Annotated in this window: 42 protein-coding genes (1 of these 42 only partly in view); 32 read left to right on the plus strand and 10 right to left on the minus strand. The window is 66.6% G+C overall.

Features of this window, described 5'->3' with window-relative positions:
- A protein-coding gene (locus NFG58_RS10670; protein ID WP_348826445.1) for a carboxymuconolactone decarboxylase family protein crosses the window boundary here: on the minus strand, positions 1-8 show its start. The gene continues 568 nt to the left of window position 1, outside the view; 8 of the gene's 576 nt are visible here — the first part of the coding sequence; the start codon lies at positions 6-8; the stop codon falls past the left edge of the window.
- 234 nt (positions 9-242) lie between these two features.
- On the opposite strand from NFG58_RS10670, the gene NFG58_RS10675 reads away from it, so the two are divergent.
- The 5 genes from NFG58_RS10675 to NFG58_RS10695 all read left to right on the plus strand — a co-directional run bounded on the left by NFG58_RS10675 (position 243) and on the right by NFG58_RS10695 (position 4946).
- A complete protein-coding gene (locus NFG58_RS10675; protein ID WP_108133355.1) occupies positions 243-1163 on the plus strand; it encodes a 3-keto-5-aminohexanoate cleavage protein in 921 nt (306 codons plus the stop codon).
- Positions 1160-2113 carry an L-carnitine dehydrogenase gene (locus tag NFG58_RS10680; protein WP_213227967.1) on the plus strand — a complete coding sequence of 318 codons (954 nt, stop codon included), beginning with the start codon at positions 1160-1162 and terminating at the stop codon, positions 2111-2113. Before NFG58_RS10675 ends, NFG58_RS10680 begins: the two co-directional genes overlap by 4 nt.
- On the plus strand, positions 2113-2565 hold the full coding sequence (locus tag NFG58_RS10685) for a thioesterase family protein (RefSeq protein ID WP_108133353.1): 453 nt from the start codon (positions 2113-2115) through the stop codon (positions 2563-2565). Before NFG58_RS10680 ends, NFG58_RS10685 begins: the two co-directional genes overlap by 1 nt.
- Positions 2566-2605: 40 nt before the next feature.
- Positions 2606-3424 (plus strand): alpha/beta hydrolase, encoded by an 819-nt coding sequence (locus NFG58_RS10690; protein WP_348826447.1) that lies wholly within the window; start codon positions 2606-2608, stop codon positions 3422-3424.
- Between the two features lie 130 nt (positions 3425-3554).
- Positions 3555-4946 carry a BCCT family transporter gene (locus NFG58_RS10695; RefSeq protein WP_045994800.1) on the plus strand — a complete coding sequence of 464 codons (1392 nt, stop codon included), beginning with the start codon at positions 3555-3557 and terminating at the stop codon, positions 4944-4946.
- 168 nt (positions 4947-5114) lie between these two features.
- Here the strand turns inward: NFG58_RS10695 and NFG58_RS10700 are convergent, their stop codons facing one another.
- The gene (locus NFG58_RS10700; RefSeq protein ID WP_348826449.1) at positions 5115-6362 is read right to left on the minus strand and encodes a hypothetical protein; all 1248 of its coding nucleotides are present in this window, start codon (positions 6360-6362) and stop codon (positions 5115-5117) included.
- A 218-nt stretch (positions 6363-6580) separates the two neighbouring features.
- Between NFG58_RS10700 and NFG58_RS10705 the strand changes: the two genes are divergently transcribed.
- Positions 6581-7255, plus strand: a complete 675-nt coding sequence (locus NFG58_RS10705) for a Fe2+-dependent dioxygenase (protein WP_045994549.1) — start codon at positions 6581-6583, stop codon at positions 7253-7255.
- A 12-nt stretch (positions 7256-7267) separates the two neighbouring features.
- Here the strand turns inward: NFG58_RS10705 and NFG58_RS10710 are convergent, their stop codons facing one another.
- Positions 7268-8263 carry a GlxA family transcriptional regulator gene (locus NFG58_RS10710; RefSeq protein WP_045994548.1) on the minus strand — a complete coding sequence of 332 codons (996 nt, stop codon included), beginning with the start codon at positions 8261-8263 and terminating at the stop codon, positions 7268-7270.
- Between the two features lie 277 nt (positions 8264-8540).
- On the opposite strand from NFG58_RS10710, the gene NFG58_RS10715 reads away from it, so the two are divergent.
- Together NFG58_RS10715 and NFG58_RS10720 are read left to right on the plus strand one after the other, a co-directional pair.
- Positions 8541-9500, plus strand: coding sequence for a GlxA family transcriptional regulator (locus NFG58_RS10715; protein ID WP_348826451.1), 960 nt, complete (start codon positions 8541-8543; stop codon positions 9498-9500).
- 297 nt (positions 9501-9797) lie between these two features.
- Positions 9798-11066 (plus strand): TauD/TfdA family dioxygenase, encoded by a 1269-nt coding sequence (locus NFG58_RS10720; RefSeq protein ID WP_108450131.1) that lies wholly within the window; start codon positions 9798-9800, stop codon positions 11064-11066.
- 20 nt (positions 11067-11086) lie between these two features.
- On the opposite strand, the gene NFG58_RS10725 is transcribed toward NFG58_RS10720, so the two are convergent.
- Positions 11087-12280, minus strand: coding sequence for a GlxA family transcriptional regulator (locus NFG58_RS10725; RefSeq protein WP_348826453.1), 1194 nt, complete (start codon positions 12278-12280; stop codon positions 11087-11089).
- Between the two features lie 163 nt (positions 12281-12443).
- Between NFG58_RS10725 and NFG58_RS10730 the strand changes: the two genes are divergently transcribed.
- From NFG58_RS10730 to NFG58_RS10815, 18 genes are all read left to right on the plus strand, one after another.
- Complete coding sequence (locus tag NFG58_RS10730) at positions 12444-13625, plus strand: TauD/TfdA family dioxygenase (protein ID WP_348826455.1); 1182 nt, start codon at positions 12444-12446, stop codon at positions 13623-13625.
- A gap of 17 nt (positions 13626-13642) precedes the next feature.
- Positions 13643-14266: an HD domain-containing protein gene (locus NFG58_RS10735; RefSeq protein ID WP_348828127.1), complete on the plus strand. Its 624-nt coding sequence runs from the start codon at positions 13643-13645 to the stop codon at positions 14264-14266.
- A complete protein-coding gene (locus NFG58_RS10740) occupies positions 14263-15969 on the plus strand; it encodes a 5-guanidino-2-oxopentanoate decarboxylase (RefSeq protein ID WP_348826456.1) in 1707 nt (568 codons plus the stop codon). Before NFG58_RS10735 ends, NFG58_RS10740 begins: the two co-directional genes overlap by 4 nt.
- A gap of 122 nt (positions 15970-16091) precedes the next feature.
- Complete coding sequence (locus tag NFG58_RS10745) at positions 16092-17003, plus strand: ABC transporter substrate-binding protein (RefSeq protein ID WP_231498688.1); 912 nt, start codon at positions 16092-16094, stop codon at positions 17001-17003.
- Positions 17000-17755: a class II aldolase/adducin family protein gene (locus NFG58_RS10750; RefSeq protein WP_222569465.1), complete on the plus strand. Its 756-nt coding sequence runs from the start codon at positions 17000-17002 to the stop codon at positions 17753-17755. The genes NFG58_RS10745 and NFG58_RS10750 overlap by 4 nt, the downstream gene beginning before the upstream one ends.
- Positions 17752-18936 (plus strand): pyridoxal phosphate-dependent aminotransferase, encoded by a 1185-nt coding sequence (locus NFG58_RS10755; RefSeq protein WP_348826457.1) that lies wholly within the window; start codon positions 17752-17754, stop codon positions 18934-18936. Before NFG58_RS10750 ends, NFG58_RS10755 begins: the two co-directional genes overlap by 4 nt.
- A 7-nt stretch (positions 18937-18943) precedes the next feature.
- A complete protein-coding gene (locus tag NFG58_RS10760) occupies positions 18944-19756 on the plus strand; it encodes an amino acid ABC transporter ATP-binding protein (protein WP_108133341.1) in 813 nt (270 codons plus the stop codon).
- 30 nt (positions 19757-19786) lie between these two features.
- Positions 19787-20629, plus strand: a complete 843-nt coding sequence (locus NFG58_RS10765) for a transporter substrate-binding domain-containing protein (protein WP_348826458.1) — start codon at positions 19787-19789, stop codon at positions 20627-20629.
- 138 nt (positions 20630-20767) lie between these two features.
- Positions 20768-21481, plus strand: coding sequence for an ABC transporter permease subunit (locus tag NFG58_RS10770; RefSeq protein ID WP_348826459.1), 714 nt, complete (start codon positions 20768-20770; stop codon positions 21479-21481).
- 1 nt (position 21482) lies between these two features.
- Positions 21483-22223, plus strand: a complete 741-nt coding sequence (locus tag NFG58_RS10775) for an ABC transporter permease subunit (protein ID WP_348826460.1) — start codon at positions 21483-21485, stop codon at positions 22221-22223.
- A gap of 467 nt (positions 22224-22690) precedes the next feature.
- Complete coding sequence (locus NFG58_RS10780; protein WP_348826461.1) at positions 22691-23929, plus strand: DUF4347 domain-containing protein; 1239 nt, start codon at positions 22691-22693, stop codon at positions 23927-23929.
- A 3985-nt stretch (positions 23930-27914) separates the two neighbouring features.
- Positions 27915-32612 carry a VCBS domain-containing protein gene (locus NFG58_RS10785; RefSeq protein WP_348828128.1) on the plus strand — a complete coding sequence of 1566 codons (4698 nt, stop codon included), beginning with the start codon at positions 27915-27917 and terminating at the stop codon, positions 32610-32612.
- Positions 32613-32635: 23 nt separating this feature from the next.
- Positions 32636-34231 carry a TolC family protein gene (locus NFG58_RS10790; protein ID WP_348826462.1) on the plus strand — a complete coding sequence of 532 codons (1596 nt, stop codon included), beginning with the start codon at positions 32636-32638 and terminating at the stop codon, positions 34229-34231.
- Positions 34221-35057, plus strand: coding sequence for an efflux RND transporter periplasmic adaptor subunit (locus NFG58_RS10795; RefSeq protein ID WP_348826463.1), 837 nt, complete (start codon positions 34221-34223; stop codon positions 35055-35057). The genes NFG58_RS10790 and NFG58_RS10795 overlap by 11 nt, the downstream gene beginning before the upstream one ends.
- Positions 35054-36484 (plus strand): HlyD family efflux transporter periplasmic adaptor subunit, encoded by a 1431-nt coding sequence (locus NFG58_RS10800; protein ID WP_348826464.1) that lies wholly within the window; start codon positions 35054-35056, stop codon positions 36482-36484. Before NFG58_RS10795 ends, NFG58_RS10800 begins: the two co-directional genes overlap by 4 nt.
- A gap of 2 nt (positions 36485-36486) precedes the next feature.
- Entirely contained in the window at positions 36487-38712 is a 2226-nt protein-coding gene (locus NFG58_RS10805) for an HlyD family efflux transporter periplasmic adaptor subunit (protein WP_348826465.1), read from the plus strand.
- A gap of 168 nt (positions 38713-38880) precedes the next feature.
- Positions 38881-39645 carry an FCD domain-containing protein gene (locus NFG58_RS10810; protein ID WP_231498686.1) on the plus strand — a complete coding sequence of 255 codons (765 nt, stop codon included), beginning with the start codon at positions 38881-38883 and terminating at the stop codon, positions 39643-39645.
- Between the two features lie 104 nt (positions 39646-39749).
- Positions 39750-40379: a CDP-alcohol phosphatidyltransferase family protein gene (locus tag NFG58_RS10815; protein WP_045994537.1), complete on the plus strand. Its 630-nt coding sequence runs from the start codon at positions 39750-39752 to the stop codon at positions 40377-40379.
- A gap of 103 nt (positions 40380-40482) precedes the next feature.
- Here NFG58_RS10815 and NFG58_RS10820 read toward each other — a convergent pair whose 3' ends face one another.
- Positions 40483-41907 carry a sugar porter family MFS transporter gene (locus tag NFG58_RS10820; protein ID WP_108133332.1) on the minus strand — a complete coding sequence of 475 codons (1425 nt, stop codon included), beginning with the start codon at positions 41905-41907 and terminating at the stop codon, positions 40483-40485.
- Between the two features lie 46 nt (positions 41908-41953).
- Complete coding sequence (locus tag NFG58_RS10825; protein ID WP_348826466.1) at positions 41954-42727, minus strand: SDR family oxidoreductase; 774 nt, start codon at positions 42725-42727, stop codon at positions 41954-41956.
- A gap of 568 nt (positions 42728-43295) precedes the next feature.
- Between NFG58_RS10825 and NFG58_RS10830 the strand changes: the two genes are divergently transcribed.
- The gene (locus NFG58_RS10830; protein WP_348826467.1) at positions 43296-44522 is read left to right on the plus strand and encodes an ROK family transcriptional regulator; all 1227 of its coding nucleotides are present in this window, start codon (positions 43296-43298) and stop codon (positions 44520-44522) included.
- An 83-nt stretch (positions 44523-44605) separates the two neighbouring features.
- On the opposite strand, the gene NFG58_RS10835 is transcribed toward NFG58_RS10830, so the two are convergent.
- The 4 genes from NFG58_RS10835 to NFG58_RS10850 form a co-directional block, all read right to left on the minus strand.
- Positions 44606-45553, minus strand: a complete 948-nt coding sequence (locus NFG58_RS10835; protein ID WP_348826468.1) for a Gfo/Idh/MocA family oxidoreductase — start codon at positions 45551-45553, stop codon at positions 44606-44608.
- A gap of 263 nt (positions 45554-45816) precedes the next feature.
- Entirely contained in the window at positions 45817-46746 is a 930-nt protein-coding gene (locus NFG58_RS10840) for a LysR substrate-binding domain-containing protein (protein ID WP_348826469.1), read from the minus strand.
- Positions 46747-47260: 514 nt separating this feature from the next.
- Positions 47261-49063 carry an IlvD/Edd family dehydratase gene (locus tag NFG58_RS10845; RefSeq protein WP_222516729.1) on the minus strand — a complete coding sequence of 601 codons (1803 nt, stop codon included), beginning with the start codon at positions 49061-49063 and terminating at the stop codon, positions 47261-47263.
- Positions 49064-49135: 72 nt separating this feature from the next.
- Positions 49136-50947, minus strand: coding sequence for an IlvD/Edd family dehydratase (locus tag NFG58_RS10850; RefSeq protein ID WP_253551600.1), 1812 nt, complete (start codon positions 50945-50947; stop codon positions 49136-49138).
- A gap of 241 nt (positions 50948-51188) precedes the next feature.
- Here NFG58_RS10850 and NFG58_RS10855 point away from each other — a divergent pair, with 241 nt between their 5' ends.
- The 5 genes from NFG58_RS10855 (at position 51189) to NFG58_RS10875 (ending at position 57287) form a co-directional block, all read left to right on the plus strand.
- Positions 51189-52223, plus strand: a complete 1035-nt coding sequence (locus NFG58_RS10855) for a TRAP transporter substrate-binding protein (protein WP_045994710.1) — start codon at positions 51189-51191, stop codon at positions 52221-52223.
- A 150-nt stretch (positions 52224-52373) separates the two neighbouring features.
- Positions 52374-53081 (plus strand): TRAP transporter small permease subunit, encoded by a 708-nt coding sequence (locus tag NFG58_RS10860; protein ID WP_348826470.1) that lies wholly within the window; start codon positions 52374-52376, stop codon positions 53079-53081.
- Positions 53081-54385 carry a TRAP transporter large permease subunit gene (locus NFG58_RS10865; protein WP_287165582.1) on the plus strand — a complete coding sequence of 435 codons (1305 nt, stop codon included), beginning with the start codon at positions 53081-53083 and terminating at the stop codon, positions 54383-54385. The genes NFG58_RS10860 and NFG58_RS10865 overlap by 1 nt, the downstream gene beginning before the upstream one ends.
- Positions 54386-54561: 176 nt before the next feature.
- Positions 54562-55578, plus strand: a complete 1017-nt coding sequence (gene araD1 / locus NFG58_RS10870) for an AraD1 family protein (protein WP_348826471.1) — start codon at positions 54562-54564, stop codon at positions 55576-55578.
- A gap of 131 nt (positions 55579-55709) precedes the next feature.
- Positions 55710-57287, plus strand: coding sequence for an aldehyde dehydrogenase (NADP(+)) (locus tag NFG58_RS10875; RefSeq protein ID WP_348826472.1), 1578 nt, complete (start codon positions 55710-55712; stop codon positions 57285-57287).
- Positions 57288-57671: the final 384 nt, after the last annotated feature.

A 57671-nucleotide genomic window follows, 5' to 3' on the forward strand; every position in this document is an offset into this window, starting at 1 on the left:
TCGGTCATGGGTCTCTATTCCAATACAGAGGTGAAGGGATACGTCGATGAACGTGCTACTTGGTGGCGCTCGTTGCCGAATCCTTTCCCCGCACTCTCCCTACCCTCCTCATCACGCCTGTTCTGGCACAGATTGGCAGCGACACCAAGGATGTCGCATGACGTCAACAAAACGACGCTTGGCGCCAAGTGGCAGGCCGTCATCTTCGCCACACTGCGCCCATTCACGACGAGGAGAGCATCATGAACCGCAACGTCATTCTGACCTGCGCCGTGACCGGCGCCGGCGACACCACCGCCAAGAGCGACAAGGTACCGGTCACCCCCGAGCAGATCGCCAACGACTGCATCGAGGCTGCCAAGGCCGGCGCCAGCATCGCCCACATCCACGTGCGCGACCCCGAGACCGGTGGCGTCAGCCACTCGCTGGATCACTTCCGCGAGGTGATGGAGCGGGTGCGCGAGGCCGACACCGACATCGTCATGAACATCACCGCCGGCGGTGGAGGGGACTGGATTCCGGACAGCCAGGATCCGACCCGTGGCGGCCCCGGCACCGACATCCAGACCCCGGCCCAGCGCCATGAGCCGGTGGGCGAGCTGCTGCCTGAGCTGTGCACCCTGGACTGCGGCAGCCTCAACTTTGGCGACATGATCTACGTCAACTCCGCCGACTGGCTGCGTGAACACGCCCGCCTGGTGCAGGCCGCCGGGGTCAAGCCGGAGCTCGAGTGCTTCGACCTGGGCCATGTATGGTTCGCCCGCCAGCTCCAGGCCGAAGGCCTGATCGACGGTGACCCGCTCTACCAGCTGTGCCTGGGCATCCCCTGGGGCGCCGAGGCCGACACCGAGACCATGCTGGCCATGCGCAACAAGCTGCCGACCAACGCCAACTGGGCGGCCTTCGGCATCGGTCGCCACCAGATGCCCATGGCCGCCCAAGCGGTACTGCTCGGCGGCCACGCCCGCGTCGGCCTCGAGGACAACCTCTACCTGGAAAAGGGAGTACTGGCCTCCAACGCCCAGCTGGTCGAGAAGGCCGGTCGGATGATCAACCACCTTGGCGCCAACGTGATGACCCCGGCCGAAACCCGCAAGTTCCTCAAGCTGCGCGACCCGTCCACCGGTCAGATCGCCGGCGACAGCGCTGGAGGTGATGCATGAAACAGCTATCCGTCATCGGTACCGGCGTCATCGGCAACGGCTGGATCGCTCGAGCCCTGGCCAACGGCTGGCGTGTTGCCGCCTTTGACCCCGACCCCAAGGCCGAGGCACGCACCCGTGCCTTCGTCGACAATGCCTGGCCGTCACTGGAAAAACGCGGCCTGGCCGAGGGCGCAAGCCCCGACAACCTGCGCTTTGCGACCTCGCTGGAAGCCGCAGTGGACGGCGCCGACCTGATCCAGGAAAACGTGCCCGAGCGCCTCGAGCTCAAGCGCAGCATCCTGGCCCAGATCGACGCCGCGGCGCCGCCTGAGGTGCTGATCGGCTCCTCGACCTCGGGCTTCAAGCCAAGCGACCTGCAACAGGGCTGTCAGCACGCGCCCGGCCGGGTCATCGTCGCCCACCCCTTCAACCCGGTGTATCTGCTGCCGCTGGTCGAGCTGGTCGGCGGCGAGGCCACCCAGGCCGAGCACACCGAGCGTGCCCAGGCGCTGTACCAGGCACTCGACATGCGCCCGCTGGTGGTGCGTCGCGAGATCGAAGGGCATATCGCCGATCGCCTGATGGAGGCGCTGTGGCGGGAGTCCCTGCACCTGGTCAACGACGGTGTCGCCACCACCGAAGAGATCGACGCCGCCGTGGTCTACGGCTGCGGCCTGCGCTGGTCACTGATGGGCACCTTCCTGACCTTCCATCTGGCCGGCGGCGATCAGGGCATGCGCCACATGCTGGAACAGTTCGGCCCCGCCCTGAAGCTGCCCTGGACCAAGCTCGAGGCCCCGGAGCTGACCGACGAGCTGATCGATCGGGTGGTCGAGGGCTGCGAGCACCAGGCCGCGGGTCGCAGCGTGTCCGAGCTGGATCGCCGTCGTGACGACTTTCTGGTCGAGCTGCTCGGGCTGGTCCAGAAGTACTGGCCGGAGGCGGAAGGCCTCGAGGGGCGCATCTGATGGCGCTGCTCGACACCGACGTCAAGCCTGACTGGGTCGACTACAACGGCCATATGAACGACGCCGAGTACGCCAGGGTGTTTTCCCTGGCGGTCGACACCCTGATGGAGCGCATCGGCCTCGACGAGGCCGGGCGCCACCGGCACGGCTACACCCTCTACACCCTGGAGACCCATCTGCGCTACCTGCGCGAGGCCCACCAGGGGCAGCCCCTTCAGGTCGAGGTCGCGCTGGTCGATCGTGACGCCAAGCGCCTGCATCTGTGGTTCGAGCTGTACAGCGGCGAACAGCTGCTGGCCACCAGCGAACAGATGTTGATGGGCATCGACCTCGACAGCGGGCGCCCGGGACCTTTCCCCGAGGCGGTGGACACCGCCATCGCTGCGCTGCCGGTTATCTCATCGCCCGCTCCCGAGGGACTCGGGCGGCGTATCGGCATCGTCCGACGCTGACGGCGCCATCAGCGCAGATTCGGCCAGGGAACACCAGACCATGACCATCGATGACTTCGCCGAACGTTTCCAGGCCGGGCTCGACGCCATGGCGACGATGCCGATGAACCAGGCGAGGCGCCACTACGACGAGCTCTGCGCCAGCTTCGCCGGCCCCGTACCGGCCACGATCGCAGTTACCGACGAGGTCATCGACGGCGTCGGCGTGCGCCGCTATCGACCGCACCTCGGCGCCGAAGGCGTCGTGCTCTACGCCCACGGCGGCGGCTTCACCATCGGTTCGGTAGAGAGCCACCAAGGTGTCGCCGCCGGTCTTGCCCAGGCCCTCGGGCGAGAGGTCGTCAGCCTGAACTACCGGCTGATGCCTGAGGCGTGCTATCTCGCGCTGCTCGACGACGTCGAGGTGGTCCGTCGGCGGCTTGCGCCGGTTGCCCTGGTCGGCGACAGCGCCGGTGCCCGGCTGGTGCTGGACGCCGCCAGGCGTGCTGCCGACGACAGCCCCCTGGGCCTGGTCTACCCGCTGCTCGGCACGCCAAGCGACACAAGCCTCGGACCGGACGCGCCGCTGCTCAGCCGGCAGGACGTGTTGGCGGCCTGGTCAATGATCGCCGAACAGGCTCGCCGAATCCGCGACGACCTGCCCGCCAGCCGGGCCATCGAGTGCCTCGCCGTGGAGCATGACCCGCTGACGCCCCCCTTGCTGGCAACACTGGATGAATGGCGCCGCTGCCACCACCAGGTCGGTGTGCATATGGCCGAGGGCATGTTGCACGGCGCCCTGCACGCGCGCTCGTCACTGCCTGCCATGGAGGCTGCCTGGCGAGCATTCTGCCGTGCGCTTGCCGCACATCTTGACTAGAGTCTTTTCTATAAATGCCTTGTTTTTCAAGTGCTTGAATCGACTATCCAGCACATTTTCGTCGCCTTTACCCTGCCCAACCGAGGACACCGCCGACCGCCCGCCCCTCCAAAACGACAACGAGACGCCAATGAACCAGAACATCACCACTTCGGTCGCCACCGTGGCCACCGTCATCGCCCTGATCTCCTTTGCCGCCCTCGCCCCAGGCCCCTTCCAGACGCTGCTTGACGCCATCAAGGTCAACGTCATCGGCAACTTCGGCTTCATCTTCACCTACCCGGCCTTCGCCGCCTCCATCGTCTTTACCGTGCTGATGTTCACCCCCCTGGGGCGGCTCAGGTTCGGCCAGGGAGATCCCGAATTCTCCACCCTGGCCTGGCTCGGCATGCTGTTCGCCACCGGCATGGGCATCGGCCTGGTGACCTGGGGCGTGCTGGAACCGCGCTACCACGTCGATGCCGGCCACAGCACCGACCAGGCCCTGCTGTACGCCTTCAACCACTGGGGCCTGCTGGCCTGGGCCGGCTATCTGGCGATCGGCGTGATCTTCGCTCACGCCATGTACAACCTGAACATCGACAAGCCCGCCGAGACGCTGCTTGGTGGCGGCTTTCTCAGCAAGCTCAACCTGGTCAGCCTGGTGGTATCTACCGTCATCGGCCTGTCGCTGACCTTCTCCTACGCCACCGATCCGCTCAAACAGAGCCTCGAGCAGTTCTTCGGCATCGACGCCAGCCCCACCCTGATCATCCTGGTGCTGTCGCTGTTCGCGATCGCCTCCAGCGCCTCGGGACTCCAGCGTGGCATCAAGTGGCTGAGCAACTACAACACGCTGTTCGCCCTGTTTCTGATGGTCAGCGTCTTCGTACTGACCTCACCGCTGGACATCCTCGGCACCTTCACCCGACTGTTGCCGGAATACCTGGTGAAGTACCCGGCGATGGCGACCGATATCGGCCTCGGCGATCCCGAGCACAAGGCCTGGCTGGCGGACTGGCTGTACGCCTTCGAAGCCGCCTGGTACGGCTGGTTTGTGTTCACCGGCGTATTCATCGCGCGTATCTCGAAGGGCCGCACCCTGCGCCAGCTGGTACTGGGGGTGATGCTGGTGCCGAGTCTGTTCTCCTGCCTGTGGTTTACCACCTTCGGCCTCGGCGGACTCGAGACCGGCTCCGAGGACGTCTTCGCCCTGATGGCGACCCTCGACAGCCATGGCGTGCTGTCGGCCGTCCTGGCGCTCAACATCCTGCTGTTCTTCGTCACCAGCGCCGACTCGGCGGGACTGGTCTGCGAGATGCTGACGGTGCGCCGCTCACGAGCCTTCTGGATCGTTGCCATGGCCGCCCTGGCGGTGGTGATCAACTGGCTGGAAGGCGACATCTTCAAGGTCATTCTGACCCTGATCTCGGTCGCCGCCGTGCCTGTCGCCTTCGGAATCTTCGCCCTGGTCGCCGCCTTCCTGGTGCGCATCCGAGGCAGACACGATGATCTGAGCGACAGGCAGGGCCAGGACTCCTGAGCCGCATTGTCGAGTGCCACCCCAACGACCAACGCAGACAGGGCCTGTAAACAGGCCCTGTCTGCGTCATGACCAGGTGTGGTTGGCGGACTTACGTCCAGGGGCTAGCGTCGGCAGACGCCGGCCCCTTCACGCTAGCTCTGGGATGCTAGCTCAAGGGCAGTTCCATCAGAACTTGCCCAATTCGGCCTCCAGCGGGAACATCGCCGCCGACAGCTCGCCTACCGTCATCACCGGAGACTCCGGCGCCTTGGCCGTCGGCCAGGCCTCGAGCAGCCCGTCGTAGCCCTCGACCAGGGCATCGTAGGCACCCGCCTGACGGAACATGTCGGCGTGGCGCTCCAGCGACTCCCGGGCGGTCAGCACAAAGCCACGACCGTCCTGATACTCGACCACGTTCTTGAACTCGCCGTCATCCACGGCTTCTTCGTACTCGTGCAGCGCGGTCTTCAACAGCGCCAGCTGGACCTTGGCCTGAAAGCCCGCATCCTGCTCGAGGCCATCGTCGACGTCGGCCATGGCCGAGAGGATGGTCTCGCGAAGCGATGCGTAATCCTGTTCGACCTCGCTCCAGTCACCGCCCTGCTGCACCTTGCCGGAGAAGGCTTCCAGCTCAGTATCGAAAGCGTCGATGCCACGGCTTTCCAGCGCAGGCGCGATGCCCGGGTACACCTCATGGTAGGGATGGCCAAAGTGGGGATAGGACGCGGTCTTGGCCCCCTCGGTGTAGAGCTCCTTGGCGACCTCAAGGTGGCCGAGCATCAGCGCGAGCTCAGTGGTGTAGACGCCAGGGTTGGCCGCGTCGACGTGGCCACCTTCGCCACCTTCGCCGCCTTCACCGCCTTCACCGCCTTCACCGCCTTCGCCACCTTCGCCACCTTCACCGCCTTCGCCACCTTCACCGCCTTCGCCGCCTTCACCGCCTTCGCCGCCTTCGCCACCTTCACCACCGGAAGACGCCGTCAGATAGGCAAAGACCGCATAGGGATCGCTGGCGAGGGAGGCACTTTCACCGCCTTCACCGCCTTCGCCGCCGTGGCCGTGCTCGCCACCTTCACCACCGTGGCCAGATTCACCACCTTCGCCACCTTCACCACCTTCGCCACCTTCACCACCGTGGCCGTGCTCGCCGACTTCGCCGCCGTGGCCGTTCTCGCCACCTTCGCCACCTTCACCGCCGTGGCCGGCTTCACCACCTTCACCGCCTTCGCCGCCGTGGCCCTTCTCGCCACCTTCGCCACCGTGGCCGGCTTCACCACCTTCGCCACCTTCACCGCCGTGGCTCTGTTCGTAGGCAGTGTCGTCCTTGTGCATATCGTCGCCATCGCCGTGATGGTCGGCCCAGGCGGCGCTGGATCCGAGCAGGATGCTGGCGCCAACGCCAATCCACAGCTTGGTACGGGTCTCTTGCGTCATGGGGTGCTCCTTCCTTCTACGTCTACTTGGGGCCAATTTCTTGTTCAGGGCTCGCGCTCGATGGAACCAGGGTCCACTTGCCGCAAACCCATGTCCGATCTGGCAATGTCTGCGCCAGTCAAACCATCAGGTGCCTGCCCACTAGACTGGCGTGTCACGAAGTGTAATGCAAACGATTAACAGTCGGGTATACTGACGGCCATTTGCGGGAGCCTCCGATGATTCTGTGTATCGACAAGGTGCTGACCGACGACCAGCTCCAGCGTATTCGCCAGACACTGGACGCCAGCGACTTTCGTGACGGACGGGAGACCGCCGGCTGGCATGCGCGCACGGTCAAGCGCAATCAGCAGGCGAGCAGCCAGGAGCCCGCCATCGCCGCCCTGCGTGACGAGGTCATGCAGACCCTCTCCGCACACACCCTGTTCCAGATCGCCGCGCGCCCGCGCCGAATGAAGCCGGTCATGTTCAGTCGCTACCAGCAAGGCATGACCTACGGCAATCACGTCGACGACGCGGTGATGCCCACCCCCCAGGGGCCGATGCGCACCGACCTGTCCTTCACCATCTTCCTTGGGGATCCGGACAGCTACGAGGGCGGAGAGCTGGTCACCGAGACCACCCAGGGCGAACAGCGCTTCAAGCTGCCGGCGGGTTCGATGATCCTGTACCCGTCCTCGACGCTGCATCGCGTCGACCCGGTCACCCAGGGGCAACGACTGGCCGCGGTGGGCTGGCTGCAGAGCCAGGTACGCCATCCTGAACAACGTGAAGTGCTGTTCGACCTCGACACCACTCGCCGCCAGATCTTCGAGCGCGACGGCAAGACCGCCGAGTTCGACAGCATCTCCAAGAGCCTGGCCAATCTCCTGCGGATGTGGGCCGAGATCTGACTTGAGTGCCGGTCAGCCGTGGTGTCGAAAGGCCTGCGGCGCGGTTCCGAACGCCCTGCGGAAGGCGCGACTGAAACTCGACGCCGAGCCGAATCCACAGCTGAGCCCGATCGCCAGCACATCGAGGTCGGTATCCTTGAGCAATTGGGCGGCACGTTTGAGGCGCAGCGACAGGTAGTAGGCACTGGGAGAGGTGCCCAGCACATCGGCAAACAAGCGCTGTAGCTGGCGACTCGACACGCGGCTGCGGCGCGCGATCTCGGCCAGCGGCAGGGGCGTTTCCAGGTGCGACTCCATCAGCGCTACCGCATCGACCAGCCGCGGCTGGTGGGTGCCAAGACGCCTGACCAGGCTCATTCGCTGCTGGTCGGTGCGCGAGCGCAGGCGGTCGTGAATCAATTGTTCGGACACGTCCACCGCCAGCGCCATGCCGTGGCGACGGGCGATCATCTCCAGGGTCATGTCCATGGCCGCCGCGCCGCCGGCACAGAAGAAGCGCCGCTCCTCCAGCAGGAACAGCTCGTCGCAGGTGCGAATCGAGGGATAGCGTTCGTTGAAGGTGGGCAGCGTCTCCCAGTGCAGGGTCACCGTATGCCCCCTGAGCAAGCCGGCCTCCGCCAGCACCACCGCGCCGGTGTCCAGCGCGCCGATGCAGCAGCCACCCTGGTCGAGCCGGTTGAGCCAGGCGCTGAGCCCGTGGCCGATCCACAATTCCGGATCGAAGCCGCTGCATACCGCCAGCCACGGCAGATTGCGGACGTCTTCCATGGGGTGGTCCACCAGCAGGGTCATGCCGTTGCTGGCGGTCACCGGCCCTCCGCCCAGCCCGATCAGCGTCCAGTCATAAAGAGCGCGACCGGCGATGCGGTTGGCGATGCGCAGCGGCTCCACCGCCGAGAAAAACGCCATCATCGAGAACTGCGGCAGCAGCAGAAAACCCAGCCGCTGTTCGGCCTGCTCGATTTCACCGGCGCTCGCCTCCAGGCGTTGACCACTGAGCTCTACCATCGCTGTCCGCCTCCTTACCGACGCCCGTGACTGCGGCGCAGCATAGCATGAGGATATCGACGATAACGTCGAAAGGCTGAGTAGAGTGGGGCCGCGCCTCCTGGCTGGCCGTGTCTCGCCTGCGCCCTGAGTTGAGGGCAGCGCACGACGGTGGCACCCTTGCAGCGCGGTGTGGACCGGGCCGATCGTGAATCCGCTGTCGCTGGTGCGCCGATACCCGAACCACCGATCCTGGCGCGGCCAGCGCCGTCCCGCCCCCGCCATCCATGAGGCCACCATGCGTCTGACCTACCAGGGCCCTGTCCCGGAACCCATCGGCTTTCTGCTGCTGCCGCGTTTCTCCATGGTGGCGCTGTTCTCGGCCATCGACCCCTTGCGAATCGCCAATCGTCTGGCCGGACAGCCGCTGTTTCGCTGGCACCTGATCAGCCGCGACGGCGAGCCGGTCACCGCCAGCAACGGCATTCCCCTGAGCGTCGAGCATGACCTGGACAATGCCCCCTGGCTCCCTAGTCTGGCGGTGTGCGCAAGCTTCGAGCCGATGGCCGCGGTGGACCAGCCGCTCAAAGACTGGCTGACGCAGCGCCGGGACCAGGGCGCCTGTCTGGGGGCGCTGGACACCGGTGTCTTCTGCCTGGCCGACGCCGGGCTGATCGAGGACACCGTGACCTTGCACTGGGAAAGCCTGCCCGAGTTTCGCCGTCGCCATCCCGACATCGAAGCGGTGGAGTCGCTCTACGAGGTCGGCCCGGTCGGCTTCTACGGCGCCGGCGCCAGCGCCTCCATTGACCTTGCGCTGGACACCATCCGCCGCCGCCACGGCGATGCCCTGACCCGGCGGGTCAAGCAGCAACTGGTGCACGACCATCGTCGCCTGCCGGCCAGTCGCCAGCGTGACGCCAGCGAATTCGAGCGACTGCCCGAACGCCTGACCAGGGTCATCGGCCTGATGGACAGCCACCTGGAATCCCCCTTGGCCATCGCCGAACTGGCCGTCCAGATCGGCCTGTCGGAGCGTCAGCTCGAGCGCGACTGTCAGCACCACCTGGCCCGTACCCCGAGTCGGCTGTATCTGGAGCGCCGCCTGGCGCTGGCCCACCATCTGGTGACCAGCACCCGTCACGGCGTCATGGACATCGCGCTGGCCAGCGGCTTCGCGTCCGCCTCGAGCTTCACCCGCGCCTTTCGCCAGCACCACGGCGCCAGCCCCCGGGAGCTAAGACGACGGCTCCTTTAACACTGGCCTACCATCTTCGAGCTTCACCCGCGCCTTTCGCCCGCAGTCGACAACAACTCGGCGCCAGCCCCCGGGAGCCAAGACGACGCCTCCTTTGACAGCAACGTGAAAACCACAGCACGCATTGAATGTCGGATTCTGCACGATACCTGTCGATTTATGCACGACTTCGGTGCTGCCTGACAGGCAAGCTGGTCCCCACTTGAGCGCCAGTCGGCGCTGCCATCCATGACGCACAGCGCGGGCGCTGCCATCCGTGACGCACCACGCGCCCGTCCCAGCTTCGACGGAGTCCCGATGAACCAGCCACAGCACACCAGCGAACACCAGCAGTCCGCCTCGGTCGATCTACCGCGCACCCCGGACTATGACGCCTGGCCGATCGAGGTGCCCATCGCAAGCGTTGCCTCGACGCCAAGGGTGCTGACCGTGAACTGGCAGGACGGCCGTGTCAGCCGCTATCACAGCGTCTGGCTGCGCGAAAACGCCGCCGACGACAGCACCATCAATCCAGCGACAAGGGAGCGCATCCTCGATCTGTCGAGCCTGGACGCCTGGCCGGAAATTGCCCAAGCGACGCTGGACGCCAGCGGCGCCGTCGAACTGCTGATGACGCCGGAACAGCGCAGCCTGCGCTTTCACCCCGGCTGGCTGAGAGCCCACGACTACGACAACACCGAAGATCCGCTGGCGCCGCTGGTACCGGTCGAGACCTGGCTCGGCGGCCAGGACAAGGAACCGGTCACCCTGGACGCCGGCGGCTGGACCGCGACCCAGGCCGACAGCCCCGAAGAAGAGACGATCCTGGCCCCGGCGCTCGACGCGCTGCTGCGCCACGGCCTCGTGCGGCTGCGCGGCCTGCCCACCGAGCCCGGCACCCTGGAGAACATCGCCGAGCGCTTCGGGCCGTTGCGGGCCACCAACTTCGGCACCCTGTTCAACGTTCGCGCCAAGCCGGACCCGGACTCCAACGCCTACACCTCGATTGCCCTGCCGCCCCACGTGGACCTGCCGACCCGCGAGTACCATCCCGGTCTTCAGTTCCTGCACTGTCTCGAGAACAGCGTGGCCGGCGGCCAGGCGGTAATGCTCGATGGTTTCGCGGTGGCCGAGGCCCTGCGCGAGGAAGACCCCGAGGCCTTCGCTACCCTGACTCGCGTCCACTGGCGCTACGCCAATACCGCCAAGACCACCGACTACGTCTGGCACTCGCCGATGATCGTGCTCGATGAACAGCAGCAACTGCTCGAGGTGCGCATCGCCGACTTCCTGCGCGGCCCGCTGATGACCGATTTCGACCAGGTCGAGGAGGCCTACCGGGCACTGATGGCGCTCCAGCAGCGCCTGCGCGAGCCCCGCTTCGCCCTGCGCTTCACCTACGCCCCCGGCGACCTGGTGATCTTCGACAATCGCCGCCTGTTGCACGCTCGTGACGCCTTTGAAGGCGACTCCGGCCACCGCTGGCTGCAGGGCTGCTACCTCGAGCGCGATGAGGTGCGCTCGCGCTATCGCATCGTCCAGCGCCGTCGCCGCGAGCGGGAACTGGGCGAGGCCGGACAGGCCTAGCAGCGATGCAAGGCCACCGGCTAGCCTTCCGCCGACGCCGGTGGCCGCAGCCCACGCCGGGCGGTCACGCTCGGCGCCTCGCCAAAGCGCTTGCGGTAGGCCCTGGAGAAGTGCGCCAGGTGGCTGAAGCCCACCGCCACCGCGGCCTCGGTCACCGCAATGCGACTGTCGGCCAGAATGCGCTGGGCCTGGTCCAGCCGCATGTTCAGATAGCACTGCTTGGGCGTCTCGCCGAACTCCTGCACGAATAGCCGGGTCAACTGGCGCTGGGACAGGCCCGCCAGACGACAGACGTCGGGAATCGGCAGCGCCTGGGCGAGATTGGCCTCCATTACCGCCAGTGCGCGCAGCACCCCACGCGGCAGCTCCCTGGGCGAAGCCCGATCCGCTACCCAGCCGGTGCTGGCCCCAGCCCTCCCTGCTGCTTGCTGCGATGTTGCGGCTCCCCTCGCCTCCGCTGGCCGCGAATGCACGATCTGTCGCCCCACCGCCTCGGCCAGCGAAGGACCATAAAGGGTCACGATCCACTCGAGCATCATGTCGATGCTGGCGGCGCCGCCGGAGCCGGTGAGACGTCCGCCTTCCCAGACGTAGCTGTCCGCTCGCACTTCCAGCTCAGGGAACTCCTCGCGAAAGGCCGGCACGCTTTCCCAGTGCAGCGCCACCGGATAGCCCTCCAGTACGCCCGCCCTGGCCAGGATAAAGGGGGCGGTGTCCACCCCCCCATGCCAGACGCCATGGGCCGCCAGTCGCTTGAGCAGCGCCAGATCCTCGGCACCGATACAGGCTTCCGGCTCATAGGACGACACCACCATCAGACGCCCCTTGGACGCCAGCCCCTGGTACCAGTCGGCCTCGGTAACCTCCGATAGACGTCCATCGACGTCGATGCGTACGCCATTGCTGGCCGTCACCGCCTCGCCATCGGCGGACAGCAGGCGCCAGGCAAACAGATCCCGACCAAAACGGTTGGCCACCCGGAGCGGCTCGAGCAGGCAGAACAGCGTCAGCATCGAAAACTTGGGCACCAGCCACACGTCCAGGGTGTGTTCGGCCTGGTCGGGCGACAACAGCGGCGGCGAGTCCGGACGCGGATAGGGATGGCTGTCGGGCCAGCGGGCCTCGCTGTCTTCCGAGCGGTTGGCACGGCGGTTGGCGTGGCTGTTGGCGTGGCTGTCTACGTCACTGTGCAGGTGGTGATCAACGTCCGACATGGGGCGAATTTTATCAATCCTATGGCGAATTTGATCAAATTGTATCCCAAATAGCACAGTAACCTGTAGCCCAGACAGCGACGCCAGGTGTCGAACCGCCCTTCCTCGACCTGGTGAACCTTTTACAACGCCAGACCGATCGAATCCGGAGAGAGCCTCGACGATGACCCAGCAGACGCCCCCGCAACTGACCGATGACGGCCGCCAACTGGCGCTGACCCTTGGTGAAGGGCATCACCGTCTTGATGCCTTGTGGCTGCGCGAACGCCTGCCCGATGCCGAGACCCTGGACCCCCAGACCGGGCAGCGTCTGATCGAGGCCGCCGAACTACCGCTGGATCTGACCCTCACCCAGGCAGACGTCCAGGATGAGCGGCTGGTCGTGGCCTTCTCCGATGGCCATCGAGGCAGCATCACGATCGACGAGCTCGAGGATGCCGTGCGCTGCCAGCGCTTGGATGACAACGCCTCACGGGTGTATTGGGACTCGACGCTCGCCACACCCCCGAAGGCCAGCTTCGAGCAAGCACTGGAAAGCGATCCGGCGCTGCTCGATCTGCTCGACCAGCTACATCGCTTCGGTTTCGTGCGCGTCACGGATGTACCGGTCAGCGAAGACGGCATGCAGCCGCTGATCGACCGTATCGGCCCGCTGCGCCGGACCAACTGGGGCGGCATCGCCGACGTCAAGTCGGTGGCCAACGCCTACGACCTGACCATGACCCAGCGTGGCCTCGAGCCGCACACCGACAACCCCTATCGCGATCCGATCCCCGGTTACATCTGGCTGCACTGTCTGACCAACGCCGCCGATGGTGGCGACAGCACCCTGGTGGACGGCTTCGAGGCCGCTCGACGCCTGCGTCAGCAGGATCCCGACGCCTTCGCCTGCCTGACCGAGGTGACCCCGCGCTTTCGCTACCACGACGAGACCACCCGTCTGGAGAGCGAAGGTCCGCTGATCGAGCTCGACGCCCGGGGCGAGGTGACGCGGGTACGCTACTCCAACCGCACCGAGCGTATCGACCTGATGGACAGCGCCCTGCTGCGTCGCTACTACGCCGCCCGCAAGGCCTTCTACCAACTGATTCGCTCGTCCGAGCTTACCCTCGAACTCAAGCTGTCCCCTGGCGAGATGCTGATCATGGACAACTACCGCCTGCTGCACGGGCGTACCGCCTTCCAGCTCGAAGGCGGCGTACGCCACCTGCGCCAGGGCTACGTGGATCGCGACAGCACCGCCAGTCGACGCCTGTTGCTGAAGGATCGGCTCAAGCCCGCACACGACTCGGAAGCCCGTACCGCCGACAACCTCCCACGAACCACCCAGGGGGCCAGCGCATGAGCACCAGCGATCTCGCACTGACCCAGGCCCGCTTCGCGCGCTTTGACCAGAGCACCGCCGACGAGTGGCGCCTGATCGACCGGCACTTTCGTGCCTACCAGAGCGACGCCTGCCGTCGTGTGCTCGCCCACCTGGAGCGACTCAAGGGCGACACCCACGGCTATCCGGTGGACCGCTACGAGCACTGTCTGCAGACCGCCACCCGCGCGCTGCGTGACGGCGCCGATGAAGAGACCGTGGTCTGTGCCCTGCTCCACGACATCGGCGACGACCTGGCCCCGGCCAATCACGCCGAGATCGCCGCCGCCATCCTCGAGCCTTTCGTCGACCCGCTCAATGTCTGGATGATCCGTCACCACGAGCTGTTTCAGGGCTACCACTACCGCCACTTCTTCGGCCAGGATCGCCACGCCCGTGAGGCCTATCGCGACCACCCGGCCTACGCCCGCACGGTGCGCTTCTGCGACGACTGGGACCAGACCAGCTTCGACCCCGACTACGACACCCTGCCACTGGACGCCTTCCTGCCGATGATCGAAAACGTCATGGGCCGCGAACCCTTCGGCGGCCTGCCGAGCGTGGTGGAGGACAGCGACTCGAGCCCCGAGCCCCAGGCGAATGCCCAGGAGGCCTGCCGATGACCACCTGCGCCCAGCGCCTGATCGAGCTGCTCGAGGCCCAGGGAATCGACACCGTCTTCGGCATTCCCGGCGTGCACACCGTCGAGCTGTACCGGGGCCTTGAGCATTCGCGACTTCGCCACGTCACGCCACGCCACGAACAGGGCGCCGGTTTCATGGCCGACGGCTACGCCCGGGCCAGCGGGCGACCCGCCGCCTGCTTCATCATCACGGGCCCGGGCATGACCAATATCGCCACCGCCATGGGCCAGGCGCTGGCCGATTCGGTGCCGATGCTGGTGATTTCCAGCGTCAATACCGTGTCGACGCTTGGGCGCGGCCAGGGCCGTCTCCACGAGATGCCCCATCAGGGCCAGACCCTGGCCGGGGTGGCGCGCTTCAGCCATACCCTGCTCGATCCCGAGGCGCTGCCCGAAGTGCTGGCCCGCGCCTTCGCCGTGTTCCAGGGCGCACGCCCGGGGCCGGTGCATATCGAGATCCCCATCGATCTGTTCGCCGCCCCGGTCAAGGCACCGATGCCTGCGGCGATGCGCGTCTTTCCCCCGGCGCCAGCGCCCCAGGCCGTCGCGGCCGCCAGCCGACTGCTGGGCGAGGCACAGCGCCCGCTGGTACTGGTGGGAGGTGGCGCCTGCGCCGCCGCCACCAGCGTCACCGCCCTGGTCGAACACCTGGACGCCCCCACCCTGACCACCATCAATGCCCGCGGGCTGCTCGGTGCCGACCATCCGCTGGACCTGGGCGCCACCGCCAGCCTGCCGGCGACACGCCGACTGGCCCGGCAGGCCGACGTCATCCTGGCCCTTGGCACCGAACTCGGCGAAACCGACTACGACCTGGTGTTCGACGACAGTTTCAAGCTCGAGGGCAGCCTGATCCGAGTCGATCTGGACGCCGAGCAGCTGGCGCGCAGTCACATCGCCGACCTGGCCCTGGTGGCCGATATCGGGCTGACCGCCGAGGCCCTGCTGGTCGCACTGGAACGCGGCGAAGATGAAGGCCGGCCGCAACGAGAGGGCGGTCGCGAGCGCTGCGAGCGCGTGCGCCACGAGCTGGCCCTCGCCGATGACCCGGAGCTCGCGCGGTATCGGCCGCTGTTTGCCACCCTCGACGAGGTGCTGCCCGAGGCGATCATCGTCGGCGACTCCACCGGCCCGGTGTACGCCGGCAACGTGGTGGCCAGGCGCCCGGCGCCACGTCGCTGGTTCAACGCCGCCACCGGCTTCGGCACCCTGGGCTACGGCCTGCCTGCGGCCCTGGGCGCGGGGCTGGCACGACCGGATCTGCCGGTGGTGGCGCTGGTCGGCGACGGCGGCCTGCAGTTCGTGCTGGGAGAGCTAGCCACCGCCCGGGATATCGCCCTGGAGGCCGACCGCGCTCGCGCCGAGCAGGGGGCAATCGACCGTGATTCGAGCGATGCGGCCTGCGCCGACACCGCCCTGGCAAGGCCCTTGGCGATCCTGATCTGGAACAACGACGGCTACGACGAGATACGCCGTTACATGAGCGCCGACGGTGTGGCTCACGTGGGTGTCGATCTGGCGCCTCCGAACTTCGCTGCTCTCGCCCAGGCCTTCGACTGCCGCTATCGTCAGGCCGCCAGCGCCGACGACCTGGCGTCGGCGCTTTCAAGCCTGAATGATGCCGGTTCACCGCTGATCGTCGAGATCGACGCCCTGGCCTGGTGTCGCCAGCTCGAACACTGAGGCAGGACGCCGGCACCGAGCGGATCGACGGCGTCCCGACCATGCATCACTTATGCATCCATAAAATAACGAAGGAGTTCCCCGTGACTCGATGTTTCTCGCACAAGCCCCGTTCCATCGCCCTGGCAGCCGCGCTCGGCCTTGCCGCCGCCTCCGCCCAGGCCGCTGACCGCGACGATGAGCTGAGCCTGGTCGTCCCGCCCTGGCCCGGGGTCACCGTCAAGAGCGAGATCCTGGCGCAGCTCGTCGCGCCCCTGGGCTACCAGGTCGAACGCCAGGAGCTCAGCTCCACGGTGGGCTACAAGACCCTGACCACCGGCGACAGCGACGCCTTTCTGGCCGGCTGGCTGCCGGCCCAGCAGGAAAGCTACGACGCCGCCATGGCGGCGGACGCCATCGTCGATCTAGGCAACAACGTGACCGGCGCGCGCATGGGATTCGCCGTGCCCGGCTACGTGGCCGAGGCCGGTATCACCGACGCTTCCCAGTTGGGCGAGGCGCAGAACGCCGAGCGTTTCGAGCACACCTTCTACTCGATCGAAAGCGGCTCCACCGTGACCGACTTCATCCACGCCGCCATCGACAGCGACACCCACGGGCTCGGTGACTGGGAGGTCATGTCCTCCTCGACCCCGGGAATGCTGAGTGAGGTCAAGGCGGCGGTGAACGAACAACGCTGGATCGTCTTCTACGGCTGGACGCCTCACTGGATGATCCCCGAGTACGACGTGCACATTCTCGACGACAGCGAAGGCGTGTTCGGCCCCGACAACGGCCGCAGCGACGTCAAGACCATCGTCGCCAGCGAGTTCGCCGAGGCCAATCCCAACCTGACCCGACTGCTCGACCAGTTCGTGTTCAGCGCGCATGAGCAGAGCGAGTTCATCAAGGCCTTCAGCCTCGAGGAGCGTGACCTCGATGAGGTCGCCCGAGAGTGGCTCGAGCAGCATCCCGACAAGCGCGCTGCCTTCCTCGAAGGCGTCACCACCCGCGACGGCGATGACGCCCTGGCCGCCCTGGAGGCGAGCCTGTGAGCGAAGACAGCCGCCAGCAGCGCATCCGCCGCGACCTGGCCGCCGCCTACCGGCTGATGGCCATGGATGGCATGGATGACGGCATCTCGACCCATATCTCGGCACGAGTCGCCCCGGGGCGTTTCCTGCTCAATGCCTTCGGTCTGCGCTTCGAGGAGGTCACCGCCGACTCTCTGGTGACTGTCGACGAGCACGGCCAGGTGCTCGACGATCCCACCGGCCTCGGCATCAACCCGGCCGGCTTTACCATCCACAGCGCCATCCACGCGGCGCGTCCCGACGCCCACTGTGTACTGCACTCCCACAGCGTTGCCGGGGTCGCCGTGTCCTGCCTCGAGCAGGGCCTCGCACCGCTGAACCAGTGGGCGATGCAGTTCTATCGGCGCATCGGCTATCACGACTACGAGGGCATCGCCCTCGACCTGGACGAGCGCGAACGGCTGGTGCGTGACCTCGGCGAGCACATGAGCATGATCCTGCGCCAGCACGGCCTGCTGGTGGTCGGCGAAAGCGTCGGCGACGCCTTTCTGCGCATGCGCGACCTGGAGCGCTCCTGCCAGGCCCAGCTCGCGGCCCAGGCCACCGGGGCGGCGCTGGTCAGCGCCAGTCCTGAGCTTTGCGAAAAGGTCGCCCGCCAGTACGACGACTGGGCCGCGAGCCCCCAGGGCACCGAGCTTGCCTGGCGGGCGGAACTGCGCCGCCTCGGCATCGATGCTCCCGCCGCTTCCGACAACAAGGACCCTTCACCATGAAAGTCTCCGCCCTGACCCAACGCATCGCCGGCGAAGGCGCCGCGGCCTGGGACATCCATGTGCGTGCGCTGAAGCGCCAGGCCAGCGGTGAAGACATCACCGTACTGTCGGTGGGCGATCCCGACTTCACCACCCCCGCCCCGATCATCGAGGCGGCCAAGCAAAGCCTCGACCGCGGCGCGACCCACTATGCCGACGTCCAGGGCAAGGGTGAACTGCGCGAAGCCATCAGCCGCCACTATCGTCGCCATCAGGGTGTCGAGGTCTCCCCCGAGCGGCTGATCGTGATGGCCGGCGCCCAGTGCGGGCTCTACGCCACCGCCCAGTGCCTGCTCGATCCAGGCGACGAGGTGATCGTGCCGGAGCCAAGCTACGTCACCTACGAGGCGGTGATCCAGTCGACCGGTGCACGACTGGCCCGAGTGCCGCTGCGGCCAGAGGCCGGCTTTCGACTCGACGTGGCCGATATCGCCGCCGCGATCACCGACAACACCCGGGCGATCCTGCTCAACAGCCCCCACAACCCCACCGGCCAGTCGATGACCCGGCAGCAGTGGGAGCAGATCGCCGAGCTGTGTCACCGCCATGACCTCTGGCTGATCTCCGACGAGGTCTACGCCGAGCTGATCTTCGAGGGCGAGCACCACAGCCCGCTGGCGCTGCCCGACATGGCCAATCGCAGCGTGGTGATCTCTAGCCTGTCCAAGTCCCACGCCATGACCGGCTGGCGGCTGGGCTGGGTGGTCGCGCCCGAGGCGCTGATCGAGCACCTGGACAATCTGGCGCTGTGCATGCTGTACGGCTGCCCGGACTTTATCCAGGACGCGGCGATCACCGCGCTCGACAGCGACCTCCCCGAGCTTGCCACCATGCACGCCGCCTACCGCGAGCGCCGCGACAGCGTCTGCCGCGCCCTCGACGGCGCCGACTCGGTCAAGGCGATCTGCCCGGACGCCGGCATGTTCGTGATGGTCGACATCCGCGCCACTGGTCTGTCATCGGCCGAGTTCGCCGATGGCCTGCTCGACGAATGCGGCATCTCGGTGCTGTCCGGCGAGGCCTTCGGCCCCTCGGCGGCTGGCTTTGTGAGGCTGAGCCTGACCCAGCCCCCGGAGCGCCTGAGTCGCGCCGCAACACGGCTTCGTGAGTTTGCCGATGCCTGTCTTGTCACCAGCCCCTGAGTCGCCTATGCCACCATCCGTCACCACCAGCGACGACTTGAGCCCGACCTCCCCCGTGGTCGAGGCTCGTCACCTCGTTAAGCGCTACGGGGACACCAGCGTGCTGCGCGACGTCTCCCTGAGCGTCGCCGAAGGCACTGTGACCACCATCATCGGCGCCAGTGGCTCCGGCAAGAGCACCCTGCTGCGCTGCATGAACCTGCTGGAGCGGCCCCAGCAGGGCAGCCTGTCCATCGCCGATGAACGCATCCGCTTCACCGAGCAGGGCCCCCGCAGCAGCCACACCGACATGCCGCTCAGTCGCCATCAACTGCAACGCCTGCGCGGCAAGGTCTCCATGGTATTCCAGCAGTTCAACCTCTGGCCGCACCTGACCGTGCTCGGCAACGTCAGCGAGGCCCCGGTGCGGGTCAAGGGAATCTCACGCAGGAAGGCCAACGCCCTGGCCGCCCACTATCTGGAGCGCGTCGGCATGGCCGAGCGCGCCGACGCCTACCCGGCGTTTCTCTCCGGTGGCCAGCAGCAGCGTGTGGCCATCGCCCGAGCGCTGGCCATGGAGCCCGAGATCCTGCTGTTCGATGAGCCTACCTCGGCGCTGGACCCGGAAAGGGTCAACGAGGTGCTGGGGGTCATCCGCGGCCTGGCCGACGAGGGGCGCACCATGCTGATGGTGACCCACGAGATGGCCTTCGCCCGGGAGGTATCCGACCAGATCGTGTTCCTCGACCGCGGCGTCGTCGGCGAAGCCGGCCCCCCCGAGCGCATCTTCGAACACAGCGACAACGAACGCTGCCGGCGCTTCATCGCCCCCGCAGCTTGACTGCCAGTCACACAACAACCAGGAGTTCCCATGACCGTATCCCATTCCCTGCGCCCGTCAGCCGACCTCGCTCGTCGCCTTGCCCTGGGCGTCGCGCTCGCCACGACCCTCGGCGCCGCCACCATCGGCAGCGCCCATGCGACCGACCAGGCAGCCAACCAGGACGCTGGCGAGCCCCTCAAGATCGGCATCTCCGCCGAACCCTATCCGCCCTTCACCTACACCTCCTCCGACGGTGACTGGACCGGTTTCGAGGTGGAACTGGCATCGGCCATCTGCGACCAGATGGGCCGTGAGTGCGAGATCACCCCGACCGGCTGGAGCGGTATCATCCCCTCGCTCAAGGCCGGACGCATCGACATGATCATGAACTCCATGTCGATCACCGAGAAGCGCCTGCGAGTCATCGACTTCAGCTCGCCCTACTACTTCACGCCCGGTGCCTACGTCGCCGCCCGCTCACTGGACATCGAGCCGCCCGAGGGCCTGGACGGCAAGGTGCTGGGGGTGCAGAGCGCCACCACCAACGCCACCTACGCCCGTCGCGCCCTGCGCGACAGCGGCGTCGACATCCGTCTGTACGACCAAGCCGAACAGGTCAATCGCGACCTGCTCTCCGGCCGCCTGGACCTGATCCTGGCCGACGAGATCGCCATGACCGAGCTGGTCGAACGCGATGAAGCCGCCGACTTCGAGATCAAGGCCACGGCGCCGCACCACGAGGCCTACGGTGAAGGCGTCGGCATCGGCCTGCGCCAGGAGGACGACGCCCTGACCGAGGACGTCAACGCCGCCATCGAGGCGGTCAATCAGCAGGGCATCTGCAGCGAGCTGTCCGAGCGCTACTTCGGCACCGACGTCTGCGTGGGCTAGGGCCTGTACGAAAATGTCTGCGCTCGTGTGAACGACGCTTCTGCCTGAGGCCGGGGCCTGGGCGAACGCCGGCAACAGCCGCCGGATGCGCACCAGGCCCCCTGCCATCGCGACTTTCACCCACGACGAGAATGCCCCATGAACAACGCTTCTCAGGAGGGGCTGGCCGACTGGGCCGGACCGATCCTCGACGGCGCCCTCACCACCCTGCAGATCGCCTGCCTGGCCTACGCCATCGGCGTGCTTCTTGGCTTTGTCGGAGCCGCCTGCCGGCTGTCTCGACACGCCTGGCTGCGCGGAATCGGCGGCGCTTATTCCACCGGCGTGCGTGCGGTGCCGGAGCTTTTGCTGATCATCCTGCTTTACTACGCCGGCTCCCAGGCCCTGACCGCTGTGACCAACGCCCTGGGCCTGCCCGGACAGGTCGCCATCAACGGCTTCGTCACCGCCGTGGGGGTGCTGGCCTTCGTCCAGGGCGCCTACATGACAGAGGTGTTCCGCGGCGCCATCTCCGCCATCCCCAAGGGCCAGCTCGAGGCCGCCGACGCCTTCGGCTTTTCCCCCTGGGCACGCTTTCTCCACATCACCCTGCCGGCGATGCTGCCCAACGCCCTGCCAGGGATGTCGAACCTCTGGCTGATCCTGATCAAGGACACCGCCCTGATCAGCGTGATCGGCTACAGCGAACTGTTCTTCACCATCCAACAGGCCGCCGCCAGCACCCGTGCGCATTTTCTGTTCTACGCCGCCGCCGGTGTGCTCTATCTGATGATGACGCTGTCGTCCAACCTGGTCTTCGCGCTGATCGAGCGCCGGGTCAGGCGTGGACAGCCCCAGAGCCGGGAGACCTGACATGGACTTCAGCTGGTTGAGCGACCCTTTCTATCAGGAATACCTCATCGAAGGCCTGATCAATACCCTGTGGCTGCTGCTGGTATCGGCCATCGCCGGCCTCACCCTGGCCGTCGGCATGGCCATGGCACGCATCAGGGGCCCCCGACCGCTGGCCTGGACGGCCACGGCGGTGACCTCGGTCATTCGCGGCACCCCATTGCTGGTGCAGCTGTTCTTCTTCTACTACGGCGTGGGTCGACTGCTGGAAGGCATCCCCGGCATCCAGGACAGCATCTTCTGGGGCTTGCTGCGCGACCCGTTCTTCTACGCCACCCTGACCTTCACCCTCTCGGTCGGCGCCTACAGCGGCGAGATCCTGCGCGGCGCCCTGCTCAGCGTACCGCCAGGCGAGCGCGAGGCCGGGCGGGCCTTCGGCCTCAGTCCGTTCCAGGTATTCTGGCGTCTGTGGCTACCCCGCGCGGTACAGTTGTGTCTGCCCACCCTCTCCGGCGAGATGATCCTGCTGCTGAAGTCGATCCCGCTGGTCTCGACCATCGCCATGATGGATCTGCTCCAGGCGGCCAACATCATTCGCGACGAGACCTTCCTGACCTACGAACCGCTGCTGCTGATCGCCGCCGTCTATCTGTTGCTGACCATCGTGCTGACGCTGTGCCTGCGTCAGGTCGAGCACCACTTCCCGGGGGTACAACCGGTACGTCGCGCCTGGCGCCCCTTTGGACAACCTCGTCGGGTGTAAAGGCGCTTCGCCATCCGCACCGGCATCGACGCCCATGTCGATGTGACCTTCCCGCCTTTCCTGTGCCGGCAATGGACCACCATTTGCTGGCACACCTCTGTCGATGCCCCTCTACCAGATGCAGGCTCACGGTTGCCCGCCCCGCCAACCAGGTAATCGTCTTTGCGGGCCGCCTGTGATTTGCGTTGATTTTTGGTGCCAAAGCTTACTTTATATGCTGAAAAGTTATTTTCGCATCCACCCTACCTCGAAAAAGGTAGCCGCCAGCCCTCAGGTGAAGGGCCAGGTATCGGATCACTGTCCCCTACCATAGTCCTGCCCCCGACGTTTTGACTTGAGCATTTGCCCCCCCAATTTTCCGGCACAGAAAGAGATTCAGCGTCTATGTTTAGGGTATTGTGCAGAAATGGCATTAAAAGCGTCATCTGCCATCGATACAGTGACAACAAGGAAAGGCAGGAGTCGGTATGAAGGGAACTCGTTCACGGCTGATCGCGCTGGAGCCACGCCTGCTGTTCGATGGCGCCATGGCGGCCACCCCCGACCCCGCCAGCGATGGCGACGGTGGGAAACCCAACCAGCACCAGCCGACAGACGGCGACGGCCAGGCACCGGCCACCCAGGCTGACAGCCCCGCTGGCGCCGGGGCTCCCGCTCGCCACCTGGTGGTGGTGGACGCCCGCCTCTCCGACGCCCAGCGCCAGACGATCCGCGAGGGTCTTGCCGACGACGCCGAACTGCTCGAGGTGGACGCCGACGAAAACGGTATCGAGGCCATCACCGCAGCCCTGGCCGGCATGGACCAGGTCGAGAGCGTGGAGATCTTCAGCCACGGCGCCTCAGGACAGTTTCAGCTCGGCGATACCCGGGTCGGCAACGACACTCTCACGAGCCTGACGGCGAGCCTCGGCCAGTGGCGCGAGGCACTGACGGCCGACGCCGACCTGCTGCTCTACGGCTGTCGCATCGGCGCCACCGACGCTGGGCTCGAACTGGTGGAAGGTCTCGCCAGCGCCACCGGCATGGACGTGGGCGCCTCCACCGATGATACCGGCCACAGTGGCCTGGGCGGCGACTGGGAACTGGAGCGTCAACAGGGGCAAATGGCTGACGACCGTGGCGTGGCACTCGCCGCCCTGGCACCCTTGGATGGCCTGCTGGCCGACGCCGAGCCCATGGCGTCGCTCGGCGAATCTGCAACAGAGGTGCCGCTGGGTGAGGAATTTCAGTTCACCGTCAGCGTGTCCAATGCTTCCACTGCCCAGGAGGGCTACGCCCCCTTTGTCCAGCTGATCGTGCCCGCCACCGGCAAGGACGGCGCCGGCGCCGAGGTCGACGATGGCGTCATCATCACCTCGGCAAGCTACCTGGGGGGGGCAACTCGACCTCTACCAGGTGACCTTCGACGCCAACGGCGAGGCGGTGCACCCCCTGGCAAAGGACGCCAATGGCGACCCGATCACCGTGCTGGCCTCGGCCTATGGGGCCCAGGCCGGCGACACCCTGGTGGTGGCGGCACTACCCTTTGCCAGCCTGACCAGCGACCAGCCAAGCATCGACGTTACCTTTACCGGCGAGCTGAGCGAACTGGCCGATACCTCCCAGACCAACGGCAGTCCGAACCTGGTCATCCAGGCCATGGCCGGCTTCGAGCTTGGCAACGACGCCCTGTCCAACCCGGAACAGGACCCCAGCCTGATCGGTAGTGCGGTCGCCTTCACCATCACCCCCACGGTCATCGCGGTGGAGCAGAGCCTCGACATGAGCGAGGGCGACACCACCACCGGCGAGAACTACCCCCACAGCCTGGTCACCACGGTGCGCCCGGCAGGCGCCGGGGCCACCGCCCAGACCCTGACCGACGTGGTCATCACCCAGCCGGTGCCGACCAACGTTCAGGTCACCGCCATCGATCCCGGCAACGGCACCCTGACCTCCATCACCCTGGCCAGCGGTGGCACCTACACCGACGCCTCGGAGATCCAGGACTTGATCGACGGCGACGAATTTATCACCTCCTACACGGTGACCTACGCCAACCTCACCGAGGCCCAGTCCAGCCGGGTAGACTTCTATGTGCCGGAGACCGATGCCAACGGCGACCCTGTCCTCGACCCGGTGACCGGCAACGACAAGACGATCACCTTTGGCGCGCCGACCGGCAGCGGCGTCTGGCTGCCGCTGGACGATCGCGACCGCAATCCCGACGACCCCGACGGCAAGGTCAGTTTCGAGGGGACCGGCGATGCGCTGAGCTTCGTTGCCAAGTCGATCACCCTGGAAAAGACCGCCACCCTTGCCATCGATACCGGCACCAGCGACCTGACCCCGGGTGATACCCTGGAATACCAGCTGGAGATGGCACTGTCGGACTACTTCGCCTTCGGCGAGGACACTCAGCTCGACGGTCAGTTTGTCGTCACCGATACCCTCGGCAATGGCCAGACCCTCACGGGTACCCCGACGCTGATCCTCTACAGCGGTAATGACGCCACCACCATCGATCTGGTGGTCACCACCAGCGTCAATGCCGATGGCACCACCACCCTTGTCTTCGATATCGCCCAGTCGATCGAGAACGCCCTGGATGACCAGGCCTGGCTCGCCGGCGACGCCGCCTTCGATGGGGTGATCGACGCCGGCGCCACCCGTGCGCTGATCAGCTATCGCGCGGTCATCGATGACGCCTACGCGAACGTGACCGACCACCCTGCCATCAACGAAGGCGACAGCCTGGGCAATGCCGCCGAGGTCGATGCCACCCTGCTGCTCAACCCGAACAACCTGACCGGCGAGAGCGAGACCGACGACTCCAGCACAGCGCTGACGGTGCCCACCGGCCAGGTGGACATCGCCATCGAAGGAGGCGTCAGCGAACTGGCCCCCGGCGACCAGGTGACCTTCACCCTGCGCTACGAGCTGGTCACCGGCGACCACGAAAACTTCCAGTTGATCGCCTACCTGCCGCTGCCGCTGCTCGACACCTCGGGCATCGGCTGGACAGAAGGGACTGGCCCCGGCCAGTGGTCCCTGGCAGCGGACAACAGCTGGGCGGGCGATATCACCAGCGTAGCGAGCGGTCCCGGCAACGCCATCGTCTTTACCCTGGCAGACCTGACCACGACAGAGGCCAGCACCATCGCCCTGAGCTTTACCATGACGGTGGGGGATCAGCCCTTCGCCGATGGCCGCTCGCTGGATGTGCTGGCCGAATCGCGCCAGACCACCACTCTCGACAAGACAGAACTGGTGACCCAGGACGTGGTCAAGGTGCAGTCGGTGGCCGAGCCGGTCGTCACCATCACCCATGGGGTGGTGTCCTCGACCAACGGCAGCGTCAGCGGCACCAGCGGCAGCTGGAATGCGCCCGGCACGGCGGGTGCGCCCTTCACCGGCAGCATTACCGACCCGGCGGCGGTGGACGGCGACGTCACCGACATCGACGCCGGCGACACACTGCGCCTGGCCACGCTGCTCGAGAACACCGGCGGCGGTGGTGCCTTCGACGTGACGACCGAGATCGCGCTGCCCACGGACCTGGCCTTTGTCGGTGGCAGCCTGGGCGATGCCAACCTGACCCTGACGCTCGGTGACGGCAGCGTGCTGATCGAGGGCACCGACTACAGCGTCAGTGGCAACACCATCACCCTGCTCGACGACAGCGGCCAGGCCACCCTGCAGGCCGGGCGGGATGGCAGCGCCAGCGACGCCGCCGGCACCAACATCATCGTCATCACCTACGACGTGACCGTGGCCGCGGCGGTCAGTGCCAGTCGCACCCTCGGCACCACGGCAACGCTCACCAACTACGCCAGCGTCGACGGTGGCAGCGACTTTACCCCGACGGATCTCGATGACGACGCCACCCAGCAGGTGGCGGCGCCAACCATCACCACCACCTTCGCGGACGGCGGCGCCGCCACTGACGACGACTCAAGCGCCAGCCACACCGACGGCGCCGACCTGGTGGTCGGCGAGTCGATGCTCTACGACATCGTGGTGACCCTGCCGGAAGGCACTACCCAGAGCCTCGTGATCAATGACCTGATACCGCCGGGCATGGCGCTGGATACCAGCTTCAATGGCTCGGGTTATGAACTGATCACCCTGGCCGCCGACAGCGACAACCTGAGCGCAGACTTCGCCGGCAGCGTCTCCGTCAGCGCGCTTGCCGGCAGCGGCGGCACCCTGGGCGCTGACGGCGTCGATGCCCAGTACACCTTCAGCGCCGCCAGCGCCACCGGCGACAACGACACCGGCAACAACACCTTCGTGCTGCGGGTACGCCTGATCGCCAGCAATACCCTCGACAACCAGCAAAGTACCGAGCACGAACACAAGGCCAGCCTCACCTACCAGGACGTCGACGGTGATGAGGTCAACGGCAGCACCGCCGTGGATCGCGACGTCAGTCAGCCCGGTACGGGCCCGACCACCACCCTGGTGGAACCCACGGTCACCATCGAACAGGCGCTGACCACTCCTTCCGATCCGGGCCTTGGCGTCGATGCCGATGACCCCGTCAGCTACACCATCACCTTGTCCAATACCTCGGGAGTCGATGCCTTCGATCTGGACGTCAACGGCGACATCTCGCCCGAACTGGTGTCGCCCACCATCAGCCAAGTGACGACCAATGGCTCCGTCATTAACGTCAGCGGCGCCGACAATCCCTTCGAGATCACTGGCAACGCCACCGACGGCTATCAAGTCAGCGTCAAGAGTGGATTCGATCTCGACCTGGCGGACGGAGACGTCGTCACCCTGACCATCGAGGGGACGGTATCGGCCAATGCCCCCAACCAGGTGACGCTGGACAATTCGACCAGCGTGCAGTGGACCAGCCTCGACGGCGACCCGGCAAGCCCAGTGGTCGAGCGCACCGGCGCCGACGGCGAGCCTGGCGTCAATGTCCTCAATGACTACCGGACCAGCGATACCCTGGCGATACCGGTGGCGAGCTATCTGGATATTTCACGCATCGGTGGCCTTGCCAGCACCGGCGACGCCAGCGACAGCCAGGCCGCCAGCAACGACGTGGCGGTGGGCGAGATCATCCGTTATAGGGTGGTAGCCCTGGCCCCCGACGGCGACAACCAGTCCTACAAGCTTGAGGTTACCCTGGATTCGGGCCTGTCCTTTGTCGACTTTGGCGATAACCGCATCAACCTGGCACTGATCTCCGACGCCGGGGGGCTGTCGAGTTCGGCACTCGACATTCGGGGCATCGGTGATGACTTCAACGAGGCCGGCGACGAGACCAGCGCCCTGGCCCAGGCACTGACCCTTGGCCAGGCGGTGTCACCCACGGCAATACAGCTGCACGCTGCCGGCATCCTGACCATCACGACCGTTGGCGGCAAGCAGGTGCTCACCTTTGACTTCCGCCGGCTCGAAAACAGCGAAACCGCCGACGCCAATCGCGAAGGCATCTCCATCGACTTCAACGTGCGCGTCGACAATGTGTCGGGCAATCAGTCAGGCGACCAGCTCGCGGTGGTGGCAAGGGAACTGATTGACGCGAGCGGAGGCGGGGCCGACACGGTCCGGGGCGAGAGCGCCACCCTGATCGAACGTATCGTCGAGCCGTCCTTCACCGACATGACCAAGACGGTGGTGGCCTTCGATCCCGCCCCGGATGACACCACCGGTACCGCCAGCGTCACCGTTGCCTTTACCCAGAACGGCGGCATGCCCGCCTATGACGTCAAGCTGACCGACGCCTTTCCCTCGGGCAGCGGTTATGTCATCGACAGTGTGGTCATCGATGGCCAGAGCTACAGCCTGGGCGGCCTGCCGGCAGGAGTCACGGCCAGCGCCACCGCCTCGGGAATCGAGCTCACCTTTGCACAGCTCGAGCCGGGCAGCGAGGTCAGCGTGTCCTATCGCCTCGAGGTACCCAACGATGCGGTAGTGGCGGCCACCGCCGCCGAGGCCCGTCTTGCCTGGTCCAGCCTGCCCGACGACGGCAGCTTCGATGGTTTTGGTGGCAGCGATGTCGGCGCCGACGGCACGGCAACCGGCGAGCGTACCGATGCCGACGGCAGCGGCGGGCTCAATGACTATGTGTTGACCGCCGGGGCGAGTCTCGGACTTGTCGAAGGCACGCTGTGGAATGACACCCTTTCCGCCGACGCCAGCACCGCACCCGATGGCGATGGCCTGGCCGGCGTCAGTGTGACCCTGACCTGGGCAGGCAGCGATGATACCTTCGGCAACGCCGACGACGTCAGCTACACCACGCTCACCGACGCAAACGGCAACTACTCCTTCGGTGTGCTGGCCAAGGGCAGCTATCGGATCTCGGCCAGCGAAAGCCTCACCGACGCCACCTCTGGCGAGCTGAAGGCGCGCCTCGACTCAGATGGCGGCACCTTCGGCGACGGCAGCCTGTCGTTGATCACCGGCGCCGTCGACGGTGCCACCACCTTCGACGCCAATATCGGCTATGTCGAACTCAACGACGCCCCGGTCCACGCCTTGCCGGCCTCGCCGGCCTCCGGCAACGAAGACACCGAATTTGCCATCTCCGGCATCTCGATTGCCGATCCCGACGCCCTGACACCCGGTACCAGCGGGGCCCAGAACCTGACCACGACGTTGAGTGTGAACAACGGCACCCTGAACGCTTCCAGCGCCGGTGGCGCCAGTGTGTCAGGCAGTGGCACCAGCGAGCTGATCCTCACCGGCAGCGTCACCCAGATCAATGCTGCCCTCGCCACCCTGACCTATACCGGCAACGCCAACTTCAACGGCAACGATACCCTGACCATCGTCACCAGCGACAACGGTAACTTCGGCGACCACCCGGACACCGGCGACGGCACCCCCGGCGAGAGCGCCGACGCCCTGACCGACCGCGATACCCTGGCCATCGAAGTGATCGCGGTCAACGACGACCCCATCGCGACCAACGACAACGCCATCGCCGTGGAGGCCGGGGGACGCTTCAATCTCGGCGGTATCGATCCCAACGGCCTGGTCATCCTCAATGATACCGACGCCGACCTCAATGACGCCGACCCCGACGTGCTGACGGTGGTCCGGGCGGGCACCACTGCGGGCTCACTGCAGGCGGTCAACAGCGACCCCGCCTCACCTACCCTTATCGTCGGCACCTACGGCACCCTGGTGATCTCCTCGAGCGGCTCGGCGGAGTACCAGCTCGACAACGACAACCCCGCCGTAGAGGCCCTGAGGCTGAGCGGTAATACACTGCCCGAGTCCTTCGTCTATGAAATCAGTGATCGCGCGGGCGTCACCTCCCAGGCCACCATCACCATCACCATCCAAGGCGCCAACGACGCCCCGGTGGGCGTCGACGACAGCGGCGTGGCCATCGAGAAAGGCGGCATCAACAACGCCACCGCCGGCCAGGACGCCAGCGGCAATGTGCTGAGCAACGACACCGACGTCGACCTCAACGGCGAGAGCAAGGCGGTGTCCGGGATCCGCGTTGGCGATGAGCCTCTCGGCGTCTTTACCGACGTAAGTGGCGCCACCGACGTGTTCGGCAGCTACGGCATCCTGACCATCACCCCCGATGGCAACTACCGCTACGTCGTCGAGGACGATACCGCGGCGGTCGAGGCCCTGGCGGCAGGCGAGACCCTGAGCGAGACCTTCAGCTACCGGATCACCGACGCCCTGGGACTCGATGACATCGCGGTGCTGACCATCACCATCGAAGGTGCCCAGGACAACCCCGTCGCCACCGACAACACCACCAGCGCCCAGGCACCGTCCACCGACGGTGCCACGCCAGCGGTGGACGGCACCGGCAATCTGATCGGCGATAACGACGGCGATGGCGTCGACGTTGACGTCGATGCGATCGACCAGGGCGCACTCTCCATCGGCGCCATTCGCCCCGGCAGCGTGGCGGCCGGCGGCGCCATGACTAGCCTCGGCGGTATCAGCGCCAGCGTCGATGGTCAGTACGGGCGCCTCACGGTAAACGCCGACGGCAGCTACCGCTACGTGGTCGACGGCGACAACGCCGCCGTACAGGCCCTGGCGGCAGGCGCCACCCTGAGCGAGATATTCACCTACCGGCTGATCGACAGTGCCGGCAATCCAGACCTGGCCGAGCTGGTGGTCACCGTCACCGGCGCCAACGATCCGCCGATCTCGGTGGCCGACAATGCCATCGCGGTGGAGGCCGGGGGCACCGCCAACGCCACCCCAGGCGTCGACCCTACCGGCAATGTCCTGACCAACGACAACGACGTGGATGGACAGCCATTGAGTGTCGATCAGGTCCGCTTCAACGCTACCACGGTGGCCGCCGGCCAACCGCTGGCCGGACGCTACGGCACCCTGACCCTTAACACCGACGGCAGCTTTTCCTACGTGGTCGATAACAGCAATCCGACGGTGGAGGCCCTAAGAACCGCCAACGATACCCTCACCGAGGTCTTCGTCTACCGCAGCGTCGATCCCCTGGGCGTCAGTACCACGGCGCGCCTGACCGTGACCATTCAGGGACGCGACGACGCCCCGGTGGCCGCCGACAACATCGCCCTGGCGGTGGCCGACAGCGATCAGGGCACCGGCCGTGATCCCAGCGGCAATGTGCTCGACAACGACAGTGATATCGACGCCGGTGACCAACTGGCCGCGAGTGGTGCCCGCCCCGGCACCGAGGCCGCAGGCGGGGCCCTGTCCACCCCCAGCGCCGGCACGATAACCCTGACAGGCCAGTACGGCACCCTGTCGCTTGCCACCGACGGCAGTTACAGCTACGCGGTCGACCAGACCAACGCCGAGATCCTCGGGCTTGGCCCGCTGGAGTTCCGCCGCGACGTCTTCACCTACGAGGCCCGTGATCTGGCGGGACTGGTGGACCTGGCCGAACTGACGGTGTTCGTGCGCGGCCAGAACCAGGCGCCGCTGCCCGGCGCCGACGGTGGCCTGGCGGTGGAGGCCGGCGGCCGGGACAACGCCACGCCCGGGGCGGACGCCGTGGGCAATGTGCTCGACAACGACAGCGACGTCGATGGAGACATCAACCTCGGCGTCAACCTGCTCGGCCCCAATCTGACAGTGACCGGCGTTCGCACCGGCGATGACCCCAGCGCTGGCACCGAAGGCACCCTCGGCAACGCGCTTGTGGGCCGCTACGGCAGCCTGGTGATGGAGGCCGACGGCAGCTACCGCTACCAGGTCGATGACGACAACCCGGAGGTCCAGGCGTTGCGTCAAAGCGGTCAGACCCTGGTCGACGTCTTCACCTATGCACTGGAAGATCGCTGGGGCGGTCCCGCCAGTGCCAACCTGACGATCACCATCGATGGGCGTAACGACGCACCGACGGCCCGCGACGACAGCGGCGACGCCGTGGACATCGGCGGAGGCGCGAGCCGCCCCGACGCCACCGGCAATGTGCTGCCCAACGACACAGACGTCGACGCCGAGCGCTACGGCGAGACCCAGAGTGTCACCCTGGTGACCCAGGATGGCGTCACCGCGGCGCCCGGCGAGCGCCTGGCGGGCCGCTACGGCACCCTGATCATCGAGGCGGACGGCAGCTACCGCTACTTTATCGACCGCACCAACAGCGAGGTGCTGCGCGCCAGCGGCCTGGGTCCGCTGTTGCAGGAGGTCTTCGTCTACACCCTGACCGACCAGGCCGGCGCCAGCGACACCGCCACCCTGACCCTGACCCTGGATATCGCCGCACCCTATATTCCGATCAGGGATGGCGCCGGGCCCCATTTCCTGCGCCCGGACGATGGGCGCCAGTCGCGCGCCACCCTCGGCGATGTCGACCCGGTGGTCTACGTCACCCCGGAAGTCGAGCGCAACAGCCGTCAGGTCTTCGACTACCTGCGCCTGTCCCACGGCGCCCAGCCCTGGCTGGTCAGGCCGCTGGAGACGCAGATCCCGTCGCTGGCCAACGGCCTGGGGGAGGTGCCAGGCCAGTACGTGCTGCGCGGCGTAGCCTTGAGTCGCCTATATGCCGAGCAGGATCAATTGCTGCTGCTGGGCCGCCACGGCCGCACCGATCTGACGGCGGATGGCCTGCTGGCCGATCCCTCCGTCTACGCTCCCACCCGTGAACAATTGCTGAACAACGCCTCTGGTGCCGACAGCGAACCGACGATTCCGACGCGAAGCTCGACGCCGAGCGACGCTCAACCTGGCTCGGCCGAGGCGCCGAACCGCAACGCGGCAGATGACGGCCGGCCTGAGCTGCCGCCGGGGGCCGAATGGATCGCCGATGGTGACCAGGGCGATCGCCTCGCGTCGGCAGCGCTGGCCCAGGACGGCTGGCGCGGGCCAGATGAGACCTCCGGCGCTTCTCCGCGGGTGGCCTCGGGCTTCCGCGCACAACTGACGGCCATGGCCGGCTCCACCGCGCCGCTGCGAGGGGAGCACGACCTGTGAGATTCGAACGACAAGGACACCGCATGCATCGACTACCGCTCACCACGCTGGCGGTCACCGCCGGCCTGACCCTGAGTGCCTGCTCCAGCCTCGAGCCCCAGCCCTTCGACGCCACCGAGATCCGTCAGCGGGCGATCAGCGACCAGGCCCAGATGTATCGCCTGCAGGAGCCGCTCAATCAGCCGGTCACCTTCTACGAGGCCGCCGCCCGGGCACTCAAGTACAACCTCGACTATCGCCTGAAGCTGATGGAAAGCGCCCTGGCCTCGAACCTGCGTGACGTCTCGCGCCATGAACTGCTGCCACGCATCGTCGCCGACGCCGGCTACAGCGATCGCAGCAACGACTCCGGCGGCACCTCCATCGGTATCGAGGACGGCGAGGAAAGCCTGCGGCCCTCCACTTCGGAGCAGCGCTACCGTTCCACCGCGGGCCTTGGCCTGTCCTGGAGCCTGCTCGACTTCGGCCTGGCCTACTACGAGAACCAGCAGAAGGCCGACCAGATGCTGATGGCCGAGGAACGTCGGCGCAAGGTCGCCCAGAACGTGCTGCGCGACGTGCGCAACGCCTACTGGCGGGCGCTGGCCGCCCAACGCCTGATTCCTCGTCTCAATGTGCTGCTGGCGCGCACCGAGGTAGCGCTGGACGCCGCCCGTGAGGCCCAGCGCCAGGGATTGCTGCCACGACAGGAGGTGCTGGCCTACCAGCGCGCCCTGCTCGACTCCACCACCCTGCTGACCGCGCGCCGCCAGGATCTGGAGCTGGCCAAGACCGAACTGGCCGCACTGATGTCGCTGCCCCCCGGTACCCGCCTGATCCTGGCCGACGAACCGGAACCGGATCTTCCCCCGGACGTCAGCGATATCGAGCGCCTGGAACAGCTGGCGCTGCAGCACCGCCCGGAGATCATGGAGGAGTGGTACCGCAAGCGGGTCAACCAGAACGACCTGGAAGCCGCCAAGCTCAGGCTGTGGCCCAACGTCACGGTCAGCGCGGGCATCGAGTACGACTCCAACGACTACCTGTACAACAACGACTGGACCGAGACCGGCGTCAATGTGTCCTTGAACCTGTTGAAGCTGTTGTCCTATCCCGATCTGAACGAAGCCCAGGACACCCAGGGTGATGCCGACGACCTGCGCCGTACCGCGCTGTCCATGGCGGTACTGACCCAGGTTCGGGTGGGCGCCCTGCGCTACCACCTGGCCCGCGAGGAGCTCGAGTACAGCGACGAGAGCCTCGAGGTGGACGAGGACCTGCTGGCCTACGCCAAGGCCGCGGCCTCCTCTTCCATCGGCTCGGAGCTTGAGGTGATTCGCGCCGAGAGCCGCTACCTGCTGTCCCAGTACCAGCGCGAGGCGGCCTACTCCCGCGCCCAGGCCGCCTGGGGCCGGTTGTTCAACTCGGTGGGCCTGGACGTGCTGCCCGAGACCGTCGCCCAGCACGATGTACAGACCCTGGCCAGCGAGATCGAACGGATCATGACCACCCACGAGCGCCAGGGCATCATTGCGCCTCACCCGGGCCAGCCACCGGCGCCAGCCGGCGGGCCCACCCTGGAGCCGCGTCGCCCGCAGCCGGGGACAGGCGCCGATGAGGGGGGCACCGATGCCGTCTAGTCGCCTTCGCCCGCGCTCGGCCGGGATGTTCCTCGGCCTCGCACTGCCCCTGCTCGGGCTGTCGGCGCTGGCATCGGCCCAGCAGTCGGCACCTCAATCGACCCAGCAGCCGATACAGGAGAACCGAAGCGAGCTGACCATGCGCGCCCTGCTGGCCCCCCAGCAGGAGGCGACCCTGTCGAGCCGCATGGAAGGCACCCTGGACGAGCTGGCCGTGTCGCTGGGTGCTACGGTGGCCGAGGGCGATGTGCTTGCCCGCTTCGACTGTCGAATCGAACAGGCCCGGGTCAACGTGGCCAATACCGAACTCGGCGTGGCCCGGCTCAACAGCCAGGCCAAGGACCGCCTGCGCCGCCTGGACGCGGTGGGCGATCTCGAGGTGGCGCTGGCCCGCGCGGAGGTCGACAAGGCCCAGAGCGCCTTGAACCTTGCCGCCGTCCAGAGTGATCGCTGTACCTTGAAGGCGCCCTTCACCGGGCGCATCGCCGCGGTACATGTCAAGCCCTTTCAGACCATGGCCGCCGGTACGCCGATCGTCGATCTGGTCGGTGATGGCCCTCTCAAGGTCAGGCTCAATGCGCCCTCGGCGCACCTGGCCGAGCTCGGCGAAGGCCAGCCACTCAGTCTTGACGTCAGCGAGACCGGCAAGCGCTACCCCGCCACGCTCAGCGCGGTGAGTGCCCGCATCGATGCGGTGGCCCAGACCGTCGAGCTCGAGGCACGCCTCGACCAGGCCCATGACGAGCTGATGCCGGGCATGACCGGGCGTGCCACCCTGGTGGCCGAATCGCCCACCACAGAGGACAGCGACGAAGGCACGCCATGAGCGCCAGCGAACACCCACGCCCGGCGTCGCTGGCGTCATTGAGCCTGGCCCTGCGAGATCGCGCGCTGGACGCCGACTCGCGCACCACCCTGGCCTTCTCCATCGCCAACGACCCCTATCCGCTGCTGCGCTTTCGTCAGGCACTGGTGGTGGAGGGCCGCGCCCGAGGCGCGGTCAGGCTGCGCTGTGTCTCGGGGCTGGCCACGCCCACCGAGCGCACCCCCTTCGTCAACTGGGTGGAAAGGCTCGGCGCCTGGCTGCTCGATCAACACGACGTCGATGGCCCCAGGCTGCTGCTGCGCGATCAACTTGAACTCCCCGACGACCTATCCGAAGGCTGGGCCCAGTGGTGGCCAGAGGTGCTGTGGCTGGTGCCGCTGGGTCCCGGCGGTGCCGACGCCGACCGAAAGTCGACCACCGACCATGCCTGGGCGCTGTTTCTGCTCGAGCAGCCGCCGCCCCAGGCGCTGCGCCAGCAGCTCGGTGGCCTGGCCGCCACCTGGCGCTACTGCTGGCAGGCCCTGGCGCCACGCCGACGCGCCTGGCAGCTACCGCGTCGTCGGCTCGGCTGGCTGTTATTGGTTGCAGTGATCGCCGCGATGTTCCTGCCGGTGCGCCAGTCGGCCCTGGCCCCGGCCGAGATCGTGTCGCTGGACAGCGCCGCCATCACCAGCCCGCTGGACGGTGTGGTGGCCGAGATGCTGGTAGAGCCCAACTCACGCGTCGAGGCCGGCACCCCCCTGTTTCGCCTGGACCGTAGCGAACTCGAAGGCCGCGCCGAGGTACTCAGGCGTCAGCTCGAGGTGGCCAGCGCCGAGCTCGACGCCGCCGGCAACCTGGCCTTCGACGACCGCTCACGGCTCGCCGACATAAGTCGCCTGAGGCGCCAGCAGGCACAGCGCCTGGCCGAACTGGAGGCACTGGAGGCCAGGCTCGAACGCACCCTGGTGACGGCTCCGACGGCGGGAGTCGCGGTCTACAGCGACCCCGACGACTGGGAAGGACGCCCCGTCGCCACCGGCGAGCGCATCCTGCGCCTGGCCGACCCCGATCAGCCGGCGGTGGAGATCCAGCTGGCCGCCGCCGACGCCATCACCCTGGCAGCGGGGGCCGAGGTCAAGGTGTTCCTCAGCGCCCGGCCGCTGGAACCGATCGGCGCGCAACTCACCCAGACCAGCTACGAAGCCTCGACCGACGCAGATGGCGTCGCCGCCTATCGCCTGCTGGCCGAGCTTGCGCCGACCGAGGTGAAAGACAGCGCCGGACAGAGCCTCGACCAGGGGACCGATACCCAGGCCGACTCGACAGCGAACAAGGTACGCCTGGGGCTGCACGGCACCGCCAAGGTCTACGGCGAAGAGGTCAGTCTCGGCTACTACCTGCTGCGCCGGCCGCTGTCGGCCCTGCGCGCCTGGACGGGGTGGTAGCCATGGCCTCAGCGACACCCGCAAGCCATGGCCCGGGGGCTTCCCATAGCGCGGCTGCCTCCCCCACGGAAGCCAACGCCAGCCCCTTTACCGCGACGATGGCCCATCACACCGCCGGCGTCGATGAACGCTCGGATCGTTCGCCGCCACCGCTGCGCGAGGACCTGGTGCTGGTGGATGCGGGCCGTGATCGCCACGGCGAGCCCCAGTGGTCGATCCAGGACCCGGTGACCAATCGCTTCTACCGGATCGGCTGGCTCGAGTTCGAGTGTCTGGCGCGCTGGGGGGCGAGTCCCGCGCGGATTCGCGACGAGATCGCCGCCCAGACGCCGATGCAGCCGTCGCTCGAGCAGGTGCTCGAACTAGTGGACTTTCTCGAGCATCACCGTCTCTTGCGGGCCGGGCCCGACGCTACCGACCGCATGGCCCGCGAGGCCGCCACAGGCGCCGCCTGGCGCAAGCTGTCCTGGTGGCTGCATCACTATCTGTTCTTTCGCCTGCCGCTGGTGCGCCCGCAGCGCTTTCTTGGCGCCGTGGTGCGCGCCCTGCCCTGGCTGTTCAGCCGTGGCATGGTCACGGCGGTGCTGTTGCTCGGACTGCTCGGGCTGGTGCTGGTGGTGCGCCGCTGGGACCACTTTACCCACGCGGTGATGGACGCCTTCTCGCTGTCGGGCATACTCAGTTTCGCCTGTGCGCTGGTGGTGGCCAAGGCCTGCCACGAACTCGGCCATGCCCTGGTGGCGACCCGGCTGGGGGTAAAGGTGGCGCATATGGGCGTCGCCTTTATCGTGCTGTGGCCGATGCTCTACACCGACACCGGCGAGAGCTGGAAACTCAGGCGCAGCCGATCGCGGCTGGCGATCTCGTCGGCGGGCATGCTGGTGGAGCTTGGCCTGGCAGGCCTGGCGACCCTTGGCTGGGTGCTGACCGAGCCGGGCGCCGTCAATTCGGCACTTCTGTACCTGGCCACCACCAGCTGGGTGCTGAGCCTGGCGATCAACGCAAGTCCCTTCATGCGCTTCGACGGCTACTTCGTGCTGACCGATCTGCTCGACTTCCCCAACCTGCACGAGCGCGCCGGCGCCCAGGCCCGTGTGTGGCTGCGCCGTCGACTGCTGGGGCTCGACGAGGCCTGGCCGGAGCCCTTTCCCCGTCATCAGCGACGTTCGCTGGTGCTGTTCGCCTTCGCCACCTGGCTGTATCGGCTGGTGCTGTTCCTCGGCATCGCACTGGCCGTCTATCATCTGTTCTTCAAGGCGCTGGGCATCGTCCTGTTCGCCGTGGAAATAGCCTGGTTCATCCTGATGCCCGTCACCCGAGAATTGCAGCACTGGTGGTCCCATCGCCGCGCCGTCCCCCGGCGCTTTCGCCTGGCCTGGCTGTTGGCCCTCGGCCTACTGCTGTTGCTGGCCTGCCTGCCCCTGCAGACCCGCGTCAGCGGGCCTGGCGTGCTCCACGCCGAGCGCGAGCTGACCCTGTACTCGCCGTTTCCCGCACGTCTGGAGACCATCGCCGCCTCCGGGCGGGTCGAGCGGGAGGCGGCCCTGGTGCGGCTGAGCGAGCCGGATATCCGACGTCGCGAGCTGGCCCAGGAAAGCGAGCTCGACCTGCTGGAGGCCGAACTGGCGGGGCTGCTCGACGCCGACGATGGGCGTAATCGCGACAGCGCTACCCTGGCGCTACACCGCGTCAGCGAAAGCGGACGTCAGGCCGCCCGGCGGGAGCAGCAGCGACTGGTCATCAACGCCCCCTTCGCCGGCGAATGGCAGCGCTTCGATCGACAACAGACGCCGGGGCAATGGGTCGCGACCCGAGAGCCGCTGGGCGTACTGGTGGACCCCTCGACCTGGGTCATCGATGCCTACGTGCCTCAGGACGAGGTCCACCGCCTGAGTCCTGGCGCTCGGGTGCGCTTTCTGGTGGAAGGGCACACCCGACCACTGGCCGGACACGTCACCAGCATCGGTGCCACCCGCGCCGAGCACCTGAGTCACCCCCTGCTGGCGGCACGCCACGGCGGCCCGTTGTCCACCTACGAGGACCCGGAGGAGCGCGGCAAGTTGCGTCTTGAACGCGCGCTGATCGCGATCGAAGCCCGCCTGGATAGCCCCTGGACAGGCGGCAGGCAGGCCGCTGGCCAATTGCACATCGACGCCGAGCGTCAGAGCCTGGTCGGCCAGTTCACTACCTGGCTCGCTTCGGTGGTGATCCGCGAGAGTGGCTTCTAAGGAGGCTCGCCCCGCTCTGGACTTGCCTGCCCGCGAGCCCATCAGCGCTGCCACTGTGCCCTATTGTCGCTATGCCCCGTTGTCGCTGTGCCGCGTTGTCACTAAGGCGCATTGTCACTATGTTGCACATTCGCTAGCATCGTCACTGCATTCGCCAGGAGCAAGTCAGTGGCCGTCCCATCTCGCAGCAACAGCAAACGCCCCAGCGTGGCCGACTACCTGGCCGAGGCCATCTTCGGCGGACGCTATCGCCCCGGCGACTTCGTGCCCAAGGAGGTCGACCTGGCCGAACAGTTTGCGCTGAACCGTTCGGCGGTCAGGAGCGACCTGCGCCAGCTGGTGGACGTGGGCATCATCGAACGCATTTCCGGCCACGGCTCCAAGGTGCGCGAGGTCGAGGCCTGGAACATCCTCGACCCGTCGGTCACCGACTGGATGACCCGCTACGCGGCTCCCAATCCCGAGATCCAGCGCGAGATCCTGAGCTTCCGCCTCGACGTCGAGCCCTACGTGGCGATGACCGCAGCCCGCCGCGCGACGGCCCGCGATCTGGTCGCCATCGAGGAGGCCTTCGAGGGCATGGAAAGCGCCATGAACGCCGCCGAGGGCGACGCCAAGCGCTTGCACAGCGATCACGACATCGCCTTCCATGTGGCCATCTTCAAGGCCACCCGCAATATCGTCTGGTCCCAGCTCTCGCATATCCTGCGCCCCTCGATCTACCTGCTGATCGAGACCTCCAACGAAAGCGCCAGCGACCCCGAGGACAGCCTCGAGCGTCACCGCGAGCTGATGGAGGCGATACGCACGCGGCGTCCCCAGGACGCCTTTCGCGCCGCCCAGGCGGTGCTCGCCGGTACCGCCGATGCCCTGGGCATCAAGCCCGGCGACTCGGTGCTCGGCAGCGACCTGGAGTTGCCTCCTACCGGCTAGTCAAGGCCCTGTGGGAGCCGCCATGCTATGCTGGCGGCCTGGCGCAGCCCACGCACCCGCCAGCCCCGTCCCCCTCGCCTAGCCCGTCAAAAAGGACCTTTGACATGGCCTCCGTGTATGATTTCAAGCCTCGTTTTCAAGCCCTGCTGCGTCCCTTGGTGGGCCGCCTTCACCAGCGTGGCGTCAGCGCCAATCAGGTCACCCTGCTGGCCGCCGTGCTGTCACTGCTGGTGGCGGCAGTGGTTGGCCTCAACGTGCAGACGCAGCTCTGGTTCGTACTGATCGCACTGTGGCTTCCCCTGCGTATGGCGCTCAACGCCATCGACGGCATGCTCGCCCGTGAACACGGCCAGCAGACGGCCCTGGGCGGCTATCTCAACGAGCTTTGCGACGTGGTCTCGGACGCCGCCCTGTTCGTTCCCTTCGCGTTGCTGCCCGAGACGGGCCCCGGCGCCGTCCTGATCGCCATGGTGCTGGCGATCATCGTCGAGTACGCCGGCGTCATGGGCCCCCTGGTCGGCGCCACCCGTCGCTATGATGGCCCCATGGGCAAGAGCGATCGCGCCCTGGTCATCGGCATGCTCGCCCTGGTGGTGGCGGTGGGCCTGGCGGCAGGCTGGTTTATCGCAGCGGTATTCTGGCTGATGGCGGTGCTGATGCTGGTCTCGCTGTACCATCGCGTCCAGCGTGGCATCGCCGAGGCCACTGGAGACGACAAGACCCCGGCGCCTTGATCTCGCCGGGGTCCCACCATCAGCAGGCGTGGCACCTAAGATGCAGGACGACAGCCCCGTTCACCATGGGCAACCCGCCTGCTGCCCAACCCGAACGCATGGGTTACTCGTAGGCCATCTGCTCAAGCTCCCGTCCACGGGTCTCCTTGACCCACTTCATCACGAACACCACTGAGCAGGCCGCGAAGAAGGCGTAGACACCATAGGCCCCGGCAAGGCCGATTCCCGCCAGCATGATCGGGAAGGTCATGGTGATGGCGAAGTTGGCCAGCCATTGGAACAGCCCCGAGACCGCCAGTCCCGAACCGCGCACCTGATTGGGGAACATCTCACCGAGCATCACCCACATCACCGGCCCCCAGGACACATTGAAGAACAGCACATAGGCATTGGCCGCCAGCAGCGCCAGCACCCCCATGTCACCGGCCAAGGCCAGCTTTCCGTCGACCATGCTGGCGGTGGAGAAGGCGTAGGCCAACAGGCACAGGGTCAGCGCCATACCCACTGAACCTGCCCACAAGAGCGGCTTGCGACCGATCCGATCGATCAGCGCGATGGCGATCAGACAGGCGCCGATCGACACCGCACCGCTGATCACGTTGATCAGCAGGGCATCACCCTCGGAGAAGCCCACCGCCTGCCACAGCACCGCACCGTAGTAGAACACCACGTTGATCCCGACCAGCTGCTGGAACACCGCCAGCCCGATACCGACCCAGACGATGCCGTGCACCTTGCCACTGGTGGCGTTGATCAGATCCCTGAGGCTCGGCACATGGTCGGCGTTCAGCGACGCCTTGATCTCGGCGACCTTGGCCTGCCCCGCCTGCTCGCCGAGCAGGGTGACCAGCACCCGTGTCGCCTTGTCGTCGCGTCCGCGGCTGATCAGAAAACGCGGGCTCTCCGGGATACCCAGCAGTGCCAGCAGAAAGATCGCCGCCGGCAGCATCTCGATCCAGAACATCCAGCGCCAGGCGTCGAAGCCGAACCACAGACTGGCGGTGGAGGCGCCGGCGATCTTGGCCAGCACATAGTTGCTGACGAAGGCGATAAACAGCCCCGAGATGATCGCCACCTGCTGGATCGTGGCCAGCCGTCCGCGCCGCTCGGCCGGCGCCACCTCGCTGATGTAGGCCGGCGTCATCACGCTGGCCGCGCCCACCGCCATGCCGCCAAGCACCCGGTAGATCACGAACTCCAGCGAGCCGGTCGCCACCCCGGAGCCCCAGGCGCTGACCAGAAAGAACACCGCCGACACGATCAGCAGCGCACGACGGCCGTAGCGATCGGCCAGGCGGCCGGCGAAGAAGGCACCGATGGCGCAACCCAGCAGCATCGAGGCCACGTTGAAGCCGGTGCCGACGCTGTCGGAGTCGAAGGCCGTCTGCAGACCATCGACGGTGCCGTTGATCACGCCGCTGTCGAAGCCGAACAGAAAACCGCCGATGGCGGCGATACAGCAGATGGCGAACACATAGCGTTGTCGCTTGAGCGAGGCGGCGTCCGCCGCTGAGGATACGATAGGCATGCTGAACTCCTTGTTGTTGTGATATCGCAGTTGAAAAAAGGCTGGGTCACAGCCAGCCGGCGTCCACCCAGTGGTTGTGCGCGGTACAGCCGCTGGCCGCGTCGGAAGCGAGAAACACCACCATCGCCGCGACGTGATGAGGCTCGAGGCGCACCTTGAGCTTCTGCTCGGCGACGATCTGGGCCTCCTGTTCGGCGCTGTACCAGCGTGACTGGCGCGGCGTCTTGATGTTGCCGGGGATCACGCAGTTGACCCGGATGCCCTGTTCACCCAGTTCCTGGGCCAGCGCCCGGGTCAGCCCCTCGATACCGGCCTTGGCCGTCTCGTAGAGCGCCAGCCCTGCCTGGCCCAGGTGCCAGCTGATCGAGCCGAGGTTGATCACCGCTCCGCCGCCACGCCTGGCCATGCCCGGCGCCACCGCCTGGGTGGCGAACACCAGGTGGCGGAGGTTCACGGCGATGCGTTCGTCGAAATAGGCCGGGGTGATGTCCGCCAGACGATGGCGATCGTCGTTGGCCGCGTTGTTGACCAGCACATCGACATCACCGATCGCGCTCAGCACCTCGTCGAGACGCGCCAGATCGGTCAGGTCGCAGTGATGGAATTGCAGCCGATCGCGGCAGGCACCCTGCTCGGTCAGACGCGCCACCAGCGCCTGTGATGGCGCCTCGGCGAGGTCGAGAAAGTGCACCTCGGCGCCCTGCTCGACAAAGGCTTCCACCAGCCCCTCTCCAATTCCCGAGCCGCCACCGGTGATGACCACCCGCCTGCCCGCAAGGCCTGGATAAAGCGCCACCGGCGCTCGAGATTCCTTCGTCATGTCAGCGTGACTCCCGTTGCTGTTGTAGGGGTTGTACCTAAGCCATCCAGGACTTGCCTGGAAGCGCCTGCGCTCATCGACGTATCGGCTTGGCCTGTTGGAGGCGGCGCGCGTCACCTCTTTCGCCTTTCGATCGGCGAAGTCTTTCGATTGGCGAAGCCTTTCGTCTGGCGAGATCCGTTCGTTCGACGAGAGATGTTTGTTATTTCTCTTTACTAATATTTCGTTAGTAATTTGTCCTAACTAAGTGCACAGTCTTGTCGAGTCGGACGCCTTGTGCCATTGCACTTATGTCGAACAGTAGCCTCCCTGCGGAAAGGAGGCACCTGGCATCGCGCCGAGTTACTCAGGCTCCCTGGTCGCGCGATGTAGCGGGAGATACAGCCGCGCGATGTAGCGGGAGGTGCAGTCGCGCGATGCAGTTGGGCGATGCAGTCGGGAGATGCAGTCGGGCGATGCAGTCGGGCGCTGCAGTCGGGCGCTACTGTCCGGCGCTGCGGCCCGTCGCCCGCCTTGATACACTCGACGCGACCTTCCCCATCCCTGACAGGGTCGGAGACTTTCGTTCATGACCGCCTCTTCCACCGCCGGCGACCTAGGTGCGCTCAAGTCACGCAACCGCGCCTCTCTGCTGGAGTGGCTGCGCCGCCAGCCCGGGCTGACCCGTGCCGAGCTTGCCCAGCGCACCGCCCTGACCAAGGTAACCGTCGGCGCCGCCGTACAGACGCTGCTGGACCAGGGCTGGCTGGTCGAAGGCGATCTGCTGCGTGGGGGTAGCGGCCGCCCCGGACGGGCGCTGTCCCTCAATCCCGACAGCCATGCCATCCTGGGCATCGAGATCGGGGTCCATGGACTGCACGTGCTGGCCATCAACTTTCATGGCCAGATCCTGGCCCAGCGACACCAGGCCGCGGTGCCGACCCGGCCAGACGATACCCTGGATCAGATCGTGCCCATGGTGCGCGAGCTTATCCGGACGGCGCTTTCACACAGGACACTGCTCGGTGTGGGACTGGCGGTGCCGGGGCCGACGTCGCCGGAGCAGTCGCGGCTTAGCCTGGCGCCCAACCTGGGCTGGCGAGACGTCCCGCTGCTCGAGATGCTCAGGCAGCGCCTGCCGGAACTCGACGATGTTTCGAGACGATTCTGGTGCATGGACAACGAGGCCAAGGCAGCGGCCTTTGGCGAGCTCTATTGCAGCCCGTCCAGCGGCCAGGAGGCCGCGACGCCGTCGTCACTGTTGTACGTCAGCGCGGCCACCGGGATCGGCAGCGGGCTGGTAGTGCAAGGCACGCCGCCCCGGGTGATTCGCGGCGTGCATGGGCTGGCCGGCGAGATCGGCCACACACTCCTGGCGCCGGGGGGCAAGCCGTGTCACTGCGGCAACCACGGCTGCGCCGAGACCCTGGTCAGTGGCTGGGCCCTGCGTAACGCCCTGGGTATCGAGGCCGGCGCCTCCTTGAGCGAAGGCATCAAGCATCACCGCGACCCCGACCTGGTGGCCGAGACCCTCAACCAGGCAGGGGAAGCCCTGGGCCTGCTGCTGCTCAATCTCCACCTCACCCTGAATCCCGAGCGCATCGTCATCGGTGGCTCGCTGGTGAAGCTGGGCGCACCGCTGCTGGACCCGGCGCTTGCGTTCTTCACTCGTCATCAGAACCATCTGCTGCCACAGGCGCCGCCGATCCCGGTGCGCATCCTCGACGACAGCCTGGCGACCGCCGCCCGCGGCGCTGCCGCCCAGGTACTGTGCCAGCTGCTGGCTCGCCACGACGAATTCGCCACTGACGAATAACCCGCTGCTTCTGAAGGGTTCAGCTCACACCAGGTGAGCGACGGCGTCGTGGGTCATCGAGAGATCGACGCGAAGTGTCGTGTTCAGGCGCTGCCATCATCGTCGACGAAGGCCTCGGTGGCCTGACGATGCCCCAGCATCAGGGCGTCGGCCACCTGCTGCAGCGGCGTGATGTCCATATCGCTGTGGCCAGCCTCGAGCAAGCTGTGGAAGTGCGCGTAGACCCCCTGGTATTCGCGCTCCGGCTCATCGATCAGGGTCTCACCATCGACGATAAGACGGGCGCCCCCCGCCTCCAGGGTCAAGGTTCCCCCATCGGTGACGAAGGTCATCTCCCAGCACGGCGGGTCCTCGTGGCGAAAGTCGAAGTCACCGCTCAGCAGGACGCCATCGGCGGTACGCCATTCAAGCGTCGCCGCGATGGGTGTCTGGGCGTTGGCGGGCACCACCAGATTGGCCCGCTTCAAGAAGAACGGATCGGGCAGCAGTGCGGCAACGATGGACAGGGCGTTGATGCCCGGATCGAACACCCCCATGCCGCCGGCTTCCCACAGCCAGGCCTGGCCTGGATGCCACACCCGCACGTCCTCGTGCCAGCGAATATCGACGCCCTCGACCCGGCGTCCAGCGAGCCAGTCAGCGGCCGCGGCGATGCCCGGGGCAAAGCGCGAGTGCCAGGCGGCGAACAGCGTAAGTCCCACCTTTTCGGCCTGTGCCTTGAGGTCCTGCACCTCGGCCAGGGTGGCACCCGGCGGCTTTTCCAACAGCACCGCCTTGCCACGGGCCAGCGCCTGACTGGCGAGCCTGTGGCGCAGATGGGCAGGGGTGCAGATCGCCACGGCGTCGATATCCGGCGCGGCGTCGAGCATCTCCTCGAGACTGGCGTAGGACGCCACGCCATCCAGGCGCGAATGAGGGTCCGCCGACGCCACCAGCTCAAGTCCTTCGGTGGCACGGATGGCGTCCAGATGCTGGTCTCGGACGATCTTGCCGGCGCCGGCCACGCCCAGTCGAAACGGCTTCGCTTTCATCTGCTCCATCTCTCCCCTCTCCTCCAACTTTTCCCCTCATCCATCTCTTCCATCTCCATCAGCGCCCCCGTCTTCTTTCCTGCCTCTCTTGGCTCTCTTGGCTCTCTTGGCTCTCTTTCCTCTCCCCCCCCTCTCTTGCCTTCCTCCCGTCGACGCACGCCACCGTCAAGCGGGCCGACGAAAGGCCGCCAGCTTAACGCAAGAACAAGGGCAAGAGCAGGCGCCAGGGCCAGGCCAGACGGTCTGCCGTCGGAGCAGGGGGTTCAGCCACCCAGCAGGCCGGGGCGGTGGGCGCCGGAGCTTGACCACTGCTTGAACGCCGAGGCCACTTCTTCGGCCAGGGCATCGACCGCAGCGGTTGCCCCTGGCGTTCGCAACAGCACCAGTTGATAGTGCCCCAGTGGTGGCAGCCCTTCGGACTCTGCCAGGGTGACCAGTGGCGGCTCCACCAGGCTGCGAGGCAAGGCGGACACCGCCAGGTCGGCGTCGAGTATCGCCAGATGGCCGGCGCAGTTCTCGCTGACGTAGGCGATGCGATAGTCGACATTGGCCCCATCCAGCGCCGACAGGGCAAGCTTTCGCCAGGCACAGCCGGCGTTGGCCACCGCCAGCGGCAGCGGTCGCCGCTGGTGCGCCGCCCCTCCTCCGCGTCCAACCCATGCCAGCGCTTCCCGGTGGACCACCTCACCCCGGGCGCCAGCCAGGCCTTGCGTGCCGGCGGTGATCAGCGCCACGTCGACCTCGCCGGCGTCCAGCCGCGCCACCAGATCCTCACTCGGCGCCACGGTCACGTCCACCTGGACCTCGGGAAAGCTCCGCGCAAACCGCGAAAGCACCCACGGCAGTACCCGGGTCCCGACGTCGTCAGAGGTGCCCAGGCGAACGCCGCCCTGCAGCGGCGCCTGCAGAAACTGGGAGACCGTCTCGTGGTTGAGCTGCAACAGACGCCGGGCATAGCCCAAAAGCTTTTCGCCCTCGGGCGTCGGCACCACTCGACGCGCATGGCGCAGCAGCAGCCGCTGTTCGAGCGTCGCCTCGAGGGTCTTGACCTGCATGCTCAGGGCAGAGGGTGTGCGATGCACCTGTTTTGCCGCACGGGAAAAGCTGCCATGTTCCACGATGGCAACGAAGTTGCGGACGATGTCGAGATCCAGCAGCGGCAACGGACGTGCGCTCAAATGGTCGCTGTGCATGTCACTACTATTTTCAATTTATCTGAAAATAAAGTGTAGAGACTTTCGCTGGAATGAACCACAGAGGACGACCATGCTGGCAGACATCCCGATACCGATCGGGACAGGACGCAAGGAGGTGCGCCATGCGCTTCCTGCGAGCGCGAACAGCGACGACGTCTCACCGCCTGCCCGCGCGCCAACGTTGCGAACTGGCCACCCCGTGCAGACGGTGGTTGAACCACACTCTGGAGGTAGACCATGCGCCCTTTTGATCCTCCCCTGCACCAGCATGATCGCAGACGCAGACGTTCGACTCGGCTACCCGAGATCGTGCTGCCATGCTCTCCGCCGCTGGGCTTGATCTCGACCCTGGAGCGCTGGGTCAGGCGAGCCTTGCGCCGGCATGACGAACGAACCTGATCCGACACCCTGCCCGTCAACTTGCCCGGGCACCCACCGACAAAACAGCCCGCCCCCGTCAACGACGGGGGCGGGCTGGCTGGCGGTATCAGCACGGGTTGACGTGCGTCGTTCAGTGATTGTCCCTGGGCGGACTCTGGCGCGCCACGTCACGGTAGGCGTCGGCGCCGCGCAGGGTCATGCCGCGATCCAGTGGTTCGATCAGGGTGCGCTGGATCTCCTGCCACGGCGTCTGGTGGGCCGGATAGGGATAGCCGCCCTGGGCGTCGAGACGCTGTCGACGCTGGGTGATTTCGTCATCGTCCACCAGCAGGCGGACCTCGCAGCGTCCCAGATCCACGCGTAGTCGATCGCCGGTCTGGACCAGCGCCAGCGGCCCGCCGGTGGCGGCTTCCGGCGAGGCGTTGAGGATCGAGGGCGACCCCGACGTCCCCGACTGGCGTCCGTCGCCCAGACACGGCAGCGACTCGATCCCCTGGCGAATCAGCGCCTCCGGCGGTTGCATGTTGACCACCTCGGCACCGCCAGGGTGGCCCACCGGCCCCGCCCCTCGCATGATCAGGATGGTGCTGGCGTCGATACCGAGTTCGGGATCGTCGATGCGGGCGTGGTAGTCCTCGGAGCCGTCGAACACCACCACCCGGCCCTCGAAGGCCTCCGGGTCGTCGGGGTTCTCGAGAAAACGCCGGCGGAAGTCCGGCGAGATCACGCTGGTCTTCATCAGCGCCGAGTCGAACAGGTTGCCCTTGAGGTTCAGGAAGCCGGCGTGTTCGACCAGCGGATTGTCGAAGCGTCGAATGACCTCCTCGTCCAGGGTCTCGCGGCCCGCGATGCTGTCGGCCAGGCGACGACCGTCGACGCCGGTGACGTCGCCGTGCAGCAGTCCGCGCTCGAGCAGCTCGTGCTGTACCGCCGGCACCCCGCCGGCACGATGGAACTCCTCACCCAGGTAGGCACCCGCCGGCATCACGTTGGCCAGCAGCGGAATCCGGTGGCCCAGCCGCTGCCAGTCGTCGTTGTCGAGCGCAACGCCTGCATGGCGGGCGATGGCGTTGACGTGGATCGGCGCATTGGACGATCCCCCCAGCGCCGAACACACCACCACCGCGTTCTCGAACGCCTCGCGCGTCAGGATGTCGAGCGGGCGCAGGTCCTGCCATACCATCTCGACCGCGCGCTGGCCGGTGTCGTAGGCGACCATCGCGCGTTCCTTGTAGGGCCCGGGAATCATCGCCGACCCCGGCAGGCTCATGCCCAGCGCCTCGGCCATGGAATTCATGGTGGAGGCGGTGCCCATGGTGTTGCAGTGGCCCACCGAAGGCGCCGAGTCGCTGGCCCGGGCAAGAAACTCGGCGTAGTCGATGTCGCCGGCGGCCAGGCGCTTTCTCAGCTCCCAGATGATGGTGCCGGAGCCGACCCGCTCGTTGCCCCGCCAGCCGTTGAGCATGGGGCCGCCGGACAGCACGATGGCCGGAATGTTGACCGTCGCCGCCGCCATCAAACAGGCCGGGGTGGTCTTGTCACAGCCGGTGGTCAGCACCACGCCGTCCAGCGGGTAGCCGTGCAGCACTTCCACCAGGCCCAGGTAGGCCAGGTTGCGGTCCAGCGCCGCCGTGGGCCGGCGCACGTTCTCGTGGATCGGATGCAGGGGAAACTCGAAGGGCACCCCGCCGGCGGCGCGAATACCGTCCTTGACCCGCTTGACCAGCTCGATGTGGTGACGATTGCAGGGGGTCAGGTCGGAACCGGACTGGGCGATGCCGATGATCGGCTTGCCCGAGGTCAGCTCATCGAGGGTCACCCCGTAGTTGAGGTAGCGCTCGATGCACAGCGCAGTGGTACCCGGGTGGTCGGGGTTGTCGAACCACCAGCGGGAACGCAGCTGGTCGGGGGTAAGGCGGGGGCGCTGGGTCATGGTGTTCTCCTGCGGTTGCCGCCGGCATGCGAGCGGCAACGGTCTGCCATTGGGTGCGAAGGTCGGGAGCGCTCAGTGGGAGTGTCGCGGAACGTCCGCGCCACGACAGCCCACCAGAAAGTCGAAGTCGCAGCCTTCATCGGCCTGCAGCACGTGCTCGATGTAGAGCTGACGGTAGCCGCCGCTGGAGGCGATACGGCGCGACGCCTCGGTGGGATCGCTGGCGGACAGGCGCCGCTCGAGCTCGGCCTCGTCGACGTCCAGATGCAGACGCCCGTCGTAGGCATCCAGCTCGATCCAGTCGCCGTTCTCTACCGCCGCCAGGGGACCGCCGGCCGCCGCCTCCGGCGCCACATGCAGGACCACGGTGCCATAGGCGGTACCGCTCATGCGAGCGTCCGAGATCCGCACCATGTCGGTCACGCCCTGGGCCAGGAGCTTCGCCGGCAGGCCCATGTTGCCCACCTCGGCCATGCCGTGGTAGCCCTTGGGACCGCAGTGCTTCATCACCAGCACGCTGTCGGCATCGACCTCCAGATCCGGGTCATTGATCCGCGCCTTGTAGTCGTCGAAGTTCTCGAACACCACCGCGCGACCACGGTGACGCATCAGCTCGGGGCTCGCCGCCGAGGGCTTGAGCACCGCTCCCTTGGGCGCCAGGTTGCCGCGCAGCACGCACATGCCACCGTCGTCCACCAGCGGGTTGTCCAGCTCACGAATCACCTGATCGTTGTAGAGCGGCGCATCCTTGACGTTGTCCCACAGGGTCTGGCCGTTGACCGTCAGCGCCTCCTTGTGGGGCAGGCGGTCTGCCTCACCGAGGCGCCGCAGCACCGCCGGAAGCCCGCCGGCGTAGTAGAACTCCTCCATCAGAAAGCGCCCCGACGGCTGCAGGTCGACGATGGTCGGGGTGCCACGCCCTACCCGGTTCCAGTCATCGAGCTCGAGCTCGACGCCCATGCGTCCGGCGATCGCCTTGAGGTGGATCACCGCATTGGTCGAGCCACCGATGGCGGCGTTGGTGCGAATGGCATTCTCGAAGGCCTCCCGGGTCAGCACCCGAGACAACCGCAGGTCCTCCTTGACCATGTCGACGATGCGATTGCCCGACAGGTGCGCCAGCACATAGCGGCGCGAGTCCACCGCAGGAATCGCCGCATTGTGGGGCAGCGACACCCCCAGCGATTCCGCCATGCAGGCCATGGTGGAGGCCGTGCCCATGGTGTTGCAGGTGCCGGCGGAGCGTGACATGCCGGCCTCTGCGGCCATGAAGTCGTGGATCGATATCTTGCCTGCCTTGACCTCCTCGGACAGCTGCCAGACCACGGTGCCGGAGCCGATATCCCGGCCCTTGTGCTTGCCGTTGAGCATCGGCCCGCCGGTGACCACGATGGCCGGGATGTCGCAGCTGGCCGCCCCCATCAACAGCGCCGGAGTGGTCTTGTCGCAGCCGGTCAGCAACACCACGCCGTCCAGCGGATTGCCGCGAATGGCCTCCTCCACGTCCATGCTCGCCAGGTTGCGGGTGAACATGGCGGTGGGACGCAGATTGGATTCGCCGTTGGAGAACACCGGGAACTCCACCGGGTAGCCGCCCGCCTCCAGCACCCCCTTCTTGACGTGCTCGGCCAGCTTGCGGAAGTGGGCGTTGCACGGTGTGAGCTCGGAGAAGGTGTTGCAGATACCGATGATCGGGCGGCCATCGAATTCGTGGTCAGGAATCCCCTGATTCTTCATCCAGCTGCGGTACATGAAGCCGTTCTTGTCCGCACTGCCGAACCACTCGGCGCTACGAAAGCGTGCCTTCCGGGGCACTTCGGTCGCCGCTTCGTCGCTTGCTGCCTCGACACCCACGCTTGGGGAATCCTGATCACTATCGGCCATTGCCTGGCTCCTTCAACTCTGTCACGGGGCGAGCGGCAACCGGTCTGCCTGCTGTCTCGGGCCAATCGCTGGCCTTTGACGTCATGGCGAATACCGACCCGCTCGTCGGGTCCTGGGCAAGCCTACGTCGCGGGCGCCACAAAGTACACACATACGAAAGTATATGTTGAACATACTCACGACTCGGTCAAGACTTGCCGCCACACCAATAACGATCACGCTCTCATCAGGGAGATCGACCATGCGAGCTATCCCCAGGCTTTCCCGTCTTGCCGCCTCCATCGGTGCGGCATCCATCGCCATCACTGCTGCCGCCAGTGCCCAGGCCGCTGAATACGAGTGGACCTTCCAGGCCTCCGAGACCGCCGGCGAGCCGAGCTTCAAGATCAAGCAGGAGTGGGCCGAGCGCATCGAGACCATGACCGATGGCCGTGTGGCCATCGAGGTGTTGCCGATCAACTCGGTGGTAGGTCCCACCGAAACCCTGCAGGCGGTGAGTTCCGGCATCCTGCAGGGCCATATGACCGACCCCAGCTACTTCTCCGGCCAGAACCCGGCCTTCGGCATGCTCGGCAACCTGGTGGGCGCCTGGAACGACCCCTATGACTTCCTCGAGTTCATGAACAACGCCGGCGGCGAGGATCTCTACAACGAGCTGGTGGAGCCCTACGGCGCCCATCTGGTGGCGGCGGCGACCTTCCCGCTGGAGTCGATCCCGTCCACGGTGGCCATCGAGTCGCTGGAAGACTTCGAGGGACTCAAGATCCGTGCGCCCCAGGGCATGGTCTACAACATCTTCGAGCGCATCGGCGCCACGCCGGTCAACCTGCCGGGCTCCGAGGTCTACACCGGCCTTGAGAAGGGCGTGATCGACGCCGCCGACTCCACGGTGCTGTCGAACAACGACGCCCAGGGCCTCCACGCCTTTGCGCCCTACCCGCTGTACCCGGGCTTCCACTCCATGCCGATGATCGCGGTATCGGTGAACAAGGATATCTGGGACGGCCTGCCCGAAGACCTTCAGACCACCCTCGAGACCGCCTTCGACGCCATGGCCTACGACCTGATCGCCCGACTCAAGGCCCAGGACATCGAAGCGCTTGCCCGTCTCCAGGAGGACCCGGAGGTTCACCCGTTCGACCTGCCCGACGAAGAACGCAAGGCCTTCCGTCAGGCGGCTGAACAGGAATGGCAGGAGTGGGCCGGCAAGAACGAGATGACCCAGAAGGTCTACGACGCCGCCACCGGCTTCCTGACCGCCCGCGGCCAACTGTAAGCCTCGCCAGCCGTCCTGCCCCCGATGGGGGCCCTGCCCCCCGGTCCAGCCTGCTGACACCGGGGGGCAGCTCCGTGACGACTTGCTGACCGCACCCGTGGTCGTGACCTTCAACCTGTTGACCAACGCCGCCAGCGGCCTGGAGCAACCATGACGCCTCCCTCCTCCCACAACACCCTCGCCGGATCGCCACATGACGGCGCCGGGCGGCCGCCTGATCCGTCACAAGAGCCTTCGCACGAGCCTTCGCATGATCCTTCACCCGAGCCTTCTCGCGGCCCGAACCCCGACCCGTCGGCGGACAGGACGCCCGAGCGTGCCCCCGATGTGGTGCGCAGTCGTTTCGATCGTGGCGTGGTCCGGGTGGCCCAGTTCGCCGCCTGGCTGGTGTTCATCGCCATGGCCATCAGCGTCTATGAGGTGATCATGCGCTACGGCTTCGGCGCGCCCACCTCCTGGGTCCACGAGAGCGTGGTCATGCTGGTGGCGGTCAGCTTCTGTCTCGGCGGCCCGGCCGCGCTGGCCTCCAACCGCCATATCCGGGTCAAGGTGCTCTACGACGCCGTGGGCCCGAGGTTCCGGCTGTGGCTCGACCGCTTCAACGACCTGGTCACCTTCGGCTTCTGCCTGGGCATGACCTACGCCGCCTGGGTGATGTTCTACGGCGCCTCCCACAACCCCCTCGGCGAGTGGCAGCTGGAGCGCTCCGGCACCTCCTGGAACCCGCCGTTCCCGGCCCTGGTCAAGGGCATGATCCTCGCCGCGGTGGCGATCATGTGCGTCCAGGCGCTGATTCACCTGATCCAGTCGATCAAGGGCAAGCCCGCCCCCGACGCACCCGAAGGAGGCGCTGACTGATGAGCATCGCAGACGGAACCCTGCTGCTGGTCGGCGCCATCTTCGCGCTGCTGGTCACCGGCCTGCCGCTGGCCTTTATCACCGGCCTGGTGGCGCTGGCCTTTACCTTCGGCTGGTTCGGCCCCAACGCCCTGCCGCTGGTGACCAGCCGGGTCTACGGCTTCGTCACCGAGTACTCGCTGGTGGCGGTGCCGATGTTCGTGCTGATGGCCTCGCTGCTCGACCGATCGGGCATCGCCAAGGATCTGTTCAACGCCATGCGGGTGTTCGCTGGGCGACTGCCCGGGGGCGTCGCCGTGCAGACCGTGGTGGTGGCCTTCTTCCTGGCCGCGCTGTCCGGCATCATCGGCGGCGAGATCGTGCTGCTCGGCATCCTGGCGCTGCCGCAGATGCTCCGCCTCGGCTACGACAAGCACCTGTCGATCGGCGTGGTCTGCGCCGGCGGGGCGCTCGGTACCATGATGCCGCCGTCCATCGTGCTGATCATCTACGGCCTGATCGCCAGCGTTTCCATCGCCGACCTGTTTACCGCGGCGATCACCCCGGCGGTGATCCTGATGCTGTCCTACATCGGTTATGTGCTGGTGCGCTGCCTGCGCAACCCCGCCATGGGCCCGCCTATGAGCGAGGAGGACCGCAACGCCGGCTTCGCCTCCAAGGGTGCCGCGCTGCGCTCGATCATCGTGCCGGCACTGATCGCCTTCATGGTGCTGGGCTCGATCTACGGTGGCGTGGCCTCGGTCACCGAGGCGGCGGCCATGGGCGTGTTCGGCGTGCTGCTGGCGGTGCTGGCCCGGGGCGAGTTCTCGTTCTCGATGATGCACCAGAGCCTGTCCCAGACCCTGGTGACCTGCGGCATGATCATCTGGATCGGCATCGGTGCCGCCGCCCTGGTCGGGGTCTACAACCTGATGGGCGGCAACCGCTTCATCTCCGGCATGATCATGGATCTGGACGTCTCGCCCATCGTGATCATCCTGGTGATGATGGCGATCCTGATCGTGCTCGGCATGTTCCTCGACTGGATCGGGGTGGCCATGCTGACCCTGCCGATCTTCGTGCCGATCATCGTGCAGCTGGGCTACAGCCCGATCTGGTTCGGCATCCTGTTCGCGGTGAACATGCAGGTGTCCTTCCTGTCGCCGCCGTTCGGACCCGCGGCCTTCTACCTGAAGGGCGTGGCGCCACCGGAGATCAGCCTCAAGGACATCTTCGTCTCGGTGCTGCCCTTTATCGCCCTGCAGCTATGTGTACTCGCGGCGCTGCTGGTGTGGCCCGAGATGGCCATGTGGCTGGTGCAATGACGCGGATCGGCCCCTCTCCGGGACCAGGCGCCAGGCTAGACGCCAGCAAAGCCACCTTTCCATAACGTCAACCCATACCTTTGTATGTTGACCATACACCACCCCAGAGGCGTAAGATGCCTCTGGGGCCAACCGTGAACCGGGACAAGGCGCCCACGTCACGCAAGGATATCGCCATGCATCATGACACCCCCGAGACCCTTCGCATCATCCAGTGCCGCCACCAGGGCAGCGTCAGGGCCGCCCTGGTCGAAGGACCGGACCGTGTGCGACTGACCGACGCCGACACCTATACCCTGGCACGCCGTGCGCTGGCCGAGGGCAAGGGCCTGGCGACCACGCTCAAGGAAAGCCTCGGTGACGAGACCCTCGACTACGCCGATCTGGTCGAGAGCGGTCAGCTACTGCCGCCGCTGACCCATCCGGATCCCGCGCACTGCCTGGTCACCGGCACCGGCCTGACCCATCTGGGTAGCGCCGATACCCGCAGCGCCATGCACGCCGACTCGTCCGAAACCGACGACGCCCAGCTGACCGACTCGATGCGCATGTTCAGGCTCGGCGTCGAGGGCGGCAAGCCCGCCGAAGGCCAGGTGGGCGCCCAGCCCGAGTGGTTCTACAAGGGGGATGGTGACTGCGTGGTGGCCCCCGAGGCGCCGCTGCCCTGGCCATCCTTTGCCGAGGATGCAGGCGAAGAGCCGGAACTCGCCGGGCTCTACCTCATCGATGATCAGGGCCGCCCCCATCGGCTGGGCTTCGCCATCGGCAACGAATTCTCGGATCACATCACCGAACGCTACAACTACCTGTGGCTGGCCCACTCGAAGCTTCGCGCCTGCAGTTTCGGCCCCGAACTGCTGATCGGTGAACTACCCTCTCATCTGGAGGGTACTTCGCGTATCACCAGAGACGGCGAGACCCTGTGGGAGAAGCCGTTCTTGACCGGCGAGGACAACATGGCGCACAGCATCGCCAACCTGGAGCACCACCACTTCAAGTACCCAGGTTTCCGTCGGCCCGGTGACGTCCACGTCCATTTTTTCGGCACCGCCACCCTGAGCTTCGCCGACGGTGTCAGTGTCAAACCGGGCGAGCGCTACGAGATCGAGCTACCGGCCTTCGGGCGTCCACTGCGTAATCCGCTGGCGCCGCCCACCGAGGACGAAGAACAGACCAGCGTCACGCCGATGTAATCGACCGGAGACAGGCTTCGACTGTCCCGAACAATGACGACACGAGCATTGAACGCAGGTCGAGCCGGCGTTGACACTGGTACCAGACAGCAAACCGACAACCCCATCCCCGCAAGCGAAAAGGAGCCAACATGACTCTGGAAGGAAAGCAGCTGATCGGCAGCCAGGCCGTCGAGGCCAAGGGCGAGCCCATCCACGCCGTCAATCCGGCCACCGGTGAGACCCTCGAGCCTGGCTACAAGGCAGGTTCCAAGGCCGAGGTCGAGCGTGCCTGCGAACTGGCCTGGGCGGCCTTCGATAGCTACCGCGAGACTGGCCTCGAGGCCCGTGCGACCTTTCTCGAGACCATCGCCGACGAGATCGAGGCGCTCGGTGACGCCTTGATCGAGCGCGCCATGCAGGAGTCCGGCCTGCCCCAGGCACGTCTTGAGGGCGAGCGTGGCCGTACCTGCGGCCAGCTGCGCCTGTTCGCCTCGGTGGTACGTGCCGGCGAATGGCTCGACGTGCGTCACGATCCGGCCCTGCCGGACCGTGAGCCGATGCCGCGGGTCGACCTGCGCCAGCGCCATATCGCACTGGGTCCGGTGGCGGTGTTCGGCGCCTCCAACTTCCCGCTGGCGTTCTCGGTGGCCGGCGGCGACACCGCCTCCGCCCTGGCCGCCGGCTGCCCGGTGGTGGTCAAGGCCCACTCGGCCCACCCCGGCACCTCGGAGCTGGTCGGCCGCGCGCTGCAGAAGGCGGTGGCCCGCTGTGAACTGCCGGAAGGCGTGTTCTCGCTGCTGTTCGGCTCCGGTCGCGAGGTCGGCCAGGGCCTGGTCAGCGACGCGCGGATCAAGGCGGTGGGCTTCACCGGCTCGCGCAGCGGTGGCACCGCCCTGATGAAGACCGCCCAGGCGCGTCCCGAGCCGATCCCGGTGTACGCAGAGATGAGCTCGATCAATCCGGTGTTCCTGCTGCCCGAGGCGCTCAAGGCCCGTGGCAAGGAGCTGGGCGAGGCCTTCGTCGGCTCGCTGACCATGGGGGCCGGCCAGTTCTGCACCAACCCGGGGCTGGTGATCGCGGTCAAGGGTGAGGCGCTGGACGGCTTCGTCGAGGCCGCCGCCGAAGCGGTCAAGGGCGCAGGCGCACAGACCATGCTGACGCCGGGCATCCACGACGCCTACACCCAGGGCGTCAACACCCTGGGCGGCAGCGACAAGGCCCGTGAAGTGGCGCGCGGTCCCCAGGGAGACGGACCCAACCAGTGCCAGGCCGGCCTGTTCGTGGCCAAGGCCAGCGACTTCCTCAATGATGAGGCGCTGCAGGCCGAGGTGTTCGGTTCGACCTCGCTGGTGGTCGAGTGTGCTGACCTGGACGAGGTCAAGGCACTGGCCGAGGGGCTCGAGGGCCAGCTGACCGCGACCCTGCAGATGGACGACGGCGACATCGACGCGGCCCGTGGCCTGCTGCCGATCCTCGAGCGGCGTGCCGGACGGGTGATGGCCAACGGCTGGCCCACCGGGGTCGAGGTGTGCCACGCCATGGTCCACGGTGGCCCCTATCCGGCGACCTCTGACTCGCGCACCACCTCGGTCGGCAGCGCCGCCATCCACCGCTTCCTGCGCCCGGTGTGCTATCAGAACCTGCCGGACGCCCTGCTGCCGCAAGCGCTCAAGGATGGCAACCCGCTGAACGTCAGCCGCCTGGTGGACGGCAAGCGCGAGGCGTAAACCGCCTGGCACACGTCTTCAACCAAGGGTCTTGAACCGACGTAGTTGTAACCATTGCTGAAGACATCGCTGAAGACATGGCTGAAGACCTGGCTGAAGACCTGGCTGAATACATAGCTGAAGCCATGGTTGAAGCGAACGGACGGAGGCGCCGATCATCGGCGCCTCCTGTCTCGTCTTCTTGTTCTTGTCATTCTGCCCCGGCCTTTCTGCCCTGGTCTTTCTAGCCCCGTCTTTCTGTCATCGTCCTGCGGTCCGAATCCCCCGATAAAGACACGCAGTGAACGACTGCCTTGGCTCATGATTCAACGACGGCTATTGGCACACTTACCCCCACATCACGTCGCTTATCAAGACACCTATCCAACTACCTATCCAGACACC

Source organism: Halomonas sp. RT37, from assembly GCF_040070525.1.
Taxonomy (GTDB): Bacteria; Pseudomonadota; Gammaproteobacteria; order Pseudomonadales; family Halomonadaceae; genus Halomonas; species Halomonas litopenaei.

Coding starts and splice junctions, on each gene's coding strand:
- NFG58_RS10770 (WP_348826459.1), top strand. CDS start 20,768: ATGAACAACGCTTCTCAGGAGGGGCTGGCCGACTGGGCCGGACCGATC.
- NFG58_RS10805 (WP_348826465.1), top strand. CDS start 36,487: ATGGCCTCAGCGACACCCGCAAGCCATGGCCCGGGGGCTTCCCATAGC.
- NFG58_RS10800 (WP_348826464.1), top strand. CDS start 35,054: ATGAGCGCCAGCGAACACCCACGCCCGGCGTCGCTGGCGTCATTGAGC.
- NFG58_RS10785 (WP_348828128.1), top strand. CDS start 27,915: ATGCCCGCCTATGACGTCAAGCTGACCGACGCCTTTCCCTCGGGCAGC.
- NFG58_RS10740 (WP_348826456.1), top strand. CDS start 14,263: ATGACCACCTGCGCCCAGCGCCTGATCGAGCTGCTCGAGGCCCAGGGA.
- NFG58_RS10685 (WP_108133353.1), top strand. CDS start 2,113: ATGGCGCTGCTCGACACCGACGTCAAGCCTGACTGGGTCGACTACAAC.
- NFG58_RS10795 (WP_348826463.1), top strand. CDS start 34,221: ATGCCGTCTAGTCGCCTTCGCCCGCGCTCGGCCGGGATGTTCCTCGGC.
- NFG58_RS10695 (WP_045994800.1), top strand. CDS start 3,555: ATGAACCAGAACATCACCACTTCGGTCGCCACCGTGGCCACCGTCATC.
- NFG58_RS10680 (WP_213227967.1), top strand. CDS start 1,160: ATGAAACAGCTATCCGTCATCGGTACCGGCGTCATCGGCAACGGCTGG.
- NFG58_RS10760 (WP_108133341.1), top strand. CDS start 18,944: ATGCCACCATCCGTCACCACCAGCGACGACTTGAGCCCGACCTCCCCC.
- NFG58_RS10875 (WP_348826472.1), top strand. CDS start 55,710: ATGACTCTGGAAGGAAAGCAGCTGATCGGCAGCCAGGCCGTCGAGGCC.
- NFG58_RS10725 (WP_348826453.1), bottom strand. CDS start 12,280: ATGTCGGACGTTGATCACCACCTGCACAGTGACGTAGACAGCCACGCC.
- NFG58_RS10765 (WP_348826458.1), top strand. CDS start 19,787: ATGACCGTATCCCATTCCCTGCGCCCGTCAGCCGACCTCGCTCGTCGC.
- NFG58_RS10845 (WP_222516729.1), bottom strand. CDS start 49,063: ATGACCCAGCGCCCCCGCCTTACCCCCGACCAGCTGCGTTCCCGCTGG.
- NFG58_RS10715 (WP_348826451.1), top strand. CDS start 8,541: ATGCGTCTGACCTACCAGGGCCCTGTCCCGGAACCCATCGGCTTTCTG.
- NFG58_RS10775 (WP_348826460.1), top strand. CDS start 21,483: ATGGACTTCAGCTGGTTGAGCGACCCTTTCTATCAGGAATACCTCATC.
- NFG58_RS10865 (WP_287165582.1), top strand. CDS start 53,081: ATGAGCATCGCAGACGGAACCCTGCTGCTGGTCGGCGCCATCTTCGCG.
- NFG58_RS10675 (WP_108133355.1), top strand. CDS start 243: ATGAACCGCAACGTCATTCTGACCTGCGCCGTGACCGGCGCCGGCGAC.
- NFG58_RS10790 (WP_348826462.1), top strand. CDS start 32,636: ATGCATCGACTACCGCTCACCACGCTGGCGGTCACCGCCGGCCTGACC.
- araD1 (WP_348826471.1), top strand. CDS start 54,562: ATGCATCATGACACCCCCGAGACCCTTCGCATCATCCAGTGCCGCCAC.
- NFG58_RS10720 (WP_108450131.1), top strand. CDS start 9,798: ATGAACCAGCCACAGCACACCAGCGAACACCAGCAGTCCGCCTCGGTC.
- NFG58_RS10710 (WP_045994548.1), bottom strand. CDS start 8,263: ATGGTAGAGCTCAGTGGTCAACGCCTGGAGGCGAGCGCCGGTGAAATC.
- NFG58_RS10855 (WP_045994710.1), top strand. CDS start 51,189: ATGCGAGCTATCCCCAGGCTTTCCCGTCTTGCCGCCTCCATCGGTGCG.
- NFG58_RS10850 (WP_253551600.1), bottom strand. CDS start 50,947: ATGGCCGATAGTGATCAGGATTCCCCAAGCGTGGGTGTCGAGGCAGCA.
- NFG58_RS10705 (WP_045994549.1), top strand. CDS start 6,581: ATGATTCTGTGTATCGACAAGGTGCTGACCGACGACCAGCTCCAGCGT.
- NFG58_RS10755 (WP_348826457.1), top strand. CDS start 17,752: ATGAAAGTCTCCGCCCTGACCCAACGCATCGCCGGCGAAGGCGCCGCG.
- NFG58_RS10860 (WP_348826470.1), top strand. CDS start 52,374: ATGACGCCTCCCTCCTCCCACAACACCCTCGCCGGATCGCCACATGAC.
- NFG58_RS10820 (WP_108133332.1), bottom strand. CDS start 41,907: ATGCCTATCGTATCCTCAGCGGCGGACGCCGCCTCGCTCAAGCGACAA.
- NFG58_RS10690 (WP_348826447.1), top strand. CDS start 2,606: ATGACCATCGATGACTTCGCCGAACGTTTCCAGGCCGGGCTCGACGCC.
- NFG58_RS10825 (WP_348826466.1), bottom strand. CDS start 42,727: ATGACGAAGGAATCTCGAGCGCCGGTGGCGCTTTATCCAGGCCTTGCG.
- NFG58_RS10730 (WP_348826455.1), top strand. CDS start 12,444: ATGACCCAGCAGACGCCCCCGCAACTGACCGATGACGGCCGCCAACTG.
- NFG58_RS10700 (WP_348826449.1), bottom strand. CDS start 6,362: ATGACGCAAGAGACCCGTACCAAGCTGTGGATTGGCGTTGGCGCCAGC.
- NFG58_RS10840 (WP_348826469.1), bottom strand. CDS start 46,746: ATGCACAGCGACCATTTGAGCGCACGTCCGTTGCCGCTGCTGGATCTC.
- NFG58_RS10780 (WP_348826461.1), top strand. CDS start 22,691: ATGAAGGGAACTCGTTCACGGCTGATCGCGCTGGAGCCACGCCTGCTG.
- NFG58_RS10815 (WP_045994537.1), top strand. CDS start 39,750: ATGGCCTCCGTGTATGATTTCAAGCCTCGTTTTCAAGCCCTGCTGCGT.
- NFG58_RS10835 (WP_348826468.1), bottom strand. CDS start 45,553: ATGAAAGCGAAGCCGTTTCGACTGGGCGTGGCCGGCGCCGGCAAGATC.
- NFG58_RS10830 (WP_348826467.1), top strand. CDS start 43,296: ATGACCGCCTCTTCCACCGCCGGCGACCTAGGTGCGCTCAAGTCACGC.